The following is a 55,184-nucleotide window of genomic DNA, read 5'->3' on the forward strand; positions in this document are numbered from 1 at the left end:
TACATTATCAACCCAACTTAGCAGCACGTAATTTAGCGGGCACTAAAGCGTACAGTATTGCTTTTATATACGATAACCCCAACGCATATTATGTAATAGACATGCAAAATGGTATTTTGGCTGCTTGTAAACAACAAGGTTTTGAGTTGCTTATTCATCCATGCCAAGCAAAATCTGAACATGTACTTGATGAAATTGCCGACATGGTAAGAAAGACACGTGTTGCTGGTTTAGTGCTTACCCCACCTTTCTCTGAAATGCCTGAATTTGTACAAAAAATTATTGATTTAGATGTTGATGTTGTGCGAATAATGTCAGGCGATGTTGCCCCCGACGAATTAGCCCCCTGCATAATGGTTAATGACCATGCTGCTTCGGTGAGTATTACCCAACATTTAATTGATTTAGGCCATAAGAATATTGCTTTTATTGGTGGTGAGGCTGCCCATATGTCAACGGTTGAGCGTTTGCGAGGTTATAAACAAGCTTTAACTGATAATGATATCGCTATTGATGAACGGTTAATTATTGATGGTGAGTATTCGTTTGAATCGGGTGTGCATGGCGCAAAACAATTAATGTCTGAAGATGTTCGCCCAACGGCTATTTTTTCATGTAACGATGAAATTGCCGCAGGCTCTTTATTTGCCGCACGTTTAATGGGGATTTCCATTCCGGATCAACTCTCTATTGCCGGTTTTGAAAACTCACCTTTTTCTCGACAAACATGGCCACGTTTAACGACAGCAAATCAACCAAACCAAAAAATAGCTGAAGATGCAGCCAACTTATTAATTGCAAAGTCGCGTAAACAAACCGCTCAAAACAGTGTTCGTCATTACACGCCACAACTGATTGTTCGTGACTCTACGGGTAAAAGTCACTAACGGCTTATGAATAAAAAATTCAAGCTTTATCTTTGATTTCAATTCTCTAAAGATAAAGCTTTTGTCTCATAAAATTATTTTGGCCTTAACGAATAAACAGCCACTTTCCCCTCAGAGCCTGCGGCTAAAAACATCATATTACTACTCGCTAAGCTATAGAACCCTTTATCGTCTTTTTCTCCCTCAGAGTTTGCTAATACTTGCCAGGTTTTTCCTGAATTATATGAAATATCACTACTGGTTTTTCCGGTAGCAATGCAAACATCACCTTGGCAGCTCATTGCTGAACGTAATCCATGCTGCCCTGTAGTGACTGAACGCCATTGGTTATTCATAAAAGTTGCCATATTAGGGTAATTTGCAGGACGTTGTTCGTAGTCTCCACCCACGACAAATATTTGTTGCTGTGAATTTAATGCTAAACCATAGCCACCTGCTGTTTGTGTTTCAGAAAATAACGGCACCGCATGTCGTTGCCATGTTTCACCAAAGTCCTCGCTGCTATAAACCGACGCTGAAAATCCGCCGGTTGTTAACCAAGCCTTGCCTTGCTTGCCAACAATTAGCGTATTTCCACTTGCAGCAAAAGCAGCTTCTTTTTCAACTAATGGTGGTATTTTATCAATACTTATTCTTCGCCACGTTTTCCCGCCGTCACTGGTTTTTTTGATCATGTAAAAACCACCAACAGGATCCCCCATCAGCAAACCATTTTCACGATCCCAAAAAGCAATAGCGTCAAAAAAGCCGGTTTTATCTTTATTCTGATAAAGCAACTGCCAGCTATCCCCACCATTAGATGTTTTATACAGCACTGATTGTTCACCACTGCCAACCCCCATCACAATCGCAGTGTGCTTATCGAATAAGGCAATATCACGAAAACCTGTTTTTAATGGACTATTTACAGATTTATCAACCCACGTTTTACCCGCATCTTGGCTGACAAAAACAGCATTATTACTGCCACTTACCCACAAAGAATCATCAATAATCGCGCTTCCTCGTAAAGAAGGTGAATGAGGTAAAACACTATGTTGCCATGACGGCAAATCAACCATCGTGGTACTACTGACAATAGCGGAATAAAAGAAAGAGACTACACTGATCGTTTTAATTGCTTTAATTAACGTATAACTTATTTTAGGTGCGGGTAATATTGAGAGAATAGACGGCATTATAATTATCATTTTAAGTGAACATAACAATACTATTAAGTATTTCCAAATATTTAACAAGCGATAAACATCAAACACTCACAATAGTACATAGCAATATAATTCTTAGCTATAAAGTTGTAAATACAGTCAATTTCGGCGATAGTAGTTCAATAAAAACACTAGTTATAATATTAACTTAATCAATAAAATGATAAATGCTTATGCTAGAAATTGATGACAAAGTACTTGCTGATATACGCCGTGGATTTTCGATTCCTGCTCAGCCAAGTTTATTACGTAAATTACAAAAAATAATGGCGGAAGATGAGCCTGACTTAAATGTATTAGCTGACATTATTTCACAAGATGTCGCCGTGGCTTCAATTATCTTAAAAACGATAAACTCGCCACATTATGGGTTATCGCGTTCCATATCCGATATTCATAAATCAGTGCACTATATCGGTTTAAATGGCATAAATTCATTAGTAACTAACACGCTAATAAAAAGTAGTTTTGACCAAAAAGATTGCAGTATCGCTTTAGAAGATTTTTGGGATAGCGCAACACATATTGCCCATACTTGTGTTCATATTGGCAAAAAGCTCAAAGAAGGCACCTCAAAAGATAAGCTCTTTTCTCTTGGTTTATTTCATGATTGTGGTATTCCCATCATGGCGATGAAATATAGCGATTATACAGAGACTTATGAGCTTGCTTATAACAAAGCCAGTAAAACTTTACCCCTTATTGAAGACGAGTTTTATGGGGTAAGCCACGCAACTATTGGCTATTACGTAGCATCATCTTGGCGATTACCCAAAGATATTTGCACATTAATTTTAGTGCATCACGACCGTGATTTTCTCAAGATGAAAAATTCACGTCCACAAGAAATTTACTATGCGATATTAAAGCTGGCAGAAAACCTTGTACACAACCATAGACACAGTCAAAATTCTGCAGACTGGCCTTATGTACAAGAGATGATTTTCACCTTACTCGATATTGATGAAGACAACTATCAAGATTATCTTGAAGACACTGAATCATGCCATTTAGAAGACAATTAGTGTTTATAGCCGCTAGATAAGCCCCTGATTAAGCGCGATTAATACCGCCCGAGTTCTGTCGCGAGTATTAAGTTTTGATAAAATAGTAGAAACATGATTTTTAACTGTCCCCTCTGCAAGAAATATACTACGGGCAATTTCTTTATTAGAAAATCCCCCTGCCACCAACTTTAAAATTTGTTGCTCTTTTTCAGTCAAATTATCAATCATGGGTGCGTCATTGAGACCTTGGTTCAATTGCTTCATAACCACCGGTTCAGCAACAAAACCACCATCAGCGAGTGTTTTAACCGCATTAACCAGCTTTTCTAACGATACGTCTTTTAATAAAAAACCATTCGCTCCAGCTTGTAAACTTTGCATAAAAAGCTCACTGTCATCAAAAGTTGTTAGCATAAGAATAGGTAAAGTACTTCCTTGGCTTCTTAATATTTTTACTAATTCAATACCATTGACCTTAGGCATTCTGATATCAAGTAATAGCACATCAGGTATCATCTCACTCGCTAACATTTCTTGAGCATGTTCACCGTTTTCAGCTTGCCAAATAATGCTTATATCGTCACTTAACGAGAGTAATCCCGCAATTCCCTGACGTACCAACTGTTGGTCATCAACCAAAGCTACATTAATCATAACAATCCTCTACCTGTATTTTTAAGGTGCAACCACTTTCATTATCAATAAGCGCTACCTTGCCAGAAAAATCAATCAGTCGTTCGTTCATGCCAGCTAAACCACTGCCAAAGTTTTCGTTATTCTTGGTGGTAACCGTGCCATTGTCAGACAAATTAATGACTAAGCTATTGCTCATTTTTTCACAGGCTAAAGTAAATAGATTAGCTTTGCCATGTCGAAGTGCGTTACTGACGCCCTCTTGCAGACAAAACATTAACTGTTGCTTTAGCTGCAGTGAATTAATATCAGGAGATGAAATTACCTGCAACTGACAATTAGGTAACTGATTAATTAAATTTTGAAGCGACGAAACAAGATCTATTTGTTCTTCTTCACGCATTTCTTTTACCACTTGTCGAACGTTGCTTAGCAGTGTTTTAGCCAGTTGTAAGTTTTCTTGCAGTAAAGGTTTAAATTCTTCGGAAACTTTATGTTTAGCGACCTCTAAATTCAAAGACAACGCCGTTAACTGATGACCAATAGCATCATGTAAGTCTCTAGATATTCGTAATCTTTCTTGCTTTTGTGATGACGCTTTTAACATAAAACGTGTCGCTAATAGCTCTTGATTAATAGCCGCTAATTCTTCTTTCGCCCGCTCTTCACGTAAGATTGTTTCTATGGCAGAAAATCCAAAAATTTGAAGCATAAAGTAAATGATGACATGAAAGAAACTTGAAACAAAATATCCATCATAAGCGATAATAAAATGGCAAAATGTTATCAAGACCATGACTAAAATAGCTTGCCTTCTTGTAAACATTGAAGGTAGCTGTGTCGCAATTAATACTGACAATATTGGAGCAACATTATGTTTGTCGAATGTTATTAATAGCAATACCGTAATAATTTCGACCCCAAGTAATATCTTATTTAAAGTAGATGGCACCTTTTTGTCAGAAAAAATAATACAAGCGAATGAAAGATAGAAAACAATAAAACCTGACAGTTTTAAAAAAAACGCTATCCCTAGATTAAGATTAACCAATGATAAATAGCAAATTACTGACCAAGTAATAAAGCCTGAAAAATGTAACAACCAATTTTTGCGTAAATGTTCAGGAAGTGGCGAAATCAACATAAATGAATACTCAAATGAAATATATACACACTAAGGTGTTAGCGTGCATATTTATAAAAATCATAACTAATCAATTGATTTTAAAATAAATCAATATCAATTGCTGTATTTTCTTTCACCAAAAACTTAGCTTCTTCATATTTCGGCGCACCAAACATACCGACATTATTACTAAAGCCATAGCCTTCTTTTGGGATCCCCATCATATTGAAATCCATTTTGTTATTGTCGTTTTCATCTTGATAAATTTTTATCGCATATTCACCATCAGGTAAATTTTCAAATACCGTGACTTCTTTACCATTCATCGCTTTTACTTTTGAGTGAAAGCTGGCTTTACCACTTTCGTACTCTTTTTGTGAAGCATATAAGCCAACCAAAACATGACCTTTTCCTTGCTCAATATCACTGATATTGACCGTTAAATCAGCAGCAACGGCATGCTGGTTTAATAATAAAATCATCGACAATGCACTTATTGCAGAAAGCGCTAAACTGTTGACAGAAAAAGAGATTATTTTTTTAAAAATCATAATGATTCCTTTATTTATGTAAATTGAAAGAGGATAAGTAAACTTGTTTATTAATTCATGACCAGTGTAAAACTAAAGCTTTTGTTAAACAGGTGCCAAAAGTCATCATTTTTGCAGCAGTTAAACATGACTTATGGCACCTAAATGTTAAAGGGTACTATAAGAATATTGTTGGTTATGAAGATGAACAAGGTAACGTTGCAAGAGTGCGAGAATCACAATAGGTGCGATAACAGAGAGTGCGATATCACCTTTAAACAGCCAAGATACAGCGAGCGATATCAGTACGGCGATAAATAAGTAAGCTGATTTTTTATTAATGTTTATCCGATGTTTAGTTTCTTTAATCCGTGTTTTGTTGATCCCCACAAAACCATTATTTGAAAAGAGCATGGTAGTCATACCAACAACAATCATCACAATAAAAATAGCCGACTCTTGCAACATGCTATAAAACGCTAAATACCACCATTGTTGAAAAAATGCTGCTAAACCACCTAAAATTAGATAAATATTCGCTGAGAGTATTAAACGGCTCATCACTATTTTAAGTTTACTGATTAACACTAACTGACAAATCCCCACTAATGCGGCGACTTGAAACGCCAATAACCAGCTTTCATTTGATGTTTCAGCTTGCCAAAAACCAATCATTGAAAAAAGTGAAAGCGGGAGAAATTGTAATAAAGCACTGAGTTTATTTAACATACGGGCTGCCTTGTGTTTGAGTGATTAACTATTTACTTGCTTTAAATAATAACGTTTCACAAGCTAAAACAAAGGTGCCAAAAGTCATGGTTTGTTATAAAAAAAATGACTTTTGGCAGAAGAGAAAGTATCAGCGCCGATACAAAACACATTAATCAACAACACAGCTAATGTGTGCCTGAGGGGGAATTAGTCACGTAAAGCTTCGGTAACAGGTAAGCGCATCGCCTTTATTGCGGGTAATAGCCCGCCTAATAAACCAATAAATAACGCTAACGACATTGTTTTAATCATCAACAAAACCGTAATATCAAAATTGAACATCATTTGACTCAAATTACTGGCATTTTGCGTGGCGGCCGTCCAACCATCAAAGACACAATATAAAGGTAGTATGCCTAACAACCCACCAACAAAAGCAATGAGCAAGGCTTCACAAAGAATAGACATTGAAATTGCAAAGGGACTAAAACCTATCGCTTTATGCGTAGCTATTTCCTTAGAGCGACTTGCTATGGCGGCATACATGGTATTAAGTGCAGCCACTATTGCGCCTAACGCCATAACAATAGCAATAGGAAAACCTAACCAACGAATTAAGCGTGTTAAGTTACTGGCTTGATCAGCAAAAAATTGTTTTTCTGTTAATACTCTAATGTTTAACCTAGGGTCGTCCTGCCACTCTTTTTCTAATTGTGGTAAATCGCTAATATCTTTTAATGCTAAGCGGATAGACTGTAGCGTATTTCCTCGACGATAATCACTCTGTACCATACCAATATCAGCCCACAATTCTGATTCAAAAACACTATTTCCGTCAGAAAAAATCCCACTGACTGTCCACTCTGCTCCACCTAAGGTGATAACTTTGCCAATAATTAACCCTGGCATTCTACGCGTTATTGCCTGACCAACAATGAGCTGACGCACACCCGTAGCAAACATTTCACCTTTGACTAAGCGAAAATTAGGGCGAAATTGTTGAGTCGATTTACTGATACCTCGCAACGCTAAACTTTTCGTTTCTGTTTCTTGAGCGACGGTATCTACATTAGAAATATAAGTCACTTCAGCATTAACAAACATTTCAGCCGATACTTGCGCCAGCCCTTGTTCATCTTTAATGATTTTTTGATTATTTGCTAAAATATTAACCTCTATTGGAAACATCACGCTTTGCAATTCTGAAGAGGCTCCCGCGCGCATCACTAATACGGTATTGTCTAAACCGGTACGTTCCAGTGTTTTCATCATTCCCTCTGTCATTGCCAAAACACTTAAAATAACGCCTGCAACGCAAGCAATACTCAAGATACTAACTGTGGATGCAATAACACGCTGCGGAAAACTTTTAAAATTAATAACCGTTAACGCTTTTGCTTGTCTTACATTGATGAACAATGAATGCAACCCCTTTAATGAAATATTCATGCCTTGTCTCCTAACGTTTTGCTGATAACAAGTTGTTTAATCGCTACCGCCGGAAATACGGTGCAAAAAGCCGCAGCAATATTTACCCAGGCAAATACGGTTAAATAATGACTTGGCTTAATCGATATACCCGGTAAAAAATCATTAAAACTCTGGCCAACCAATGCGAGAGATAAAGAGGCAAGAATACTGCCCACTAAAGCGCCTAAGCCAATTAATAACAGCGCCTCTAGGTAAATTCCTTGAATTAAACGTGTCGCTGAAAACCCTAAAGCTTTCATCATCGCGCTTTCATTATTACGCTCACGAATGGTTTGGATCATGGTATTGCAAACAATCAGCAATAAAGTAGAAAATACGGCAACAACCACAAGATTAATGACCATAGCCATATCAACAAACTGTTGCGCTTGTTCTTTAATAAAAACCTGTTCAGTCGTGGTACGGGTTGGATTGATGGTATGCGAGAACAATAAGTCGATAGCAGTAATAACGTCATCTACGTTGGCATTTTCAGTTATTTCAGTCGATAACCACCCCAAAGAATCATTAGCATAAGCACGCCCTTTATCAAAATAAGCATGTTGGAAAAACACTTTATTATCAGCAGATGAATGCTGAGCCGTTTGGTAAATGGCAGAAACGGTAAACGACCAATTAAATGAACCACTTTTATTCATCCAAATAGAAGAGCTTAATGGCACGGTATCACCGATTTTCCAACCATATTTATCAGCAAGTCCCTGGCCAATAACAATGCCTGTGCGCGTTTTTTTCCATTGCGCTAGTTGCTCACCAGGGATGATATATTCATCAAATAAATTGAAGTAATGATGATGGTCAACCGCAGTTACGGGCAGCTGATTTTTTTCATTTTGAAAGTATCCGCCAAACCAAGATGCAAAACTGACTTGTTTTACGCCCGGTAATGCCGCAATTTTTTGTTGAGTGTTAATGGGGAGAGATTGTGTCATTGATATTTTATGACTGGTCATTAAGCGGTATTGATTGCTACTGCTTACATTAGCCGTAAGCGCCTGATCCACTCCAGACAAGGTCGTCAATAAGAAAAAAGCCACCATGACAGAAGTACAAGTTAACCAAAAACGTACTTTTTTACGAAAGCTGTTCCGCCAAACTAATACCAGTAGGTTCATCTGTTTTCACCCATATGACAGTTATGTGCTTCGCCAATATAAGACTCTAAATTAATCACTCTACTGGCGTAGTTAGCTGCTTTTTTATCATGTGTGACCATTACAATGGTTTTACCAAAGTCGCGATTAAGTTGGTCAAGTAAAGCAAGAATTTCATTGGCTGTTTGTCTGTCTAAATTTCCCGTTGGCTCATCACATAACAATATATGAGGGTCACTGACAATAGCGCGTGCAATAGCAACTCGCTGCTCTTGCCCGCCAGATAATTCTTTGGGAAAATGACTAGCACGATCACTCATGCCAACGAGCTCTAGCGCATAACTAGCATGCTCTTGTCGTTGCTTTTTATTTAACGAGGTTAACGCGAGTGGCAGTTCAACATTACCTTGGGCGCTTAACACCGGTAATAAATGATGTGACTGAAAAACAAAACCAATGTTTTCAGCGCGCCATTGGGTTAATGACGCTTGTTTTAAATCATCAATACGCTGTGTACCAATAATCACCTCACCTGATGTTGGTTGATCAAGCCCACCCATTAAATGCAGTAAGGTGCTTTTTCCTAAACCTGAGGGTCCCATTAATGCGACAAACTCACCTGATTCAATCGTTAAGTTAAAGTCGCGGTGAACGACTACCGTGTTTTTACCTTTCTGGTAACTTTTATTAATATTTTTTAATATAATGTTATCGCTATTTTTCATCATTTTTTCCTAAAATCTGGACAGAGGCTTTCATTAAAGTGCGGCTATATCTACGTGGTTATTTGAGCGGCTCAGGGGGCGTCTAACGAGCGTTCATCCTTTTTCATAAAGCTGACCTTTACCCCCATATAGGGTAAAATCCGAGGATCTGCTGTTAACAATTTCACCCTGACTTTAATGCTCGCTTTTTGACGATCTGCGGTAGGTATAACAGCAACGACTTCACTACTAATACTCCATTGCGGGTATGCATCTAATTTAGCGAATACTTTTTGTCCGGGATAAACGCGATTGATATAGCTCTCACCTACTTCAACTTCAATTTCTAACGAACTCATATCAACAATAGTGCCGACACCTGTACGAATAAAACCACCACCAGAAGATCCTGCTGAAATAAGCTCACCCACTTGGGCATTTTTACTGATCACGACACCATTAAATGGCGCGCGAATTTTATGCTGATTTAACTGATACTGCGCCAATTCAACTCGTTGCTTTGCTGAATCAACCATGGCTTGTTTATTACGTATTTGGATGGCGAGTTGTGCATTTCTAAAAGCACTGTCTTCAAGTAATTGTTCACTGATCAGATTTTTACTGGCCAACGTCTGATTACGCTTAAATCGCTGAGCTTGCTGTTTAAAAAGTAAAGTGAACTCGTCAAAACCCGCTTGCTTTGCCGATAATTCCGCTAAAGCAAGTTGGTATGAAATCGATGCTTGCTTATCATCAAGCTCGGCGAGTATTTCTAATTTACTTACCGTTTGTCCTTCCTCAATATTCAAACGGTTTAGCTTACCCGTTACACGAGAAGATACTGTGGCTATGCGCCTCGCAACCACATGGCCGCTTGCGTCAAGTACGCTGTTATTTATGGTTTCTGCTGTATTTACATCATGGGTTGTAGGGGAGTGTTGCTGAATATCTACGTTAACTGACTCATTTACTCCTTTTTTATCAGTTTCAAGGTGATTAATAATTTCAGCAGCACTTGTTGGATAAAACAGTGTCTGACCGACAAAATATAAACTTGTGCTGAGTAACGTAACAATCAACATACCGATATAGTTACCTGATAGCCCCGCAGTGTTAGTTTGCGGAGATCTATCAATAGTCAGCTTAGAAAGTTCGAAAGGGGTTTTACGTGTTATCGGCATTTTATTCTCCTACAAAGTTTGTAAAAGAATAAGAAAAAGTGGAGTCAGACAACAGTGCCAAAAGTCATTGTTATCAGAAAAGGTATAAATAATAAAAGTGTAAATAGGATCAAAACGTTATTCATCTATCAATAACGAATGACTGACTTAAGATTAACCGAGTGAGTTAATGTGTGGTGAATCTTGCCCAAGACAATAATAATTCGCGAAAGTCTTCTAGACCACAACTTGCTGACTCTTGATCGTCAAAGTCTATATCATCTGCACTGAGTGCTTCAGGTAAAGCTTCAACACCATTTAAGCTCGCGTTAGCGGCAATAGAAACATCTTTTTCAATAATCCTAACCGTATACTCACTACCAACTATTTCATGCTCTTGTGCGCTTGAGTGCTCAGCTTTATCAATAACATTTAATAATGCGGTTAATTTTTGAGGATCATTGCCAACTTCTACCTCTAACCATGGTCCAAAAACTTCATGCTCAAAAGAGAATTTTGCTTTCGCATAGCGTGTGGTGGGGTCATTTATAAATTCGTATTCCATAGAATAACTCGGAAAGTGTTCGATACCTCTATTATAGAATATTTATTGCATAAGGGGGAGTTAACATTTCTTGCTCACGCCCCCTTTATAAAACGCTGTTAGCGATAACCTATAGCGGAATTTTTTTATCTGCAAAGGCCTTGGCCATAGCAAATCGCTTGCTTGAGCGCTCACCTAGTTTTACAAGCATCAGATAACAAAACGGCACCAAAAACAAACTGGTAAATGTTGAAAATAACAAACCACCAATAATCGCTACTGCCATCGGGTAAGCTTGGCTGTCACTTGATGCTAAAGCTAAGGGCACCATACCAATAATGGTGGTCGCTACCGTCATAAAAATGGGTCTAATACGACTAACACATGCTTCGATAATAGGCGTCATGATGTTTTCTGTTTCTATCTTCAACTTGTTAATTTGATCGATGAGCACAATACCGTTATTCACCACGATCCCCATTAAAATTAACATACCTATCATGCCTGTTTCGCCTAAACCCATCCCTAAAATAGCAAAAGTCCAGTACACTCCAATAAACGCTAAACCAATAGAAGACAAGATGGCAATAGGCATAAGTAGCGATTCAAAAAGCGCTGCCATCACAATAAAGATAAGGGCTAACGCAAGAAACATATTCATCATCATGTCTTTCGCAGCTTTTTCATCTTGCGCAAATTGGCGTCCTAAGTTCCAATCATACCCTGAAGGAAAAACAATATTGTCCATTACTTCTTTAATTTTCGTCGATGCTTCCACGCGGCTTAAATCAGCTAAATTAATAGAAATACCCAAAGTAGTTCTTCGGTTTGAACGCGTAATTTGTTGCATTATCGGTTGCGTATCAAAAACAACTAATTGCTGCAAAGTAATGACCCTCCCTTTACTCTCGTAAATAGGTAGCTCTTTGATACGCTCAAGCGGGACGGCTTGTTCTTCGTGATAAACCAAGCGAATATCAATTTCACCTAATTTAGCATCACGAAATGAACGCAGGTTAGTACCGCGAAGTGCACTAGAAATACGGCTAGCAATATCTTGTGTGTTTAAACCTAAACGCGACACCTTCTCGCGATCGATACGAAGCACTAACTCTCTATTCTTATCTTCGTTGTCTATACCCACTTCAGCAAAACCTTCAACATTGCTTAACTGACTAATCACCGATTCACTCATTTCGATTAAACGTTTAGTCGAACTACCATTTAACGTAAGTTTAACTAAATTTTGTTTTTGATCTGACCAGTCAAATGACGGTTGAGCGATAGCTGTATCAGGAAAGCCTTTTTTTATTTCTGCTTTGAGGTCGTAAAGTGTTTTTGAATAGTCATCATTAAGTTTTATCCGAGACATGGCAAAATTCGACCAAATTCGGCTGTTCACTTGTTTAAATTCGAAGGCTTGTTGGTTGTCGTATAGGTACTCTTCCATCTCATCAACTAATTTACTGACATCAGCTAATTGTTGTTGCCCTTGAATATGATAAACAATATTAATTTCTTTGACCGTTGTGCCCTTCTCGCCATTAACATTGACCATTTGCTTGGTCAATACGCCACTAATACAGAGTAGTAAAATGCAAAAGCCAGTTATTTTAGGGTGAGTAAGTACTCTTTTCAAATTGGGCCGATACCAGCGATCTAACTTCCCTTGGGTTACCACTGACGATAAAGCCTTTTTGTCGACACGGCTAAGCATTAATGGGATAGCGGTTTTTGAAATAATTAACGACGCCAATAAAGGTAAACAAATCGCCACGGCTATTTGCTCGACTAAAATGGTAATAAAGTTTTTTTCACCCATCAAGAGTGGCATAAAAACAATAGTAGTGGTGAGTGTGCCACTGATAATGGCAATACTGACGTTATCCACACCTTTTAGAATTTTTTCTATCGATGTTAATGCTTTGTCTTGTTGCTGAAGAATGCTTTCACAAATAACGACAGAGTTATCAATTAATAAACCAACCGCAATAAAAAGCCCTGCCAGCGACAGCATGTTTAGGGTGTAGCCCATAAAATACATGCCTGCTAAAGCAAAACTTAACGAAATAGGCACGGAAGCAACAACGACAAAGGTAATATGGCTATTACGCAAGAATATAAATAAAACAATAAAAGACAAAACAATACCTAACGCGCCCGCCTTTAATAAATCACCTAATGACTCTTGAATTTCTTCACCACTATTATCTTTGATACCAATAGTAATCGCTTTAAAGTCATCATCTTGGCGAAGTTCTTCAATTAAAGCGACAATGCTATTAGTTACATCAACAACATTTGAATCAGACTCTTTAAACACTTCTAGACCAACTGATTTTTTTCTATCTGTTCTTATCTCACTGTTTTTTGGCGGAGAGGTTAAGCTCACCGTAGCCACTTCACTTAACCTGACACCGGCTTTTACTTGAAAGTTTTTGATGTCTGCTAAACTGTGATATTCACCGTCTGGTGACACTCTGAACTTTCGACCACCATTAAGGATTGAACCTGACTTAACTAAAAAATTACTGTCGCGTAAGTCTTGCAATAACTTAGCTTGATCAACACGGTTCATTGCCAGTTTAATGCTGTCGAGGTGAATTTCTATGTTGGGTTGCACAACGCCACGCATTTCAACCTTGCCAACACCTTGAAGACGCTCAAGTGGATTTTTCAGTTTCTTATCGATGAAGTCATAAGCGCTAGAAAGGTTTTTATCTCCTGATAACACTAAGCTTATTACTGGTAAGTCTTCGGTGGAAAACTTTTGCACCATAACTCTCTGAACATCATCAGGTAAGAGATGGCGTACCATGTCAACTTTTTCACGGACCTCTAATATTTTACTATCGAGGTCAATGCCAAGATCCATCATGACCCGAATTGAAGCACTGTCCGCTCGACTGGTAGAGCGCATTTCAGTGATCCCCCCCAAGGTAGAAACTGCTTCTTCTATTGGCCGGGTAATTAAGCGTTCAACTTCTTCAGGTGTTGCGCCGTTATACGGGACATTGATAAAAGCCATAGGAATATTCAGAGCAGGCCAGCTTTCTTGTGGCAATAATTTACTCGCAACAAGACCGGTAACAAAAAGCGATAACATCAACATTGCCGTAGTAACGGGTCGCCTTATCGCTAAAGCAGTTAACCAAACAGTTGCGGGTAAGTCGAAAATACTTTGCTTACCTGTTTTCTTTTTAGACGTTGAATTTGTCATTTTACGCCTCGACTGTGTTATTAGACGTTGCGCTATTAGATTGCTGGCTTTCAAAGCTATCGTTATCAAAATCATCGCTTTCGACAATATAGGTTTTTCGGTCAAACAAGCTATACAAAACAGGAATTAAAAGTAACGTTAGCATTGTTGCAACCAGTAAACCGCTCATTACCGTAATAGCAAGAGGCGCTCTTAATTCAGAGCCTTCTCCACTGCTAAATGCCAATGGCGCTAAACCTAAAATAGTGGTTAACGATGTCATGATAATTGGGCGAAAACGTGAACGACTAGCGTCCATAATCGCGGCAAGTTTATCCACGCCTTTATGGCGTAGTTGATTAATTCGGTCCACTAAGACAATCGCATTATTCACCACAATACCCGTTAGCATGATAATACCAATGAGTACGATAACGCTGATATTAGTCCCGGTAACATATAAGCCTAATACCGAACCTAGCACGGCTAATGGAATAGAGAATAAAATAATAAACGGATTTAATAACGATTCAAACTGTGAAGCCATCACTAAATAGACTAAAAACACCGCTAACGCTAACGCCATCATTAATGAAGAAAAAGAGCTTTCCATTTCTTCATTTTGCCCTGCCACTCTTGATTTGATGTTAAAGGGTAAATAGAGCTCTTTAACCAATTCTTCTGCTTTAGCTGCTGCTTCAGACAAATCACCGTAAGCGAGTGAAGCTGAAATAATAGCAACACGGCTTTGATCAATTCGGTTAATCTCATTCGGACCAATACTTTCTGTAATATCCGCTACGGCGGCCAACGGCAAAGATTTTTCTTGCTGCGAATTAACCGTTAATTGACGAATAGCTTGTGCTGAATTTCTTGAGTTTTCATCAGCGCGCACTAGAATATCGACCTGTCTGTCTTGTAAGTTATATTTACTCGCGACTGAGCCTGCAATTTTAGTCACTAACTGATCAGCTATATCCGACGCTTTTAGCTCTAAACTTGCTAAGCGTTCGTTGTCAAAGCTAATTTTTAATTCAGGTTGACCCGCACGCAAACTATTGTTTAAGTCAATAAACTGGTTATCCATCGACATATTTTGTATAAGTTGGTCGCTGTATTTTTTAAGAGCAACAAGGTCATAACCTGACAAAATTATTTGCAGTGGACGCTCCGTCGTAAACATTTCTGTTTGTGCTATTTCAGCATTTACATCTGCCATTTGAGCAACTTTAGCGCGGACCACAGCTTTGACTGATTCAAGATCGTCACTGCTGTAAAGTGCTACCAAAAGTTGTCCCCAGTTTTCGCCACCTTTACTGGCTGAACTCATCATTAAGCTTCCACTCCCCGCTAATGAGTAGCTGTGTTTTACCCGTTCATCTTTCGCAATAGTGGCCGCAAGGTCTTTTAACCGCATATCGGTGATATTAATGGGCGTGCCTTGTGGCAGAGTTAACTCAATGGTAAATTCTGACTTTGCCACTTCAGGCACTAATTCAACAGCAATTTTGGGTAATAAACTCATTACTGCAATCGCAAAGAACAAACTAAGACCGACTAAAACCGTTCTGTTTTTTAACGCCAACTTTAATAAACGACTGTAAGCTGAGGCGAGTTTTTCAAAATAAAAACTAAAGACTCTATGCGCGGGTTTAAAAATAAAACTAAGCACTTTAGTGATTAAATTAGTAATAAGTAACAATACCTTGGTGAAAAACAAAGGTAAGTAATTAAAAATAAATAAGAAGGGGAATCCCAAAATATGAAGCATAACTTTAACGGTTTTCTTCCTTTTAGTCAGTGGCGTTTTAGCTATTTCTTTGACTAATGAGTTATCGTTATTCTCATTTTCTGGTGTCAGTTTATGTTGGCTAAATTGGCGTGATGCCAGCATTGGAATTAACGTTAAGGCAACAACCAAAGAAGCAAGCAAAGCAAAAGTAACGGTCATCGCTTGGTCACTGAATAACTGCCCGGCAAAACCGGTTACAAAAGCTAAAGGAAAAAACACCGCTAACGTGGTTAATGTCGAGGCAATAACGGCACCCGACACCTCATCGGTACCCTTAATTGCCGCATCAATAATACTCGCGCCTTTTTCGCGGTATCGAGCAATGTTTTCAAGCACAACAATCGCATTATCAACCAATAAGCCAACCGCTAAGGCAATACCTCCTAATGACATAATATTAAGACTAATATCATTAGCAAACATTAAATTAAAGGTAGCAATAATTGAAATAGGGATCGCTAACGAGATAATAATCGTGTTGAAAAAATTACCCAAGAATAAATATAAAATCAGCATGGCAAGTAATCCACCAATAAGCGCCGCACTTTTAACTTCGTCTACCGCATTGACAATAAATTCAGATTGGTCATAAATAACGGTAAAAGTGAGTTCTTCAGGTAAGGTCTCTTCAAGCTTGGCTAATTTGGCATTCACCGCTTTTGCCACGGTGACCGTATTAGCATCGCCCTCTTTATAGATTGCCAGTTCAATCGCTTCATTGTTATTGATACGGGTAATATCGGTACGTTCTTTTTCACCATCAATCACTTGAGCAATATCTTTAAGGTAAATGGTTTTGCCATCAGCTTGTTTAACAATCATATTGCCGAGTTGTTCTAGTGAAACAAATTGATTAACGGTACGTACTAAATACTCTTGCTGACCGTCGTAAACACGACCCGCCGACATGTTAATATTTTCACTTTGAATACGTGAAACAATACTTTGTGCCGTTATACCTCGGCGTGCTGCTTTTTCTTGATCAAAAACAACTTGTATTTCTTGCTGTAAACCGCCGCCTAGTTGAACAGCGGCAACGCCTGAAATAGTTTCAAGCTGCCGTTTTATTTCTTGTTCTGCAAAGGTACGTATCTTTTTTAATGCGCGAGGATGGGTATTTTCAGTTGACAGTCCTAAACGGATAATAGGGTCAAGTGCGGGATTAAAACGCAGAATAATGGGTTTATTAACATCTTTAGGCAGGGCAATAATATCAAGTTTTTCACGAACATTTTGCGTGGCAAAATTCATTGCTACGCCCCATTCAAACTCAATAACCACATCAGACTGTCCAGCTTTTGAGATGGAATGTACTTTACGTATGCCTTTAACAACACCGACAGATTCTTCAATAGGTTTGCTGATCAGTTGCTCTATTTCAGCAGGAGCGGCACCAGCATTATCCGTTCTTACGGTTAACGTCGGATAAGATAGGTCGGGTAACAATGAAACAGAGAGACGTGAAAAACCCACCATCCCAAATAACATTACAGCGAGTGTAAACATCGCTACCGTTACCGGGCGTTTAACCACCGTACTAACAATACTCATAAATAATAATTCCTTTAAATTTAACGATTAGGTAAAAACAAGTTCAAATCTTATTTGTCTTGCGCTGCTTGATTATCAGCATTTACCTTAACGGTCTTATTATCAGTACTTAGTTCAGCGTTCTGCTCCATCGTCTCTGCTTGACCTATTATTTTTACAGCACTATCAACTTTCAATCCTTGTTGACCAACAATAACGATAGGCTCGTCAGTGTTTAATGGCGTTAGTATTTCAACAAAACCATCTTGTTCAAAACCAGTAACAACCGTGATTTTCTTAGCTTTATTGTCTTGAATCACGAATAAACTCGTTTCTGTGTCAGTAACCAGTAAGGCTCTTTGTGGCACTATTTGCGCATTGTCATGCACATCAAGTGTTAATGACACTTTTGCAAACATACCCGGCTTTAAAACGTGATCATCATTGTTAACTTTTAAGGTTACTTTAAAAGTACCTGACTCCGTATCAATAATAGGAGAAATCAGACCAACGGTTGCAGGCACTGCTTTTGCATTAGCCGGAAAGTTTAAATAAGCCTGCTGTCCCACATGAACATTATTCATTTCTGATTCAGGTAAATAAACAACACCTTGTAAGGTATCGAGTGCCACAATAGTAAACATTTCACTGCCAGCATTAGCGGTCATGTTTCCTTCTTTCACCATTCTTGATGCGATAACACCGGTTATTGGCGCTCTAACTTTCGAGTCACGTACTTGTATTGCGGCAACTTTTTGTTGGTTTTTTCTCGTTTTCACTAAAAACTCGAGTTTTTCTAAGTCTTTAGCTGATATTAACTGTTTGCCGTCGATGGGTTTACTACGATTAAATTCAGCAGAAGCTGAATCAACATCGATAGAGGTACGTTCAAGCTCTAACAAATAATTTTCTGAATCAATTTCAGCTAACACTTGTCCTTTAGTAACAGACATTCCCTCTTCAACTAATATTTTATTAATCATTCCTGTGACTTTATTGGTCACTTTACTTTCAGCTTTTGCTTCAAGTACCGCTGTAGTTCGATAAGTATTAGTAATGGTTCTATTCTCAACGAATGTTGTTTCGACTGGCACCTTATAAACTTTTTTTTCTTTCTCTTCGACGATTTCTTCATTACAAGCGCTTAAAGCCGTCACAAAAAATAATGACAATAATAATGAAGTAGTTAGTGTATTAAGGCGCATATCTGTCCGTTGATTTTATAATTATAATTAAGGTTATTTTATCCGGATAGACAAGTAAGATACAAATAGCTTTTGAAGGTTATTAAACATTCAATTGTAACGAGTTATGATTATTAGTGATTAGAGAAAGTATCTTGGCAATATATATTGAATATTTAGCGCAGTAAGTAAGGTTTATGACTCTCTGTTACTCTAACCTAGAAGACACTGACACGATAAACCGATGTAAAGAAAAAGTAACACAAGGTGAATACAGCGATTAAAAATCAAAATGTATATCGACCTTTCAAGTAAATAAAGTCGTGTTAATTTCCCCCCAGTTAATGCATTATGATGAAAGAGTAAAATCCCTCCATTTTTAGCAAGGTTGTTGAATGTACTTGATTAAATCTTTGTCTTTAGCCATTTTTACCTCAATGTTTTTTGTGTCAGTTGTTGCTGCTAACGACAAAGGTGAGTCGCCTGTTCGGGGCTTAACCGGTTTTGAAAATATAAATGAAAGCCAGCCACTGTGGGAATTTGGTGTCGGTGGTGGCGCTATAGACGTTGCTAATTATCCGGCATCGAGTGAGCGAAATTTCATTGCATTAGCAGCACCCTATGTCATTTATAGAGGTGATGTGTTTCGTGTTGGCGGAGAAAATGGCATGCGAGCGGTTGTCGTTGAAACAAGCGACTTTGAACTCGACCTATCTTTTGGTGGTGCATTTTCTGCTGACAGTGAAGACAATACTTCACGGGCTGGAATGCCTGAATTAGATTTTCTTTTTGAAATCGGGCCACAATTTATCTACAGAGTTAAAGACTTTACCTTCGAGCAAGGTGGTGATGCAAGGTTAAAAGCTCGCTTGCAAGCAAGGGCAGTATTTTCTACTGATTTTAATCGTATAGACGACCGTGGTTTTGTTATCGAACCGACACTTTCATATCAACAACGCGGGGTTATTTTTAAAGAGACAGGATTAAAAGTAGGACTCAGTTTTACTTTCGCTACCGAAGCGTTACAAGATTATTTTTATCAGGTAGATCCAGAATTCGCCAATAATAATCGCAGGCCGTATGACGCTAAAGGTGGCTATTTAGGCGCCGAATTTTCACTCGGCCTTTCATTTCCTATTCGCAAGAATATCCGAGGTTTTTTAGCAGGCTCAGCACAACTTCACCAAGGTGCAGCGAACCAAGAAAGTCCTCTTTATGAAAAAGATGTCACTTATAGTTTTGGTTTGGGCTTTGTTTGGCGCTTGTACGAAAGCGACGCAAAAGCAAGCTGGTAGGAAAACGTACTGAGTAACCATAACGAATTTTAGGAACGATTAACGGCAATTTAATTAAATTGCCTCTGAAATCAGAAGCCCCAATAGTAATTAAGTGTTAAGCCAGCGAATGTAGTTTCTTTATTCTCTAACATAAATCGAACATCCCAATAATGAGAAAACTCATAACTAATGGCTAATTTTACAGAGCTGGCATAACGACTCGACAAAGCAATATTTGATGTTTTTTGTAACTCTATTTTAGCTTTTAAGTTTTCTGTAATTGAGGTGATCAAACCTAATTTAGCATGGATAGTTATATCACCTTTATTGCCAAAAAAAGCTTTACCACCCGCCATAGCATACCCGAGGCTGTTATTTCCTATACGTACCGACTTCCCTAAATTACCTTCAGTAAAATATATTCCACAATCAATACAGGCATTACTCAACTGCTCATAACCTGCTTTTACAGACCAAGCCGCTGCCACGTTATTTTTCCATGGAATGGCAGGCAAATACAAAGAACTGATATCAATTAAATCTAGCTTTAAAATTTTAGCCTGGCTTCCATCAGTGATTAATTCAACATCAATCATTTCTAAATTAGAAAAATCACTGCGTCCCACGCTTGATGATAAATCGTCAAAATAGGTCATTCTAAAGCCAGCAGTACTGTAGAGTTTTGTTTGATCAATTGAGACCATTCCAACTGAAAATTTTGAGGGTTTTCTGACTAGGTGAGGTGCCGCATTAGTTTTGTTGTTGTGATAACCAATAGCCTTACCCGCAGAAAAACCTAACCGCTCTCTAATTAGCTTTTTTTTACCTGCTTTAGTGACATCACTATTTTTTTCTTGTTGTTCAACAACGTTTATATATTGAAATAAAGACTCAATAATCACTTTTTGCTCATTGTTGGCTAAGGCTTGATAATCATCTATGTCAAAAGAAAAGTCGTTAACAATAATCGACAACGCTATTTGTTGTTGCTTAATAGTCAGTTGGTCATAATAGTTATGCAATACGGTTTCTCTTGAGGGAATAAAGTTCACCTCTGCCAATAAAGGGTTATTTTTATATTTTGCCTGTGCAAGACCTGTTGCGACTGCGTTAGGCAGTACCCATAGACTGTCATCACTTATAATAGACTTATCTAATACTAGCTCAAGCAACTTGGCAAAATGATAGGCACAGTTTTCGTCAACGAAATAGTAGTCAAACTTAGCAGGTAATATTTCCCATAAATGATCAACAATTAAAGCGACATCTTTGGGCGTGAGTGCCAGTTTATATTCCCACATGTCACGTAACTCTATATCCCCATAATTATGCTTATGTTTGAAAAACTGCTGATCTGAAAAAGCAGCATCATAACCACCTAGAATACCGCGCAAGACATAAAGTAATGGGTTTTCTTTACTTGGTACAATGGCACCATAATTAACACTAGTATCTAAAAGCTCACTACTTTTATTGGCATCATGGGCACTAAATTTCAATAATATATGACCATACATAGAAGCGGGGTTGCTCATATAACCCGAGGCAAAAACTAAACTCACTGAGTCATCTTTTATTTGCTGACGCCATATTTTATATTGAGCACACTCGATAGTAGGTAGTTCACCATAAGTGCTTAAATTTAGCTGTTGTTGAATCAAGGTCGATCGAGCAGGAAACCTACACAACGCATGTTCATTAGGAGATTGATTTTTATTTATGGGTAAATATAACGCAGTAATTGTTGCTTTTAATTCTTCAAGTGAAGAAATGATTCTAGATGAACTTAGAAAAAAGTCTGGGCTGGTGATATAACTTTCAGAAGAACTACCTGGTTTGTAGTGCAATAATTTCAACCATTGTTTGTTTGTTGAGAACTCTATTAATGATTGTTCATTCGCGAGGCTTGAATGTGAAAAAATATAAAGAATAAAAATAAACGTTAATTTGATTGTCTTTGCCAAGTATTCTTTCACAAAAAATCCAATAATTTATTGTTCATTAAAATAAAAATGGACCATAAAGGCCCATTAATAGTAATTATAACTTTTATTTATTATGCGTTTGTACAAGAACCAACAAAGTTAGTCGCTACTTGATTTTCAACAACGTTATATAACGCTTCAGCGTTATCTGTAGGTTGCTGTGCAATATCTTTACGCACTGCATTGATTATAGCAGTATGACTTGTTGCTTCACATCCACGTAATTCTAGCATTGCTGTTACATATTCACCTTCGCCAATAGCCACTTCTTGCTCAAGCACAGGTAAAGTTGCTTGGATAAACATTGCCGTTTTAGCCTGTTCACTATCACAAGAATTTTGTGAAGAAATATTTGAACTTACCGCTGTTGTACCTAAATCCCAAATGATATTAGAAATTGCCGCAGCAACTCCATTAGAAGGAAATACCATTGCACCAATACCACAGTCTTGCCAAGGATTTAATTTTTTATTATTAGTAGTTTCAGCTGCTGCAGAGTTCATTGTTGCTAGTGTTAATGCACCAACGATAAGAGATGTAATTATTGCTGTTTTCATGTTATTTACTTCCTTGATTTTTATTATTAATAAGACTTGTGCCTTAACCCCATTATAAGTAATTGAAAATTATAATGCTATTTATTTTAATAACACTAAATTTACATAGGTAAACTACGCACTTTAGCTTTAATTAAGATAACGTCAGTCATTATCGCTAAGGAAATACGCGTTTATCGTTTATGGCACCCTTAACTCTAGATAAATTCCACTTAATTATAAAAACCATCAAGAAGATGAACTTACCTTTTTATCTATGGTCTATTTAGCCGAGTAATAAGGCGTTAACTTGAATGTTTAATAATAAGTGATTTTATTAAAATCAATAACGTAAACAGTTATATAAAAACAGTATTTACAAGGAGTTTTACAATACAAGGTTATAAATTTGCCATTTTTTTCTCTATTATTTTCCATATTCTTGTTGTTTTACTGTTAAGTAATACGAAAGATAAACCGATCGATAATTTTACCAAAGCACCAAAAAAAGTACCTATTAATAGTTTTATCTATTATAAACCGATTGAAAATAAGCAAGAAAAAGTAATTCCCGTTGATAGTGAACAGAAAAAAGTCCCACAAAAAAAGTTAGCCATTAAAGACGTTGCACAAAAAAAGGCAGAAATTAAACCATCAAGTCCTTTAAAAAAAGCGATAACTGCTCCGCTAAAAAAACAACAGCCTGATGAGGTAAAACACCGCACACCTTCCCAAAATTTATCTCGCCTTAAAGATAAAATTAATCAGCAAATCATCGACCAAGCCATGCAAAACTTCGTTAAACCTAATACAGGATCGTTAATGCATGGTACACCGAGTTATGTTCCGCACTCTTTTGTGGAGGATACACAAAAGAAGATAATTGGCTCAACAGCTAGTCAGGTCGGGAATGGCTTTAGTATCATTAAAGATGATAATGGAACTTGTACGTTAACTGAAGATTTATCGGTTATCGGCCTTCAAGGTAAAACGACATCACGGTTTAACTGTGGTTTATCAAAAGATGAGAAAAACTTTAAAAGTCATATGAAAAATGTCCTTAAAAAGTTAGGCCATTAATAACAGATTAACCAACCGTAGCAGCTAAAAAACATCGATAAATGACCATGCCCAATCTATGCTCAGGCTATAATATGAGCAATTGTGAGTATATCGCCAAGTAAACCTTTCGACTAAAGAGTGAAATTCACCTCACTTTTACAATATTATCAACACACAATAATACCAACATAACCACTACAACTAGACTTTCCATTAGTTATCACTGTGGTGAATAATACTTATTTAATCAAATGATTCGTCGTAGCCAAAAAATCAGGTAAACTATAAGCAAAATTTTTACTTGCTAATGATGACAATGTTATTAGCACATTAGAACTAGAGAGAATTTTAAATGAGTCTATATTTAGCGTACATTAAAGAAATTGAAAATCGTAAGAATGAGCTAGGATTAGCGCCTCTACCCATTGATTCTGCCGATCTATTATCAGAGATCATTGCTCAAATTAAAGATTCTGGAAATGAGTATCGCGATGATTCGCTTAACTTTTTCATTTATAACACCTTACCAGGCACAACGAGTGCTGCAGGTGTAAAAGCTGCATTTTTAAAAGAAATTATTCTAGCTCAGTCAGTTGTCGCAGAAATAACCCCAACATTTGCCTTTGAATTGTTATCTCATATGAAAGGTGGCCCTTCAATTGAGGTACTTCTTGATTTAGCATTATCTGATGACGCAGCAGTAGCAAAACCAGCGGCAGAAGTTTTAAAAACTCAAGTATTTTTATATGACGCTGATACAGTGCGTCTTGAAGCTGCATTTAAAGCAGGCAACGCACTTGCGAAAGATATTTTAGAAAGCTACGCCCAAGCTGAATTCTTCACTAAGTTACCTGAAGTTGAAGCAAAAGTTGAAGTAGTCACTTATATTGCCGGTGAAGGTGATATCTCAACTGATTTATTATCTCCTGGTCATCAAGCACATTCACGTGCTGACCGTGAATTACATGGCCAATGCATGAGCACGCCAGAAGCTCAAGCAGAAATTAAAGCATTACAAGTTAAGTACCCTAAAGCGAAAGTCATGCTTATCGCTGAAAAAGGCACTATGGGTGTTGGTTCATCTCGTATGTCGGGTGTTAACAACGTTGCACTATTGGCAGGTAAACAAGCAAGTCCATATGTACCGTTTATTAACATTGCACCTATAGTTGCGGGTACTAATGGTATTTCTCCAATATTCTTAACAACCGTTGATGTAACTGGCGGCATTGGTCTTGACCTTAAAAACTGGGTTAAGAAAGTAGATGCAAGTGGCAAAGCCGTTGTTGATGCAAATGGTGATGCAGTTTTAGAGGAAGCTTATTCTGTAGCGACGGGTACCGTATTAACTATCGATACCAAAGCGAAGAAATTGTACAACGGTGACAAAGAGCTTGCGGATATATCTTCAGCCTTCACACCACAGAAAGTAGAATTCATGAAAGCAGGTGGTTCTTACGCGGTAACCTTTGGTAAGAAATTACAAACGTTCGCGGCTAAAACACTTGGCATAGCCACACCACCGGTATATGCCACTTCAAAAGAAATTTCTCATGAAGGTCAAGGTTTAACCGCTGTTGAAAAAATCTTTAATAACAACGCTGTTGGTGTAACATCGAACACTCCATTACATGCAGGCTCAGATGTTCGCGTTAAAGTTAACATTGTTGGCTCTCAAGACACGACAGGCCCTATGACATGTCAAGAGCTTGAAGCGATGGCAGCATCTACTATTTCTCCACTAGTAGACGGTGCATACCAATCAGGTTGTCATACAGCGTCAGTTTGGGACAGTAAAGCTAAAGCTAACATTCCTAAATTAATGGCATTCATGAACAAGTTCGGTCTTATTACTGCACGTGACCCGAAAGGCGTTTACCATGCAATGACTGATGTTATTCATAAAGTATTAAATGATATTACCGTAGACGATCGCGCAATCATCATTGGTGGTGACTCGCATACTCGTATGTCTAAAGGTGTAGCCTTTGGTGCTGACTCGGGTACAGTAGCAATCGCGCTTGCCACAGGTGAATCGGCTATGCCAATCCCTGAGTCTGTAAAAGTTACTTTTAAAGGTAAGATGCAAGGCCACATGGATTTCCGTGATGTAGTTCATTCTACTCAAGCGCAAATGCTTAAGCAATTTGATGGCGAGAATGTCTTCCAAGGTCGTATCATTGAAGTGCATATCGGTACATTATTAGCTGACCAAGCATTTACCTTTACTGATTGGTCTGCAGAAATGAAGGCAAAAGCCTCTATCTGTATTTCTGAAGATGAAACATTAATTCAGTCACTTGAGCTTGCTAAGAGCCGTATCCAGATAATGATCAACAAGGGTATGGAAAACGAAGCGAAAACACTTAACGGTTTAATCGCCTTAGCAGACCAACGCATCGAAGGCATTAAATCAGGTGAAACACCTGCATTATCACCAGATGATAATGCTAAATACTACGCTGAAGTGGTAATTGATTTAGATATTATCGACCAGCCAATGATTGCTGATCCAGATGTAAACAACGACGATGCTTCTAAACGTTATACTCATGATGTTATTCGCCCTGTTTCATACTACGCTGATAAATCAGTTGACCTAGGTTTTGTTGGTTCATGTATGGTTCACAAAGGTGATATGCAAATTATCGCTCAAATGTTCCGTAATATGGAAGCACAAGGTAACAAGATAGAATTTAAAGCTCCATTAGTTGTTGCACCACCAACTTACAATATTGTTGATGAGCTTAAAGCTGAAGGCGATTGGGATATTTTACAAAAATATTCAGGTTTCGAATTTGACGATGCTGTACCTAAAAATGCTGCACGTACTAAGTACGAAAACATCATGTACCTTGAACGCCCAGGCTGTAACTTATGTATGGGTAACCAAGAAAAAGCTGAACCTGGTGACACGGTTATTGCAACATCAACACGTTTATTCCAAGGTCGTGTTGTAGCAGATACTGCTGAGAAAAAAGGCGAATCGTTACTTGGCTCTACACCGTTAGTTGTACTTTCAACGATGCTTGGTCGTTTCCCAACAATCGAAGAGTATAAGTCAGCAGTAGAGGGTATCGATTTAACTCGATTTGCTCCTCCTACGCATGAGATGACGACTAAGTATACTGCTCAAGCAGTACCTATTACCGTAATGTAATCAACTATATAGAGTCCTTAATGAGGGACTCTATTTTAAGCGATACATATAAATAGACTTAGAAATATGAGGGTTATTTATTTTGGTTGAGTGAGGTAAAACTTACTATCAACTAAAATAAGTAATCCTTTTTTATTTTAATCATCTAAATAGTAAAATAGCATAGCAATGCGAGGATTATACTCACTTAACTGGGTCGTAATTAAATGAGTATTTGGGAGGAGTTTACATTGCCAAGAAATGCCTCTACTGACTAGCGCATTCAATATTAGCTGATAACGAAGGCATAATTAAATTTGGAAACGATTTTCTGTCATCAAACTTTTCAATACCTTTTAACACTTCAATGGTAAAACCATAAGTGCCACAAATCTCGTAAGATTGTCTCATCATAAAAGTAGCAAGTTTATCAAAATGGGTGTCAGACTTTGGGTTCACCTCTAAGTGATATTTATTTTCAGCCAGTTTTGTTTGCTTAAACTGAATATTGTGATCAAAATCCCATTGTGAAGCACCGTTTTTAGTGGCTATATTGCTACAAGCTGATAAAGCAAAACAAGTAATAGCTACTGTAAATAAACGCATAATAAATCCTTTTTTTAGTTAGTTATTTGATTAATACATACTAGCATTTATAAATTTTTGAGCGAAATAATTAACGTGGGTATTTGGCTGGGTTAAGTAGATGATTATACTTATTTAGAAGAAACTGAGAGATATTACAAAAATGAACAACAGTCATAGGCTGAAGTTCACTTCAACCTAAGACTATAAGCTTATATGAACTATTTTACAGTCAACGCATTTTTAATGGTTAAACAACGCTCATCTGCTTGTAAAGTCACCAATAATGAACGACGAGTACCTGCCGCTAAATCAGTAAACTCATCCACAGCTTTACGTAAACGTTGCACACTATTGTCATTACACGTTGAAGGAATTAACCTTCCCGCATAACTTCGCATAAAAGTGTGGTTATTGGCTTTGTCAATTTCAGGTAAAGAAGCGATACGTTCATCTGCTGTAGCTTCGTTTAACTCAACTTGTTCTGATGTATATAAAGCTCCCATAGCCGTTCTAATTTTAGAAAAATTCAACGTTGAGTCTTTACTTTGTATTTTAGCTAACCACTGCTCTTTAACAGCAGAAATTGGTGCGATGACTTCTGCAAAAATAGCCGCTTTCAACCCAGTATCAGAGTTGTCAGTTTTAAGTTCAGCAGCAATTAACTTTTCAGCATCTTTATGAGAAAAGCGGCTTAACTGACCAATAATACTCCAACGTAAATCTTGACTGATTTTTAGATTTTCAACGATTAAATCACCATTCAGTAATTGAACTAAGTTATTTAATGCATTTTCAGAGCTTGCTGCACTTCGATAAGACCCAAACCAACGACGTAAATGGTTTTTCTTATCTTTATTCGCTAAGGTATTTTGCCAAGCTAACGTTTCAAACTTATCGTTAACGCTTCGCGTATACGCATGATCTTTACCGAGAGTTAAATTCAAATAACTTCTCGCTGAAGACATTTGGCCTAATACTTGTCCTAGAATGGTATAATCGGTTTCTGCAGAAATGTTAATAAGCGCAACATCCAAATATTCATTTAAAGGTAATTGTCCCTCACGTACACTATCCCAAAGACTTTGCCATAACATTGAACGTAATAATGGGTCAGTGACTTTGCTTAAATGTTGCTTGGCTGTGGCAAATGAAACTTCATCTAGATTAACTTGTACAAATCCCCAATCTTCATAGTTTGAATAAACTAAATCAGGACATTGGCTACCCACTAACTCACTAACATTGGTGATTTCACCTTGGTAAGTAACCGCCGTTTTTTGCGTTAAGTTAAACTGATTGCCTTCAACGTTAAACAGCCCAAGTTGAACTTTTTGCTCACGTAACGTTGGAAAACTTTCTTTCGCTGTTTGTATTAATTCAAATTGAGAAATCTTACCCGCTTCACATTGAAAATTAGCGGAGATAGTATTTACACCAGCCTTATATAACCATTCTTGTTTCCAATTATCTAGATTACGTCCACTTGCTTTTGCTAGGCTGTCAATGAAGTCATCTAAAACCGCATTCTTATATGCATTACTGGTAAGGTAGTTATGAATACCTCGTCTAAAAGTTTCTTCTCCTAATAAATAACGTAATTGATTTAACGTTGAAGCACCTTTTGAATAAGTAATAGCGTCAATATTATCAAAAGCATTGGCTGTTGAAGGAATTGGCACTTCAATGGGATGCGTTGTAATACTTTGATCCGCTCGGTATGCCGACTGTTTGCCGCCAGCATAAAACGAACGCCATGCATCCGTAAACTCTGTTGCTTCTGCTGTTGCTAATGTTGCCATGAATGCGGCAAAACTTTCATTTAACCATAAACCATTCCACCATTTCATGGTCACTAAGTTACCAAACCATTGATGTGCCATTTCATGCATAATAACAGTTGCTAGGCGATTACGTTGACTACGGCTCATTTCTCCATTGGTTAAAAAACCAGCTTCACCAAAGGTAATTGCTGCTGCATTCTCCATTGCGCCGTATAAAAAATCAGGGACTAAAACTTGATCATACTTTCTAAAAGGGTAATCGACTCCGTAGTAATCTTCAAAAAAACCAATCCCTGCTTTGGTATATTTAAACCAATCACTCGGTGAAACTTGGCTTGCTACTGACTGGCGAGTAAATAATCGCATTGGATATTTACCTGAGTTATCTTCAAACTTTTTATAAGGCCCTGCATGCAATGAAAAGTTATAAGGACTCAACTTTAAAGTGCGATCAAAATGCCAAACATTTTTATCACCTTTCATGTCGATACTTGTTTCTTTCATGGCACTGAATACTTGCCATTCAGCGGGTGCTGAAACGGTCATTTGATAATTGGCTTTTAAATCAGGTTGATCAAATGAAGCAAACATTTGATGAGCAGCTGCCGGCTCAAAATGAGAATATAAATACACTCTCCCATCAACAGGGTCAGCAAAGCGATGCAAGCCTTCACCATCTGTACTGTGTTTGCGATCAAAACTCACCGCGACCGTATTAAACCCCTCTTTCAAATCGCTACTGGCTAAAGTAATAAACCAATTATTGTAGTTTGCTGTTACCTTTTTGCCATTAACAACTAATTGGGTAATTGTCGCTTCATCTAAATCAAGGGTCAAAGGTGATTTGGCACCGGTTAAATCAAAGTTAATAACCGATATAGCGGAAAAGCTTTCCCCGCCGGTTAAATCAAAGGTTAAGTCATAGTCAACATTCGATACACGCTCAGAACGCATAAAGGCTTGTTCTTGAAAAAGGTCACGATTTTCAGCTCTTGGAGAAAAGCTACTTGTTTGTAATGGGTTGTTGTCTGTAGCAACACAAGCACTTAAGGTTAAGCTTGAGATAATACTTGTCGCCAATATCAGGGGTAAGTGTAATTTCAAAATTACGGCCTCGAATAGTAAGGTTTAAAAAAGTGAAATGACTATAGGACAGAATACTCTTTTGCGGAAGGCAAACTCGGTAGAATGTCGATATTGAAGGTTAGTAGGATGTAATAACGATAATAATGTAAACCTTTATTCTTAATGACCGCCCTTAAATCCACACTTATATAAGTGTAAACTGAACACTTAAAATAAAAAAAAGCCAGCATAAATGCTGGCTTTGAAATTTACTTAAAAAGAATAATTATTTCTTTTTCTTTACTGCTTTTGCATTAGGCAAATCAGTAATTGAACCTTCAAAAATTTCAGCCGCTAAGCCAATTGATTCGTTCAAGGTTGGGTGAGCATGAATCGTTAAACCAATATCTTCAGCATCTGCGCCCATTTCAACGGCTAAACAAATTTCACCAAGCATTTCGCCAGCATTGATACCAACAATAGCACCACCAAGAATACGACCGGTTTCTTTTTCAAAGATTAACTTAGTTTTACCTTCAGTACGGCCAGAGGCGATAGCACGACCAGAAGCCGCCCAAGGGAAGTTAGCCACTTCAATGTTTAAACCTTGCTCTTTAGCTTCAGTCTCTGTTACGCCAGTCCAAGCCATTTCAGGGTCAGTGTAAGCAACAGAAGGGATACAACGTGGTTCAAAGGTATGTTTCTTACCTGAGATAACTTCTGCTGCACAATGCGCTTCATGAACCGCTTTATGTGCAAGCATAGGTTGACCAACGACATCACCAATCGCAAAAATATGTGGAACGTTAGTACGTAGTTCATTCGTTACGTTGATAAAACCACGTTCATCAACGTTAACACCTGCTTTGTCAGCAGCAACTAAATGGCCATTTGGCTTACGGCCAACAGCCACTAAAATTTTGTCGTAACGTACAGGTTCTGCAGGTGCTTTTTTACCTTCAAAAGTCACATACAAGCCGTCAACTTTAGCTTCAACTGCAACCACTTTAGTAGATAACATAATGTTGAAGTTTTTCTTGTTGAAATTAGTATAAATTTTAACAATGTCTTTATCTGCAGCTGGTACTAATTGATCAGCAAATTCAACTACTGAAACATTAGCGCCTAAAGCTCTGTATACCGTACCCATTTCTAGACCGATGATACCACCACCCAATACTAACATTTCATCAGGAATGTCATGAAGCTCTAAAGCGCCTGTTGAATCAATAACGCGTGGGTCATCATTTGGAATAAAAGGTAAATCGATAACAGAAGAACCTGCAGCGATAATAGCATTATCAAAAGTAACCGTCGTTTTCTCGCCGTCATTGCCTTCAACTTCAATCGTTTTATCTGAAGTGAACTTGCCGTAACCATAAACTGTAGTCACTTTACGCGCTTTAGACATTCCACCTAAGCCGCCAGTAAGTTGAGAGACTACGCTATCTTTCCAGTCACGAATTTTATCTAAATTAATTTCTGGCTTACCAAATGTAACTCCGTGAGAAGCCATAGCAGCTGCATCATCAATAACTTTAGCAACATGAAGTAATGCTTTTGATGGGATACAACCCACATTTAAACAAACGCCACCTAATGTTTTTCGGCTTTCAATTAAGACTACATCTAAACCTAAATCTGCAGCACGGAATGCCGCTGAATAACCACCAGGGCCTGAACCTAATACTACTACTTGAGTTTTAATTTCGTTACTCATGTTTACCTCAATTAACTTGTTGTTTTGTCATTTATCGCTTTGCCAATATGGAAAGCCACAAATATAATATTATTTATACTTTACTGGGCGGAATTTTACTTAAACTCCTACCAAAGTACCATCTTTAATCGCGCCTTCTTTGACCAAAGTAGTAAAAAGTGAGAAGCACTTCTGCCTGCTCACTTTTATCTTAGCGTCAAAGACTCTATCAATTATAAGATCAATTGACGAATATCAGACATTACACTTGCTAAGTGTACCGTAAAGCGCGCTGCTAATGCACCGTCGATAACACGATGGTCGTAAGACATTGATAATGGCAACATAAGTTTAGGCTCAAAGTCTTTACCATTCCACTTAGGTTTCATTTCAGATTTAGAAACACCTAAAATAGCGACCTCTGGTGCATTAACAATTGGTGTAAATGCTGTACCACCAATACCACCAAGGCTCGAAATAGTAAAACAACCACCTTGCATATCAGTTGCTTTCAACTTCCCATCTCGTGCTTTCATGCTAATTTCTAAAAGCTCACGAGATAATTGATGGATCCCTTTTTGGTCAACATCACGTACAACTGGAACAACCAAGCCGTTTGGCGTATCAACAGCAACGCCAATATGGATGTATTTCTTCAAAATCAAGCTTTCACCGTCTTCACTCAAGCTTGAGTTAAACGTTGGGAATTCACGTAAAGCATCGGCTACCGCTTTTAAAATAAAGACCAAAGGAGTAATTTTAAAGCCTAATTTTTTCTTTTCACAAATAACATTCTGTTCTTTACGGAACGCTTCAACATTAGTGATATCAGCTTCATCAAATTGAGTAACATGTGGAATAGTTACCCAGTTGCGATGTAAAAATGGACCTGATATTTTCTGAATACGCGTAAGTGCTTTTGTTTCAATTTCACCAAATTTAGAGAAATCGATTGCCTTAGCACTAACAACTTGTAAACCACCTTCGCCAGCAGCAACTGAGCTACCTGCATTAGCTTTGGGACGAGAAAGTTCATATTTCACGTAAGACTGTACGTCTTCTTTTAAAATACGGCCTTTCCTGCCAGTTCCTTTAACTAAGGTTAAATCAACACCAAATTCACGGCCAATGCGACGAATTGATGGCGAAGTATAAATACTACCCGAAGAAGCCATTTTACCCGCTTGCGGGTGATGTGGCACTGGCGCAGCTTTTACTGGTGCTGGTGCAGGTTTAGCTTTTGGCGCTTCAACCTCTTTTTCAGGTGCTGGCGCTGGTGCTTCAATAGGCGATCCGCTTGATGTTTCAAGCTTAATGACAATAGAGCCCTGCTTTACTTTTCCGCCCACACTCACAAATACTTCTTTAACCGTACCCGCATGTGATGATGGAACATCCATAGTCGCTTTATCTGTCTCTAAGGTGATCAAGCCATCTTCAACTTCAATCACATCACCAACATTAACTAAGACGTCAATCACTTCTACTTCACCGTCTTCACCGATGTCTGGCACAGTAATTTCAATGATTTCGCTTTCTGTAGAAACGACTGCAGCAGGCGCTTCAGCAGCTTTTTCTGGTGCTGGTGTTTCTTTCGCTTCTTCGGCAACTGGAGCGGCTTCTTTAGCTTCTTCCACGACCGGCGATTCTTCAGAAGTTGCTGATGATGTCATTTCAGCAATAACGTCACCTTCTTTGATTTTGTCACCAACGCTGACCAATAATGCGGATAACTTACCTGAAAATGGCGCAGGAATATCCATTGAGGCTTTATCGGTTTCAACGGTAATAATCCCTTCATCTGCTTCTACGTCGTCACCAACAGCAAAACAAATTTCAATAATTTCAACTTCATCGCCACCAACATCAGGGACTAGAATTTTTTGACTATCTGACATAATAACTCTCCGTTCCTGTTTATGCGTAAAGTGGGTTAAGTTTTTCAGTGTCGATATCAAAACGTTTAATCGCTTCGCTAACCACTGAACGTTCAACATCACCACGATTAGCTAATTCAAATAACGCCGCAACAACAATATAAGCTGCATTTACTTCAAAGTGCGTACGTAAATTTGCACGACTGTCACTACGACCAAAGCCATCGGTACCTAAACAACGGTATTCGGTGTCTATGTAGGCACGTACTTGTTCTGAATAGTTTTTAATATAGTCAGTTGCGGCAACAGCCGGACCGTTTTCTTTAGTAATGACATTGGAAATGTACGCTTGTTTTTGCTTACTCTCTGGGTGAAGCATATTCCAACGCGCGACATCTTGTCCGTCTCGTGCTAATTCATTGAATGAAGTAACCGAGTAAACATCACTTGAAACGCCATAGTCAGCACTTAAAATTTGCGCCGCTTCACGTACTTTTTCCAAGATAGTGCCTGAGCCCATTAACTGAACGTTAGCTTTTGATTTTTTAGCTCCTTTCTTCGCAGGAACAGTTTCAAGCTTGTAAATACCTTTAATGATTTGCTCTTCTACATCTTTACTATCAGGCATTGCCGGATGTTTGTAGTTTTCATTCATTAACGTTAGGTAGAAGAAGATATTTTCATTTTCTTCGTACATGCGACGTAAACCTTCACGCACAATAACCGATATTTCATAACCGTATGTCGGATCGTAAGTTACACAGTTCGGAATTAAACCCGCTTGCACATGTGAATGACCATCTTGATGTTGTAAGCCTTCGCCGTTCAAGGTTGTACGACCCGCAGTAGCACCTAATAAGAACCCTTTGGCTTGGCTATCGCCGGCAGCCCAAGCTAAATCGCCTACGCGTTGAAAACCGAACATTGAATAGTAAATGTAAAATGGAATAGTCGTCGCATTACAAGTTGAGTAAGACGTACCTGCAGCAACCCAAGACGCCATAGCACCTAATTCATTAATACCTTCTTGTAAAACCTGACCTTTTTTATCTTCACGATAATAAGCAACTTGATCAGCATCTTGTGGAATGTATTTTTGTCCTTCATTAGCATAAATACCGACTTGGCGGAATAAACCTTCCATACCAAAAGTACGCGCTTCATCAGGGATAATAGGTACGATACGTTTGCCTATTTTTTTATCTTTTAATAACGCATTTAATACACGAACAAATGTCATCGTTGAAGAAACTTCGCGATCACCTGAGCCTTTCAATATTGCGTCAAAGACTTTAAGAGATGGAATTTCTAATGTTTCATCTGCTTGCACACGACGAGCAGGTAAAGACCCACCTAACGCTTCACGACGCGCTTTCATGTACTTGAACTCTTCGCTGTCTTCAGGGAATCGATAGAAAGGTAAATCAGCAATTTCATCATCACTAATGGGCATATTGAAACGGTCACGGTAAAGCTTAATAGATTCAACATCCATTTTCTTCACGTTATGAGCAACATTTAATGCTTCGCCTGAAGCACCTAAACCAAAACCTTTTACTGTTTTCGCTAGAATTACGGTTGGACGACCTTTAGTTTCTATCGCTTTTTTATAAGCTGCGTAAACTTTAACCGGATCATGACCACCTCGGTTCAAACGATAAATATCTTCATCAGACATATTGGCAACCAATGCCGCTGTTTCAGGGTATTTATTGAAGAAGTTTTCCCGCGTATATTTACCCCCCTTGGCTTTACAGTTTTGGTATTCACCATCCACTGTTTCTTCCATAAGTTGTAAAAGCTTACCTGAAGTATCACGAGCAATAAGTGCATCCCAGTATGACCCCCAAATAACTTTAACAACTTCCCAACCAGCGCCACGGAAAGTACCTTCAAGTTCTTGAATGATTTTGCCATTACCACGAACTGGGCCATCTAAGCGTTGCAAGTTACAGTTAACAACAAATGTTAAGTTATCTAAACCTTCACGCGAAGCTAAACCAATAGCCCCTAATGATTCAGGCTCATCTGTTTCACCGTCACCTAAATAACAATAAACACGTTGTGCTGAACAATCTTTAATACCACGATCCGTTAAATATTTAAGAAAACGTGCAGTATAAATAGCCTGCAGTGGACCTAAACCCATAGAAACGGTAGGAAACTGCCAGAAATCTTTCATCAAATGAGGGTGAGGATAAGAAGATAACCCTTTACCATCACACTCTTGACGGAAGTTATCCATTTGAGATTCAGTTAATCGACCTTCCATAAACGCACGAGCATAAATACCTGGAGAGATATGTCCTTGTGCGAAAATAAAGTCACCACCATCTTTTTCAGAAGCAGCTCTGAAAAAATGGTTAAAACCAACATCATAGAGCATCGCAGAAGAAGCAAAACTACCAATGTGTCCACCAAGATCTAAATCTTTTCTAGATGCACGTAAAACTAATACTAAAGCGTTCCAACGAATAGCAGCACGAATACGCGCTTCAATGGTTTGATCGCCGGGCATATTTGGCTCTTGTCCCGGAGGAATAGTGTTTACATAAGCCGTTTTTGCTTCGAAGGGTAAATGTGTACCACTACGACGAGCGCGGTCAATAAGTTTTTCTAAAATGAAATGTGCGCGATCTGGACCTTCATTTTCCAGAATAGAATCCATAGATTCCAACCACTCTTGGGTTTCCAATGAATCTAAATCAATCTTCGGGAGCTCAGACATAATTACTTAGTCTCCAATAGTTAGTGTAAAGTTAAATTTCTGTGTTTAAAGATAGTCAACTTTTGCATATTTACATGCTTTGATTACCGTTAAACGATTATTGTCTAAATTTTATTTTGCAACGTTATTCCAACGTAATAGCCGTTAATATTCACTACGTTGCATTCTGCGCATTGATCTTTCCATGCGGCTATTCTCTTGTGACATTTTTAGCAGTACTTCTTCTATAAAAGCGAGGTGACGATGACTTGCCCCCCAGGCTTTTTGTGGCTGCCCGCTAATAATGGCGTCTAACAAACGTTTTCTAAATTCAGCCATTTGCGCAAATATATCAGGGCGTTTGGCTAAAACTGTTAAATTTTGTTCTATGTTGTCAATCAACAAACTCGACATACTACGTGCTAAATGCAACGTTACTGCATTGTGTGACGCTGCACAGATAGCGAGATAAAAATCAAAAACCGCTTCAGCTTCTAAACGTACATTGTTTTCTAATTGAGCATTTCCAATACCATCATGTTTTTTTTGTATCGCAGCAAAATCACTCTCAGTACCACGCATCGCTGCATAATATGAAGACATACCCTCAATACCATGACGAAACTCTAATAGATCAAATTGTGACTCTTTACTTTGCGACATAAGTTCAAATAACGGATCAGATAATCCTGACAAAATCTGGTCGCTGACAAATGTTCCACCACCTTGGCGGCGATTCACTAAACCTTTCGCTTCTAGCTTTTGAATCGCTTCACGCAATGAAGGTCGAGAAACATCAAATTGCTTAGCCAACTCTCGCTCAGGTGGTAATTTTTCACCTGCTTGCAAACTACCTTCAAGGATCAAAGCCTCTAATTGTCGTAATATTACATCTGACAACTTTGCTTGTTTAACCGGTTTTTGAATACCTGACAATGTCATAACTAGCAGCTCAGCCTATAGTTTTATTGGCTCAAAGAAGGTTAATTTAAAAAAAGTACGTAAACTCATTCTAAAAATCGTTCAAAAACCAATAGGTAAATTGGTCTTACCAATCATAAAAGTGATGTAAAAATAGCAAAAAAAACAGATTTTGTAAAGAGAAGATAGTTCAGCTGAGCCTAGATTCCAAGTACTATTTTAGAGCTCAAGCTTCAAACATTCGTTTGAATTAAGAGTAATATAGCTTATCAACCATTGAAATTGGCATCTCGTTGGTAATGAGAATATTATTGATATCCATCTTTGATGGCGAGTTATCTTGTACCACCAAACTGCTGATAAAGCCGCTGATAGTTACTCACTAGCACGCCTAACTCTGACCAACAACGTTGTTGCTCAATGGCCTGCTCACGAAGTAGACCAAGCGCATCTTATGTTAACCAGTGACCATTTTTAATTACGGCATCTGGGGGGTTAAGAATACTAAGGTCTTTTGTCGGATCGTTCTTTGTTAGGATCAAATGTTCCTTAAAACCACCTATAAGATAATTTGACAGCTTTAATATGAGAATAACAGTAAGCTTTTTCTTGCACTTGTCACTATCCGCTCTTAATCACTATGAAATACTGATAACTATCAACTACACTCAAAGGAAGCATCCGAAAACCTTAAATGATGAGGCTAGCTAATGTTACTCTGCTTTTTGACAAAAAAAAATCAAAGTACCTCTACTGCAAAAGCTAAAATATTTAACTATGCGTTAGTTTCTTGTTTGAGTGCTAGCAAAAGTATCGTTTCACTCCTTATCTTACTGATTTATTGCAGCATTAACTCCATTGCACAAGCACAAGACGAAAGGTTAGTCGTTAGTTATTACGCTAATGGTCAAGAACTTTCTATTTTTGGTAAAAAAACATCGCAAGGCTATCGCTTTAATGGGCACGCTACAAAAATCATTAATTTAGCGACTTTAAATTGGCCTCCTTACATTGGTGAGGAACTTTGTAATAAGGGTTGGGTATTTCAATTTACTGTCGCACTACTCGCCAGTAAAGGCTACCAAGTCAATATTAATTTTTATCCATGGGCAAGAGCAGTAAAACTAGTAGAGCAAGGAAGAATTGATGTACTTTTTCCTGAATACTTTATTGAAAAAACCGCGCCTTCTGATCATTACCCCAAAAAAACTCGCCGAGAATTACTCAGCTTATCCAATAAATTTCCCGGTGGCGGTTTAGCGTTATTACAGCGTAAAGGCAGTGATTTTAATTTAGATAAAGGCTTGTCGGTACTTAAAGGTAGAATAATCGGTGTCGTGCGTGGCTATCAAAATACCCCTGAGTTTGATGCTATGATGGATGCCAAAGTGTTTTCGGTGGTTGAGGCTGTTGATGAATGGCAACTTATTGAGTTATTAACCTCAAAGCGTGTCGAGTTTATTGTTGGCGATCCTAAAGTGTTTACCTTTACGATTAATGATTCTCCGTTAACGCCAAAGCAGAAGCAGCAATTACTCAACAAAATTGAATCGGTGAAACCCAGCCTAGATTATAAGCCTTTATATTTTGCTGTGAGTAAAAAGTCACCACAAGCAGAGCAGGTAATGAAAGATATTAATATTGCTATTGCACAGTTTAAAAAAAGCGGGGAAACAGAACGGTTAATCCAGCTTGGCGCTCAATGCCCTGATGTCACGCTCCCCCTTTCTCTTTAATAATACTCTCCCGGCTCTTCAGCCATTTAATCAAAAGGTATAAGCTACTGATGAAATGGCTTTATAGAAAGCCACCAAAGCATAAACTAACCATTAATGGTTAAAATCTTGTTGAACCATCTTCAGATTACGGTCGTTTACTTAAATAAAATTACTCATATCGCAAACTCGATGAGGGTTTCACACTGGCAGTTCTTAATGCTATCGCAGCCACAGTAAACCAAGTAACTAGAGCTACAACTATCGCTGCTGCAATGTAAATAATAAAACTCTGATTTATCCGCTCATTAAAATTATTCAACCAGTTATTTATAAAGTAATAAGACACTGGAAAAGCAATCAATAAACTCAAACCAATCAGCACAATAGATTCTCCGGTTAATAATGTCATTAAAGAAAGTCTCGATGCTCCTAAGACTTTACGAATAGCAATTTCTTGACCGCGCTGTTGGGCACTAAATGATGCTAAACCAAACATACCAACACAGGTTAGAAACACAGCCAAGGCAGAAAATATTGCCACCATATCGACCAACTGATTATCAGTTTGATAAAGCTGTTGATAATTATGCTCCACTAACTCAATTTCTACCGCATTTAACTTTAAACGTTGCTCAACGAGATTAATAATATCTTTTTGAATTTTATACGAATGCTGGTCGTTCACTTCAATAACGACTGAACCGGTACTCGGGATAGTTAAACCACAAACAAATAATACCGGATAAGCGATATTTCGAGCTGAGCCAATCTTGACATCTTTGACAACACCCACGATTTTTCCTTGAAGATTTTGGTGTCCACCTGCACCAAAGTGCCAAATTTGACCAATAGCTTGTTCAGCAGTTTTATACCCTGCCGCCATTAACACTGATTCTGGAATAATAATGGCAACGGTTTTTTGTTGTTCATTAAACCAGTCTGATTGATATTGAGCTGAGAAGTCACGACCCGCAATCAGTTGTAGACCTAAAGCCTGTACGGCATTAAAACCCACTCCACCCAAGCCCATACCTTGGCTAAAGTCATTTACACCTGGTATTGATGATACAAATGCACCGGCATTGGTCGACTTTGTTAAATCAAAATCAATAGGTGTCGAAGAAATAACACCGTCAATAGTAGATAACGCTCGATAAAATAACTGATTGTTTTTTGGAAAAAGCAAATCAGCAGGCACATCAAGAACTCGGAGACGTTGGTTTTTCTCATAATTAACTTCTAAATTTTGTAAGTGATGTAATTGAAAATATAAACTAGCCGCGGCAATGATCAAACTCACCGATAACGCTGATTGTAAAATCATTAATGACTTTCTCACTAATATAGCGGTTTTTCCTCGTCCAAAATCACCACTGAGCACTCTATGAAGACTAAAAGAAGAAATAAATACCGCGGGATATAAGCCTGAAGCGATCCCAATAGCCACCGTAGTAACAATAATTTCAAACAGATATTGTGACCAATTTCCAATCACAAGTTCGCGGCCGACCAACTGGTTGAAAGCGGGCAATAACAATTCAACTAACCCACAAGCGAATAAAGCTGAAATAAGTGCAATAGCAACAGACTCAGTTAAAAACTGCACAATAAGTTGCAACTTACTGGCACCAAGGACTTTACGAATCCCGACTTCTTTTGCCCTAACACCAGCCTGAGCAATACTCATGTTGATATAGTTAAAGCTTGAGATCAGTAATAATAAAAGACTCAACGCGATACTGATCAACACCGTTTTTTCTGACCCCCCTATTTTCATATCAACCGTAAAGTTAGGAGCAAGATGAATATCTAGCAGCGGTTGTAAATCAAAGCGAAGCTCATTACTTTCATCTTGCCAAATGCGATTGAATATTTCAGTGGTCTGCGTGGCTATATTGTCAACATCAGCATCCGGTGACAACTTCAAGTATGTGTATGATATTTTACCTCTAATATGCATAAAGGCTTTTGCTGAAACAATTGAACTCATTGCATAATGACTATTATCACTAAAATCTGCAAATACCGCGCTCACTTCCATAGTCTGGTTGTTTTCAAGCAACAAAAATGTTTTACCGACGGCATTTTCACTACCAAATAAACGCAGCGCTTCAGAAGACGATAAGGCAATCTTATTGGGCTGACTTAAAACCGTTGCCAAATCGCCTTGCAATACATCGATAGCAATGAAATCTGTTAAGTTTTCCGGGGCAGCAATAATTTTTTCTAACTTGAAATTGTCAGCACCTATGCTCACTTTTCCTGTCCATAAAAACTTACCGTTAATCAAGTTTAAAACGTCTTCAACACCAGACACTTTGGTTAAAAATTGATAGCCATGAGGTGATGTCATCGGATATTCGTTGCCACTGAGTTTTTGATGCATAACCACACGATAAGTCCGACTAGCGTCAGGTTGAAAATTGTCGTAAGAATTTTCATTTAGGGTAAAAAGCGTGATCATCAATGCCGCAGCTAAGCCAATAGATAAACCAATAACCGTTAAAACAAGGTTCATCTTATGACGTACTAACGATCGAAAGGCACTAACAATATAATTGCTAAAAAGAGAACTACTTAATAAATGTTTAAGCATATTGCACCTCACGCGCGGTATCACTGGCTTGATCAACGATAATTTGACCATCAAAAAGGCGGATTACTCGACTGGCATATTTAGCATCATGCTCAGAGTGAGTAACCATAATAACGGTAGTGCCATCAGCGTTTAACTCTCTCAGCATCGCCATAACTTCCTCGCCATTTTTTGAGTCAAGATTACCGGTCGGTTCATCGGCTAGAATTATTTTTGGCTTGATAACTAAGGCTCTAGCAACCGCAACTCTTTGCTGTTGTCCGCCAGAGAGCTGTTGGGGCAAATGATCTGCACGATGTTCAATAGCCACTTTTTTCAAAATGTCGCTGACACGTTTTTTACGCTCAGCTTTAGATATTTTCAAATATTGCAAGGGTAATTCGACGTTTTCAAAAACGGTTAAACTGTCAATTAAATTAAAACTTTGGAAAACAAAACCAATTGATGAACTTCTTAACTTAGAGAGTTTACGTTCACCATATTTAGCAATATTTTGCTCAGCAAAGTAATAATCACCACTGTTTGGCGAGTCCAACATACCTAACATTGAGAGCAAAGTTGATTTCCCACAACCAGAAGGACCCATAATAGCTAAAAAGTCCCCTTGTTCTACGGTTAAATTAATTTTATTAAGAGCTGTTGTTTCAATGTCTTGTGTACGAAAAACTTGTGATGCGTTAATCAATTTTATCATGATTTCTGTCCTGTAATTTTAATAGTATCGGCTTGATTAAAAGCGTTATAATTTGACGTGATCACTCTTTCGCCAGCAACTAACCCTTCAAGAATTTGAAAATAATGTAGATTTTTTTTACCTAATTTAATTAAACGCCGCTGTGCTGTGCTGCCATCGTCACTTAGCACAAAGGCCCAGTTGCCACCGGTACTGTTAACAAAAGCACCACGTTTAACTAATAAAGAGTTTTTTATGTCCTTGCTCAGCATTAGATCAAGCTCAAGGCCTTGGCCGCGCTTAATATGCTCGATATTAGCGGGTAAGTTAAACTCAATTCTAAATTGTGCTTGTTTCACACGGCTATCTATTTTTGTCACTTTTATATTATGGCTTTCACCATTTATGAATAACTGCGCATTCATCGCTAAGGTAATTTGGTTCAAGTAATATTCATCAACATTTACCATCAGTTTAAATTGCTTTGGAATATCAATTTGTCCCAATCGAGCCCCTCGGCTTTTAGACTCGCCCAACTCAACATTCAATTCACTTAAATATCCTGATACCGGAGCTTTTATCAGTAAGTTATCTAAGTTTCTACGAGCAAATATCAGATTTTTTTGGAGCATTTTTGCACTTTCTTCAAGCTGTTCAACTTGCACTTGACGTATTTCTTCTTCTTGTTGCTGTCGTTGACTCGTTAACGTTTGGCGTTGTTGGTAATAAAGTAAATCTAACTCAAGACTTTCAAGTTTATCTTTAGCCAAAACGCCCTGCTCGACCAAGGGTTTGAACTGTTTAATTTTACGGTTAAGGTGTGATATTTTCAGCTCAATTTCAAGTAAGTCTCGACGTAAATTAAGTCGATTAGTTGTCATGGCCATTTGGGTATTACGTAAAAAATTTAACTGCTCAGTAACTTGTGCTTCTCGGCTCATTACATCTAACTGCAGTGAAACATTCGACAAGCGCACTAAGGCCTGGCCTTTAACAACATACTGTCCTTGCTCAACCAATTTTTCTTCAATGCGGCCACCCGCTATAGCATCAAGGTAAATGGTTGATTGGGGACTAATACTGCCTCTTAACCTGAGTTTGTCGGCGAAATCACCCGAAAAGACTTTTGCTGAAGTTAGTGTGTTTACCGAGACATGCTGAACCTTACCATCGACACTTTTTGCGCTTATTATCCAAGCGAAAACCACAAGTATCGAAGCAATAAGCAACATCACGCTAATTTTGGCAAACTTGTTATATTTGAGCTGTTGAATATGTTGGTCCATGTTGCCATCCTATTATCATAAATGTTTCACGGTGAATGTTTATACCTAAACTATTTGAAGATGCTGGTTTGGGTATATATCATTCACGAAAGTAACACTATTATTACAAGTCTCGTGCCACTATTAATAAATATAAATATCAACAACTTACCAAGTAAATCATATAAGATCGTTAATAAGCGTCCACGAGTAGAACAACTAGCTGTCCATTTATGGACAGTTTTACTTTTCATTATTAGGGGAGTCAGGTAGGGTAATTGCAGCCTAACCACGTTAGTTTTTAAACAAACGCCTATTTAACGGAAATGAAGCCTCATGAAACAGTCTGGACGTGTTTTAGTTGTAGATGATAATCTCGACATTTTAACCTCCTCTCGCTTATTACTTAAAAAGCACTATAGCCTAGTAAAAACAACTGATGATCCGCACCAAATTGAGGAATTCCTTGGCCAATTTGATTTTGATGTCATTGTCCTCGATATGAATTTTACCCAAGATGCGTTGAGTGGTCAGGAAGGCTTTCACTGGTTAAAAACCATATTATTGATCAATCCAAGTATTGTGGTGATCATGATGACCGCCTATGGCGATATCAAGCTTGCTGTTGATGCTATTAAAGCAGGCGCTTCCGATTTTATTACTAAACCTTGGCAAAATGATCAGCTACTTGCCGCTATGGCTTCGGCATTTCAACATTCACAAACAAAGAAAAAAGTTGATCAGCTAACCAGACAAACACAAGGGTTAAGTCAGGTAATGAACGGCGAAAGCCAGCCTTTTATTGGCCAAAGCGCAATAATGCAACAAGTCTTTAGTACCATCGACAAAGCCGCTAAAACTGATGCAAATATTCTCATCACTGGTGAGAGTGGTACCGGTAAAGAATTAGTCGCTAGAGCTGTTCATCAGGCGAGTTTGCGAGCCAATAAAACCTTTATTAATGTTGATATGGGCGCAATTACCGAGACATTATTTGAAAGTGAGCTTTTTGGTCATAAAAAAGGCGCGTTCACCGATGCAAAGTCTGATCGCATTGGTCGCTTTGAACTCGCCCGAGGCGGCAGTATATTTCTTGATGAACTCGCTAATTTACCGTTAAATCAACAAGCAAAATTATTAACCACGCTACAAAACAGAGAAATAACCCCGGTTGGTGGCGTTAAGTCGATTGCTATTGATATTAGGTTAATCAGTGCCACCAACGATAATCTTTTAGAGGCTGTCGATAACGGCCGCTTTAGACAAGACTTACTTTACCGAGTCAATACCATTGAGATACGTTTGCCGCCATTGCGCGAACGTAAAGAAGACATTCCCTTGTTAATTAGTTATTACCTCAAGCATTTTTGCCATAAATACAACCGAGCGTTAGTGATTAACGCCTCCGACATTCAAAGACTGAGTCGTTATTCTTGGCCAGGTAATGTCAGGGAATTATGTCATGCCATTGAACGGGCGGTCATTTTAACGGATGATAAAAGTCTTGATATCAGCTCTATTATTAACACCAAGCAAACTCCAAAAATAGCTAATGATAAGCCAGAAATATTCAATTTAGAGCAAGTAGAACAACTCACCATTGCCAATGCTTTAAGTCATTTTAAAGGCAATGTTAGCCAGGCGGCGAAAGCGTTAGGGCTAACGCGTGGTGCGCTATATCGTAGGTTAGACAAGTATGAGCTTTAATAACGAACTATTAAAACAAGTTAGCTGGTTGGTCATATTTTCGCTATTGCTGCTCAGTAGTCAATTTATGTATCAACAATATGGACTGTCTGCTGTGGTGGTCATTTTACTGATAACCACTTTATTTGCCGCGATAAAATTATTGGTTTTTCATCAACAGAGCAAAAATCAAATAATAAAAGTGATTAACGCGCTGGCAAATAATGATCCGAGCTTAGGGTTAACGCAATCAGACCCCTTATCCGAAAAACTCACTCAACTGCGGGATCAAATACAACATAGCCGCCTTGAAGCTGAAGTTCAGGCGCAATATTTACAAGCTCTGTTAATTCATCTCGACATCTCTATTTTAGTGGTTGATGACAATGACAATATCTTGCATAAGAATCCCGCCAGTGAACGATTACTTGGCCACTTAACTAAGAGTATTCGCCCATTGGCAAAGTTGGGAGAGTTAATTAGCCAAACGCATACCAGTGCGCGAGTTACACTTTCGTGGCAACATGGTGAGCACTCAGACACTCTTTCTGTTCATATTAGTTGCTGTGAAATTCAAGGGAAATCATTAAAAGTTGTCAGTATTCAATCTATCTATCAGGCGTTAATTGCCAAAGAACAACAAGCTTATAAACAGTTAACCAGAGTGTTAACGCATGAAGTCGCCAATTCAATTACGCCACTCGCGTCATTAGCCCAAACCGCTGTTGATTTATTGCCTGATGAACTTGTATTCATCGACAGCGAAGACAAAGAAGACCTCACCGAAGCATTGACCACGCTGGCCAACAGAACTTCGCACCTGAGTGCTTTTATCAAAAGTTTTCATAAAATTGCTTCTTTACCAAAACCAATCTTAGCTGAGCTTAATTTAGCCGAATTAGTGGCAAGCGTATTAAGTTTATTTAAGGGAGAAATGCAAAAACAAAATATCAAACTGAACTTGTCAATTCAGTCAAGTGCTTTGCTAATGGCAGATAGCGCTCAACTAGAGCAAGCACTCATAAATATTATCAAGAATGCTATTGATGCACTATCAAAGTCTGCGCACAAAGAGATTTCTTTAACGCTTTATCAAACCGATAATAGTACCCGCCAAGAATTATTATTAGATATAGAAGACTCCGGTCCGGGTATTGTAGACCACGTCAAGGAGCAAATTTTTGTGCCGTTTTTTACCACAAAAAATAAAGGGTCAGGCATAGGCTTGAGTTTATCTCGGCAAATAATGGTTCAGCATGGCGGCGATTTAAATTATATTGATAAGCAAAATTGTGGCGCCTGTTTTAGGTTGGCATTCGGACGGTTCTAAGCATAAATTCCTTCCATAAAAACATTGATAATGCCGATAAGGTTAGGAGTATTTAAAGTTGAATGTTGAATGTTGAAACAAGGGGTTATTAAAACTTATTAATTGGGCAAATAATGCGTTATCTGCCCATCTAAATCTTACTATGTCTAACTCGCTATTAATGCATTTGTTCACCATCGGTATTTAACACGATGGGGTCGCCATAACCAAAGTCTTTCATACGAGCTAATTGAGTTTTCGCATCGCCAACGACTAAATAAATCATTGACTGCTCGTCAAAGTATTGATCAATATTTTTATGGATGTTGTCTAATTTTAAGCCCGTCACATAATTTTGCTGCTGGTCAATATAGTTAGCAGCTAAATCAAATTGACTCATAGTAGTTAACATACCTAATAACTGATCCAAGGTTTCAAACTTACGAGAATTACCTTTAATAATCATGTTTTGTGTTACCGCGAGATCTTCTTCTGTAAAGGTATTTTTGTATTGACCGATAAGCTCTTTAAATATCTCCAACGATTCTAAAGTCACATTAGTTCGCACTTGCGATGACGCTATAAAAGGTGACTGATAACTCGCCCCTCGAATAGAAGAATATGCTCCGTAAGTGTAGCCTTTCTGAATACGTAACGTCTGCGCCAATCGACCACTCATACCACCACCTAAACGATTATTAGCCACTTGAATAGGATAGAAGTCTGCATTTTGACCAGAAACAACGGGCTTACCAACCATAATGACTGATTGTTTAGCATCAGCAACATCGATAAAGTAAAACTGGGGTTTGTCACGCTCTGTAATCGTCGGTTGCTTAGGCAATTTAACCTTATCACCTTGCCAGTTATTCAGTGAGGTTAACGCTTTATTGACTTGGCTTTCGTTAACCGCACCAACGACATGAAAGCTCGCCATTTTTGGTGATATGTTATGTTGGTAATATTGTTTTGTATCGTTAAGCGTTATATTCCCAACCGTATGCTCAGTACCTCCTATAGGGTTTCCAGCGACATGTTTTTCTGAGTAAAGCAGTTTATTAAAGACATTATTTGCAATAGTGTTCGCATTACCTTTAGCTTGTTTAATACGTGTTAAACGTGTGCTTTTCAAACGAGCAAACTCGCTTTCTTGCCACCTTGGTGTAAGCAACATTTCACTAAGCAAATCGACTGTCGCATCAAAATTCTTAGCTAATGAGCGACCTGAAATAGTAACAAATTCCCTATTACTCGATATACGTAAATTAGCCCCTAATAAACCAATCGCTTCTTCTAACTCTTGCGGTGTTTTAGTGAGTGTTCCTTCGTTCATTAATTGTGCCATTAACCCTGCGGTACCTAGCTTATTATCGAGGTCTAATTGCTGTCCTCCTTGAATCGTTAGGCTGAAGTTAACAATGGGTAGTTCATTTTGTTCGATACCATAGACTTTTAGTCCGTTACTTTGAACGTTTTGCCACACATCTGGCACATTTAGTGTAGGTAATGCGGTTAATGCCGGCTCACTTCTGTCATGAACTGTTGGGGTTACTTCAAACGTTATCGCATCATTTTCAGCGAACTTTTCTTCTTTTCCTTGTTCGATTTTTTCTTCAACCACATCGGCTTTTTTAGAGCCAGACACAATAAGATCAATTTGGTCTTTCGGTACAAAACTTGTGATAATACTGTTTTTATTTTTAATGTACGTTTGAAAAACACGTTTAACATCAGCGATACTTACCGCGGTAATGTTAGCAATATCTGCTTTTATAAATTCAGGTGAACCGGCATATTCATTATATTGACCCAGTTTTTGCGCTTTATCTAAGATGCTTTCAATTTCATAATAAAACGATGTTTCTTGCTCTGCTTTAATCTTAATGAGTTGCTGTAATGTAAAGCCATTTTTTTCAAAAACGGTCAAAGATTCTTCTATCGCTTGGTAAATAACATCTAACTGAGTACCAACATTACCACGTACCAAAAGGGTAAAAGTACCGGCAATTTCTTCTGAACTATTCCATGCGTAAACACCCGGTGCCAGTTTTTTATCTTCAACAATCGTTTTATATAGCGGTGCTTGTTTACCTGACGATAATATTTCAGCAAGCGCATCTAACGCGTAAGAGTCTTTATGATATTGCTCGACGGTTGGAAATGTTACACGTATCTCAGGAAGTTTTGCAAAGTTGTCTAAATGATAAAGTTTTTTAGTTTCTTTTAATGCCACCGGTTGTGGAGACATTGCAGCCATTGCTTTACCCGCTTTAATTTCACCAAACCAACGTTTTACTTTCTCTTTCGTTTCTTCAAGTTCAAAATCGCCGGCAATAACCATGGTTGCATTTGAAGGTACATAAAATGTTGAATAAAACTCACGAACATCGTCTAAGGTTGCCGCTTGTAAATCGGCTAAATCACCAATAACTGTCCAGTTATAAGGATGTCCTTCTGGGTATAATGCTTTTTTGATGACATGACCGGTATGCCCGTATGGTCGATTATCTACACGTTGACGTTTCTCATTTTTAACGACCTGTTTTTCACGCTCTAACGTACCTTGGTCAACCGTATTGATCATAAAACCTAAACGGTCAGAGTCAATCCATAACAATTTGTCAAACGCGTCTTTTGGCACCACTTCATAGTAAATAGTACCATCGCTCCATGTGCCACCATTTCGACTTCCTCCAAGCTCAGGAATGAGCTTACGATTTGAACCTTTTGGTACATTCTCCGAGTCATTGAACGACATATGTTCAAAAAAGTGAGCAAAACCAGTTCTTCCTGGCTTTTCACGGTTAGAGCCAACATGCACAATCGTTGATATTGCGACAATAGGATCTGACTTATCTTGATGTAAAATGACTTTCAAGCCATTTTTTAAGGTAAAAGACTCATAGGCTAGGTTTAAATCACTCCCAGTAGATTTTTCAATGCTAGCCATATTACTGGTATTATTTTTTGCTGAATCAGCCAAACCACAGGCACTCAATACAAGAGTAGCGGTAAGGGTGATAGCGACTGTTTTGTTGCTTTTAATAAAATCAGTTATTTTTCTTATTTTCATTACGCTTTCCTTGGTCTATGACCTTTCGACGAGATAAAGAGAATTATTCATAATAATCATCTTATTAATCTATCTGAAACTAACGTAAAGAGGTACGATTTTTATATAAAAAAACGCATTTCACTATTATTGACGGGGCAATAATAGTGAAACTTCAAGTGATACTCGATAACAGTGTGCTTAGTAACGTTAATCGACCGCCTTGTCAGACCAATCTAAGCGGATGTCCCACCCTTCGACTCTATGTGCTGGTTTTAAAGGGGCAACTGATTCATCTATCGTTTTATGAACATTAATAGCGGGCGTAATATTGACATCGCGTCCGTGAATAAAACTCTGTGTTCTAACAATTTGGGTATACGCTTTATTCATGGCATAAGCACGCAGTTTTGAAGGGGTAATTAACGTATAAACATCAGCTTGCATGACTTTTTCCTTATCAACCGAACCATCTTTTTTATACCACTTGCTTTGCATCTCCATGTTTTCACGGAACTCATTACCGCCACCATTGATTTGTAAGTATTGTAAAATCTCACCTTCTTTTTGCCCTATCGATGGCACATCTTCCATGCCTTTCAAATCAATATAACCCCAGCCTGCCCTACCCGTTACTTTGCGTGGAAAAGCAAACGTTTGATCAATCGTTGTACCAATAGCAGAATGACACCCCATGCAATAGAAAGTTTCTTCGTAAGACTGAGGCCTTAATTCACCTTTATAATCTTCAATGTAACCTTGAATCAGCCAGCCAAACTTATTATTAAAACCACGGTCTTTAACGCGAATATAACTGGGTAATTGTTCATCAAGTTTCTCTTTACGCTCTCGGCGATAGGCACTGTCTATTTCGGTGTCAGTTAATACCTGTGTTTTGGTCATATAGCGCAATTCTTTCATCCGCTGAGGAATATAAGTTTCGCCTTTTTCGTCTATACCAATATAACGCACCGAATGCATAATTTCGGTATTAACGGGATATTGCTGACGGGGCACTTTAATATGTTGAGCGTCACCAACAAAATACTCTTGAGCCAATAGTAATTCGACCGGTGCGGTAAACTGCCCATCTTTATTTAAATCTTTATTGATATTTGTTTCATCGGCTGGAAAAATATCTATTTCGGCTAATGATTTAATGCTCATTTCAACCAAAGACAGATTGATTAAATAGACATCTTCATTATATTCACCATTGAGTTCCCTAAACTCCTCTGACAAACGAATTAATACGTCATCAGTTGCGCCATTAGTTGGCCAGAACGTCCCTGGAAATGGTTTATAATTAAAGGCAACCCAACCAGTGCCATCTTTTGCTATGCCTTTATCGTTAAATGCTTCACTTGCTAGATGATAATCCTTCAAATCTGGGATAAAGCCTTGCCAGCCAGTTTCTTTCAATTTTTTAGGCAACTTACTGTAATTATCTTCATCTATGTATTGTGCTATTTGTTCATCTGATATTTTTTTTATCCAAGGTTCACGGTTAACAAATAGGTTTTTCCAGCTGTTAATTTCACCTTCATCTGAAAAGTTATAAAGCCCTTGGTTAACGCCGTCATTACGTAAATTTGTGCGATAAGGGGTATCTTCAGTGATGCGGTAAGTTTGATGGCAGGTATAACAAGGATTATTACTTCCTGCTGTTTTGGTATAGCACTGCGAAGGGATAGGCGCTTCTTCATTCAAGCTACCATTCGCTGTAGGTGTAATAATTTCATTTAACGCTACAGATGGCAATAAACCTGCATCCATATCATCGCTTTTTGAAAAACCTGAAAAACCAATAAAGATAAACAGTACAAGTAAACACAACAATAGAACGTAATTTTTCATAAGCCTTTATAACCCATTCATTTATATATTGGGTAAATCATACAAGGCCTTTATTACAGTTATTTGAAGCACGCCTTCATATTTTCTTAACAATAAAGTAAAAAAGAAGTCATTTAACTGTCACACCCCAATATTACTTTAATAGCGTTTTTACACATAACTCTAGGAAAATAAAAATGCTGAATCTAAGAAAAAGAAAAATAGCCACGTTAATAGCAGTGATTCTCGGTTCGTCAATGTTAACGGCATGTGGTGGTGGTGATGACGGTTCAAATGGTTTAAACGGCGCGAATGGTGCAAGTGGACTAGACGGTACAAATGGCGTCAATGGTAGTGATGGCGCCAATGGTACTGCTGGTACTAACGGTACGAATGGACAAAATCTCACCGCTACAGCTAAGCTAACCCGTTTAGCGACAGTGCCGGTTGGTGCAGAAATTACCGGTATGTTTTTAACCGATAACGATGAGCTTTTTTTTAATGTTCAGCATCCTTCCGATTTGTTAGGTAACGAAACACCAGCAAAAGTAGGCGTAGTAACTGGTTTTGACTGGAGTACGCTTGATCCAATGACTGAGAGTTTATCAGTCCCTTTAACAGACGATGAAAAAATGGCAGTGCGTGTTGTTGCCGGTAGTTACCAAGTTTTGGGGCAAGCAGGTGATACTTTCAATAACCAACTCCCTCATGGTTTAGGGGCTATTACAACTTCTGATAAAACAACTGAAATTAAGCAATCTCAAGATCCTGATTTCAATGCTTTTGTGCCAACTTCTGCTAGTGGCGATACGGGTTTTTTATTCACCGCATGGGAAGACCGTCCGGGTGCAATGAGCCGTATAGAACTCTCTAAAGAAGACAGTGGAACTTGGACAATAGGTGATGCGATTAACGTTGATTTTTCAGCGGTATTAGGCACAATCATTAATTGTTTTGGTACGCTATCACCATGGAATACCCCTTTGACATCAGAAGAAAACTACGAAGCTGAAAATACTGAGCAATGGAATAACACCGCTTACTTAGATGGTTACCCTAGCTACCCTGATGTTAAAAATTTACAAACCTATTTGGCAAGCTCGACATTACCTAACCCATACGATTACGGTTATATTGTTGAAATAACTAACCCAACCTCTACTAGCCCGACACCGGTGAAACATTTTACTTTAGGTCGTGTTGCTCATGAGAACTCTGTGGTAATGCCCGATTGGAAAACAGTTTACACCACTGATGACGGTTCAAATAAAGCCTTTTATAAATTTGTTGCCACTAACGCAGGCGATTTAAGCGCCGGCACTTTATATGCGGCTAAATTAACGCAAGATGCGACAAAGTCACCTGCAAAGGCTGGTTTTGATATTCAATGGATAGAATTAGGCAGCAGCAACAATACCGAAATAAAAACCTGGATAAATTCATACAATGGTATTACGGAAGCTGATTACATTGAAGGTGAAACCAGCTATATACCTCAAACCGAAATCGATGATTGGGCAACTAATGGAACTGGCGATGACCGCTACGCATTTTTAGAAACATTACGTGCAGCTAAAGCCAAAGGCGCAACAACTGAATTTCGTAAAATGGAAGGTGTCGTCATTAATTACGATGGCGTTGCTAGTGGTGCCGTACCTTTCATGTATGTTGCGATGTCTGAAGTAGGTAAAGGTATGGTTGATGAAATTGGTGATATTCAGCTTGATTCATCGGCCTATTGTGGCGCGGTATATCGTTTTGGCGTACAAACAGACTTCAACGTTAATCGCATGGAACCGGTAGTTGTTGGTGGAGCTTATAATTCAGACGGCGACGCTAATGGCAACAAGTGTGATGTTAATGGTATATCAAACCCTGATAATTTAGCCGTGATGGACGATGGTCGTGTTTTAATTGGTGAAGACACCAGTAAGCATGTTAATAACGCTCTTTGGATTTATAATCCAAAAGGTGAATAACCTTTAAAAATTCAGCGTTAATATTGATAAAGCCCAGCATGTCTGGGCTTTTCCTTAAACATTAATACGTAGTCAATCAATAGCGTATTTTAACCGGTTAGTTTTAATTTAATAACCTGAATTCCAAGTTGTTCTGGTACGTTATTTAATTGCTCACTAGACACTGATATTGTTTCAGTAAGAATAGCGCTATCTCGGGTCACTTCGGCTATCGACATTAAATTTGAATTAATTTCTTCTACAAGCTCGTTCTTGCTCAACTGCTCTTGCTGCTTTTATTGCCGTATTAAATAGAAGTGGGTTTGTTTGATCAGTAAGACTACGAATGTCGTTAAGCAGACTTTCTATATCATTACCTTCTATATTATTACTTTCTTTGCTCAATTCCTGAAGGGTTCCCCCAGAACGTTCAATATCAATAACCCACTTTTTACAGAGGTTTACCACAAGATTAATGAAGTTTAGCCCCTAGTTGAAGTGTTTTTGCTCAGCCCTATATTTTATACCTTATATTTTATATTTTATTTAACCATGAAATACATTCTATGGTGGTATTGTACTTTAGCGACATTTATAATTGGGCAAATCAGAATTGAACGCATAAATTCTATTTGTTTTTATTTAGAATGCTCGAATACATTCTATTGTAACTATCGCTGCATAACACCAAGCTGGTATGTAGTCATTTTGAGGAAGAGTATATGCTTTTTAATGGTTCGTTTAGCACAGACTGCCCAATTCGTCAGAAAATTCGTGAATTTTATCGTATTGATGAAAATATAGCAGTAGATCATATTCTACCTGTGGCAGAAGTTAATGTTAGTGCTAGAAGTCGAGCTTGGGAAAGAGCTCGTAAAATGGTTTTACAAATTCGTAAAGACCAATCTGGGAATGGCGCGATAGATGCCTTATTAAAAGAGTACTCACTCTCAAGTGAAGAAGGTGTGGTCTTGATGTGTTTGGCTGAAGCTTTGCTTCGTGTGCCAGATAAGCACACTCAAGATGCCTTAATACGTGACAAAATTTCTCAAGGACAGTGGAGCAGCCATTTAGGCAGCAGTGATTCATTGTTCGTTAATGCCTCATCATGGGGGTTATTAATCACCGGTACGATGGTGAATTATGCCGATAAACGTAAAAAAGATCGTTTTGGTTTATTGAAAAAAGTGATTGGTCGTTTAGGCGAACCTGTTATTCGTAAGTCAATGAACTACGCCATGAAAATTATGGGCAAGCAGTTTGTAATGGGTGAAACTATCCAAGCGGCGACTGAACGAGCGGCGACTAAAGAACAGCAAGGTTATGTCTATTCATACGACATGCTCGGTGAAGGCGCCCGCACCATGGGTGATGCTGACCGTTATTTTAAAGCCTATCAGGTAGCAATAGATGCCATTGGCGGCGTTGCTCGCGCTTCGGGTAAAAGTGACCCTCGCAGAGTTCCTGGTATTTCAGTAAAACTTTCAGCGATTCATCCGCGTTATGAATTTACCCATAAAGCACGCGTAATGGCTGAAATTGTGCCAAAACTTAAGGCACTTTGTTTACAAGCAAAAAGCTACAATATTGGCTTAACCGTTGATGCAGAAGAATCTGAACGTTTAGATATATCACTTGATATTATTGAAGCTGT

At 38.2% G+C, this 55,184-nt stretch carries 39 protein-coding genes (1 of these 39 cut by a window edge); 11 read left to right on the top strand and 28 right to left on the bottom strand.

Annotated features, from left to right (window positions below; translation table 11 throughout):
* Window positions 1-887, top strand: partial view of a LacI family DNA-binding transcriptional regulator gene (locus tag H4J39_RS04170; RefSeq protein ID WP_182226127.1) — the 3' portion only. 130 nt of this gene lie to the left of the window's left edge; 887 of the gene's 1,017 nt are visible here — the last part of the coding sequence; the start codon falls outside the window, past its left edge; it ends in the stop codon at window positions 885-887.
* Window positions 888-961: 74 nt separating this feature from the next.
* Here H4J39_RS04170 and H4J39_RS04175 read toward each other — a convergent pair whose 3' ends face one another.
* Entirely contained in the window at window positions 962-2,065 is a 1,104-nt protein-coding gene (locus tag H4J39_RS04175; protein ID WP_182226128.1) for an oxidoreductase, read from the bottom strand.
* Between the two features lie 203 nt (window positions 2,066-2,268).
* Here H4J39_RS04175 and H4J39_RS04180 point away from each other — a divergent pair, with 203 nt between their 5' ends.
* Window positions 2,269-3,120 (top strand): HDOD domain-containing protein, encoded by an 852-nt coding sequence (locus H4J39_RS04180; RefSeq protein ID WP_182226129.1) that lies wholly within the window; start codon window positions 2,269-2,271, stop codon window positions 3,118-3,120.
* 12 nt (window positions 3,121-3,132) lie between these two features.
* Here the strand turns inward: H4J39_RS04180 and H4J39_RS04185 are convergent, their stop codons facing one another.
* From H4J39_RS04185 to H4J39_RS04240, 12 genes are all read right to left on the bottom strand, one after another.
* Window positions 3,133-3,756 (bottom strand): response regulator transcription factor, encoded by a 624-nt coding sequence (locus H4J39_RS04185; RefSeq protein WP_182224596.1) that lies wholly within the window; start codon window positions 3,754-3,756, stop codon window positions 3,133-3,135.
* Window positions 3,749-4,879, bottom strand: coding sequence for a sensor histidine kinase (locus H4J39_RS04190; RefSeq protein ID WP_182179578.1), 1,131 nt, complete (start codon window positions 4,877-4,879; stop codon window positions 3,749-3,751). The genes H4J39_RS04185 and H4J39_RS04190 overlap by 8 nt, the downstream gene beginning before the upstream one ends.
* A gap of 80 nt (window positions 4,880-4,959) precedes the next feature.
* Complete coding sequence (locus tag H4J39_RS04195) at window positions 4,960-5,412, bottom strand: DUF2141 domain-containing protein (protein ID WP_182179576.1); 453 nt, start codon at window positions 5,410-5,412, stop codon at window positions 4,960-4,962.
* Between the two features lie 147 nt (window positions 5,413-5,559).
* Window positions 5,560-6,120 carry a hypothetical protein gene (locus H4J39_RS04200; protein WP_182226130.1) on the bottom strand — a complete coding sequence of 187 codons (561 nt, stop codon included), beginning with the start codon at window positions 6,118-6,120 and terminating at the stop codon, window positions 5,560-5,562.
* A 189-nt stretch (window positions 6,121-6,309) separates the two neighbouring features.
* Complete coding sequence (locus H4J39_RS04205) at window positions 6,310-7,551, bottom strand: ABC transporter permease (protein WP_182226131.1); 1,242 nt, start codon at window positions 7,549-7,551, stop codon at window positions 6,310-6,312.
* Complete coding sequence (locus H4J39_RS04210) at window positions 7,548-8,708, bottom strand: ABC transporter permease (RefSeq protein WP_182226132.1); 1,161 nt, start codon at window positions 8,706-8,708, stop codon at window positions 7,548-7,550. Before H4J39_RS04210 ends, H4J39_RS04205 begins: the two co-directional genes overlap by 4 nt.
* Window positions 8,705-9,415 (bottom strand): ABC transporter ATP-binding protein, encoded by a 711-nt coding sequence (locus H4J39_RS04215; protein WP_259366709.1) that lies wholly within the window; start codon window positions 9,413-9,415, stop codon window positions 8,705-8,707. Before H4J39_RS04215 ends, H4J39_RS04210 begins: the two co-directional genes overlap by 4 nt.
* 68 nt (window positions 9,416-9,483) lie before the next feature.
* Complete coding sequence (locus tag H4J39_RS04220; protein WP_182226133.1) at window positions 9,484-10,572, bottom strand: efflux RND transporter periplasmic adaptor subunit; 1,089 nt, start codon at window positions 10,570-10,572, stop codon at window positions 9,484-9,486.
* A gap of 166 nt (window positions 10,573-10,738) precedes the next feature.
* Window positions 10,739-11,116 (bottom strand): YacL family protein, encoded by a 378-nt coding sequence (locus tag H4J39_RS04225; RefSeq protein WP_182172661.1) that lies wholly within the window; start codon window positions 11,114-11,116, stop codon window positions 10,739-10,741.
* 109 nt (window positions 11,117-11,225) lie between these two features.
* Window positions 11,226-14,315: an efflux RND transporter permease subunit gene (locus H4J39_RS04230; protein ID WP_182226134.1), complete on the bottom strand. Its 3,090-nt coding sequence runs from the start codon at window positions 14,313-14,315 to the stop codon at window positions 11,226-11,228.
* A gap of 1 nt (window position 14,316) precedes the next feature.
* The gene (locus tag H4J39_RS04235; protein ID WP_182226135.1) at window positions 14,317-17,637 is read right to left on the bottom strand and encodes an efflux RND transporter permease subunit; all 3,321 of its coding nucleotides are present in this window, start codon (window positions 17,635-17,637) and stop codon (window positions 14,317-14,319) included.
* Between the two features lie 50 nt (window positions 17,638-17,687).
* A complete protein-coding gene (locus H4J39_RS04240) occupies window positions 17,688-18,821 on the bottom strand; it encodes an efflux RND transporter periplasmic adaptor subunit (RefSeq protein ID WP_182226136.1) in 1,134 nt (377 codons plus the stop codon).
* A 374-nt stretch (window positions 18,822-19,195) separates the two neighbouring features.
* Between H4J39_RS04240 and H4J39_RS04245 the strand changes: the two genes are divergently transcribed.
* A complete protein-coding gene (locus tag H4J39_RS04245) occupies window positions 19,196-20,095 on the top strand; it encodes a MipA/OmpV family protein (RefSeq protein WP_182226137.1) in 900 nt (299 codons plus the stop codon).
* 71 nt (window positions 20,096-20,166) lie between these two features.
* Here the strand turns inward: H4J39_RS04245 and H4J39_RS04250 are convergent, their stop codons facing one another.
* Both H4J39_RS04250 and H4J39_RS04255 read right to left on the bottom strand, forming a co-directional pair.
* On the bottom strand, window positions 20,167-22,053 hold the full coding sequence (locus tag H4J39_RS04250; protein ID WP_182226138.1) for a DUF4105 domain-containing protein: 1,887 nt from the start codon (window positions 22,051-22,053) through the stop codon (window positions 20,167-20,169).
* A gap of 80 nt (window positions 22,054-22,133) precedes the next feature.
* Complete coding sequence (locus H4J39_RS04255; RefSeq protein WP_182226139.1) at window positions 22,134-22,619, bottom strand: DUF3015 family protein; 486 nt, start codon at window positions 22,617-22,619, stop codon at window positions 22,134-22,136.
* Between the two features lie 765 nt (window positions 22,620-23,384).
* Between H4J39_RS04255 and H4J39_RS04260 the strand changes: the two genes are divergently transcribed.
* On the top strand, window positions 23,385-23,678 hold the full coding sequence (locus H4J39_RS04260; RefSeq protein WP_182226140.1) for a hypothetical protein: 294 nt from the start codon (window positions 23,385-23,387) through the stop codon (window positions 23,676-23,678).
* Window positions 23,679-24,012: 334 nt separating this feature from the next.
* A complete protein-coding gene (locus tag H4J39_RS04265) occupies window positions 24,013-26,820 on the top strand; it encodes a bifunctional aconitate hydratase 2/2-methylisocitrate dehydratase (RefSeq protein WP_182226141.1) in 2,808 nt (935 codons plus the stop codon).
* 246 nt (window positions 26,821-27,066) lie between these two features.
* On the opposite strand, the gene H4J39_RS04270 is transcribed toward H4J39_RS04265, so the two are convergent.
* The 6 genes from H4J39_RS04270 to pdhR form a co-directional block, all read right to left on the bottom strand.
* Window positions 27,067-27,405, bottom strand: coding sequence for a hypothetical protein (locus H4J39_RS04270; protein ID WP_182226142.1), 339 nt, complete (start codon window positions 27,403-27,405; stop codon window positions 27,067-27,069).
* A gap of 200 nt (window positions 27,406-27,605) precedes the next feature.
* Window positions 27,606-30,272: an aminopeptidase N gene (gene pepN / locus H4J39_RS04275; RefSeq protein ID WP_259368751.1), complete on the bottom strand. Its 2,667-nt coding sequence runs from the start codon at window positions 30,270-30,272 to the stop codon at window positions 27,606-27,608.
* A gap of 247 nt (window positions 30,273-30,519) precedes the next feature.
* Window positions 30,520-31,953: a dihydrolipoyl dehydrogenase gene (gene lpdA, locus H4J39_RS04280; RefSeq protein WP_070375807.1), complete on the bottom strand. Its 1,434-nt coding sequence runs from the start codon at window positions 31,951-31,953 to the stop codon at window positions 30,520-30,522.
* A 212-nt stretch (window positions 31,954-32,165) separates the two neighbouring features.
* Window positions 32,166-33,830 (bottom strand): dihydrolipoyllysine-residue acetyltransferase, encoded by a 1,665-nt coding sequence (gene aceF / locus H4J39_RS04285; RefSeq protein WP_182226143.1) that lies wholly within the window; start codon window positions 33,828-33,830, stop codon window positions 32,166-32,168.
* Window positions 33,831-33,849: 19 nt separating this feature from the next.
* Complete coding sequence (gene aceE / locus H4J39_RS04290) at window positions 33,850-36,537, bottom strand: pyruvate dehydrogenase (acetyl-transferring), homodimeric type (protein ID WP_182226144.1); 2,688 nt, start codon at window positions 36,535-36,537, stop codon at window positions 33,850-33,852.
* Window positions 36,538-36,681: 144 nt separating this feature from the next.
* The gene (gene pdhR, locus H4J39_RS04295; protein WP_182226164.1) at window positions 36,682-37,443 is read right to left on the bottom strand and encodes a pyruvate dehydrogenase complex transcriptional repressor PdhR; all 762 of its coding nucleotides are present in this window, start codon (window positions 37,441-37,443) and stop codon (window positions 36,682-36,684) included.
* Between the two features lie 334 nt (window positions 37,444-37,777).
* On the opposite strand from pdhR, the gene H4J39_RS04300 reads away from it, so the two are divergent.
* Entirely contained in the window at window positions 37,778-37,915 is a 138-nt protein-coding gene (locus tag H4J39_RS04300) for a hypothetical protein (RefSeq protein ID WP_182226145.1), read from the top strand.
* 247 nt (window positions 37,916-38,162) lie between these two features.
* Entirely contained in the window at window positions 38,163-39,173 is a 1,011-nt protein-coding gene (locus tag H4J39_RS04305) for an ABC transporter substrate-binding protein (RefSeq protein ID WP_259368752.1), read from the top strand.
* Between the two features lie 151 nt (window positions 39,174-39,324).
* On the opposite strand, the gene H4J39_RS04310 is transcribed toward H4J39_RS04305, so the two are convergent.
* Genes H4J39_RS04310 through H4J39_RS04320 form a run of 3 tightly spaced genes read right to left on the bottom strand, consistent with a single transcriptional unit; the run spans window position 39,325 to window position 43,710 of the window.
* Window positions 39,325-41,751: an ABC transporter permease gene (locus H4J39_RS04310; protein WP_182226147.1), complete on the bottom strand. Its 2,427-nt coding sequence runs from the start codon at window positions 41,749-41,751 to the stop codon at window positions 39,325-39,327.
* Window positions 41,744-42,445 (bottom strand): ABC transporter ATP-binding protein, encoded by a 702-nt coding sequence (locus H4J39_RS04315; RefSeq protein WP_182179275.1) that lies wholly within the window; start codon window positions 42,443-42,445, stop codon window positions 41,744-41,746. The genes H4J39_RS04310 and H4J39_RS04315 overlap by 8 nt, the downstream gene beginning before the upstream one ends.
* Window positions 42,442-43,710, bottom strand: coding sequence for an efflux RND transporter periplasmic adaptor subunit (locus H4J39_RS04320; RefSeq protein ID WP_182226148.1), 1,269 nt, complete (start codon window positions 43,708-43,710; stop codon window positions 42,442-42,444). Before H4J39_RS04320 ends, H4J39_RS04315 begins: the two co-directional genes overlap by 4 nt.
* A 315-nt stretch (window positions 43,711-44,025) precedes the next feature.
* Here H4J39_RS04320 and H4J39_RS04325 point away from each other — a divergent pair, with 315 nt between their 5' ends.
* Both H4J39_RS04325 and H4J39_RS04330 read left to right on the top strand, forming a co-directional pair.
* The gene (locus H4J39_RS04325) at window positions 44,026-45,396 is read left to right on the top strand and encodes a sigma-54 dependent transcriptional regulator (protein ID WP_182226149.1); all 1,371 of its coding nucleotides are present in this window, start codon (window positions 44,026-44,028) and stop codon (window positions 45,394-45,396) included.
* Window positions 45,386-46,705, top strand: a complete 1,320-nt coding sequence (locus tag H4J39_RS04330) for a PAS domain-containing sensor histidine kinase (protein ID WP_182226150.1) — start codon at window positions 45,386-45,388, stop codon at window positions 46,703-46,705. Before H4J39_RS04325 ends, H4J39_RS04330 begins: the two co-directional genes overlap by 11 nt.
* A 157-nt stretch (window positions 46,706-46,862) precedes the next feature.
* On the opposite strand, the gene H4J39_RS04335 is transcribed toward H4J39_RS04330, so the two are convergent.
* Together H4J39_RS04335 and H4J39_RS04340 are read right to left on the bottom strand one after the other, a co-directional pair.
* Window positions 46,863-49,757 carry a pitrilysin family protein gene (locus H4J39_RS04335; RefSeq protein ID WP_259368753.1) on the bottom strand — a complete coding sequence of 965 codons (2,895 nt, stop codon included), beginning with the start codon at window positions 49,755-49,757 and terminating at the stop codon, window positions 46,863-46,865.
* 189 nt (window positions 49,758-49,946) lie between these two features.
* A complete protein-coding gene (locus H4J39_RS04340) occupies window positions 49,947-51,593 on the bottom strand; it encodes a hypothetical protein (protein ID WP_182226151.1) in 1,647 nt (548 codons plus the stop codon).
* A 176-nt stretch (window positions 51,594-51,769) separates the two neighbouring features.
* Between H4J39_RS04340 and H4J39_RS04345 the strand changes: the two genes are divergently transcribed.
* Window positions 51,770-53,551, top strand: coding sequence for a PhoX family phosphatase (locus H4J39_RS04345; protein WP_182226152.1), 1,782 nt, complete (start codon window positions 51,770-51,772; stop codon window positions 53,549-53,551).
* An 89-nt stretch (window positions 53,552-53,640) separates the two neighbouring features.
* Here the strand turns inward: H4J39_RS04345 and H4J39_RS19085 are convergent, their stop codons facing one another.
* Both H4J39_RS19085 and H4J39_RS04350 read right to left on the bottom strand, forming a co-directional pair.
* Entirely contained in the window at window positions 53,641-53,769 is a 129-nt protein-coding gene (locus H4J39_RS19085) for a hypothetical protein (protein WP_259368754.1), read from the bottom strand.
* A 10-nt stretch (window positions 53,770-53,779) separates the two neighbouring features.
* Window positions 53,780-53,998, bottom strand: a complete 219-nt coding sequence (locus H4J39_RS04350) for a hypothetical protein (RefSeq protein ID WP_182226153.1) — start codon at window positions 53,996-53,998, stop codon at window positions 53,780-53,782.
* A 254-nt stretch (window positions 53,999-54,252) separates the two neighbouring features.
* Here H4J39_RS04350 and H4J39_RS04355 point away from each other — a divergent pair.
* On the top strand, window positions 54,253-55,184 hold a 932-nt coding region (locus tag H4J39_RS04355), incomplete at its 3' end, for a proline dehydrogenase family protein (RefSeq protein ID WP_182226154.1).

This window comes from Colwellia sp. Bg11-12 (genome assembly GCF_014076955.1).
Taxonomy (GTDB): domain Bacteria; phylum Pseudomonadota; class Gammaproteobacteria; order Enterobacterales; family Alteromonadaceae; genus Colwellia_A.

Bases quoted from the DNA above. Each gene is read 5' to 3' on its own strand.
- H4J39_RS04175 (WP_182226128.1), bottom strand. From the start codon at position 2,065: ATGCCGTCTATTCTCTCAATATTACCCGCACCTAAAATAAGTTATACG.
- H4J39_RS04180 (WP_182226129.1), top strand. From the start codon at position 2,269: ATGCTAGAAATTGATGACAAAGTACTTGCTGATATACGCCGTGGATTT.
- H4J39_RS04185 (WP_182224596.1), bottom strand. From the start codon at position 3,756: ATGATTAATGTAGCTTTGGTTGATGACCAACAGTTGGTACGTCAGGGA.
- H4J39_RS04190 (WP_182179578.1), bottom strand. From the start codon at position 4,879: ATGTTGATTTCGCCACTTCCTGAACATTTACGCAAAAATTGGTTGTTA.
- H4J39_RS04195 (WP_182179576.1), bottom strand. From the start codon at position 5,412: ATGATTTTTAAAAAAATAATCTCTTTTTCTGTCAACAGTTTAGCGCTT.
- H4J39_RS04200 (WP_182226130.1), bottom strand. From the start codon at position 6,120: ATGTTAAATAAACTCAGTGCTTTATTACAATTTCTCCCGCTTTCACTT.
- H4J39_RS04205 (WP_182226131.1), bottom strand. From the start codon at position 7,551: ATGAATATTTCATTAAAGGGGTTGCATTCATTGTTCATCAATGTAAGA.
- H4J39_RS04210 (WP_182226132.1), bottom strand. From the start codon at position 8,708: ATGAACCTACTGGTATTAGTTTGGCGGAACAGCTTTCGTAAAAAAGTA.
- H4J39_RS04215 (WP_259366709.1), bottom strand. From the start codon at position 9,415: ATGATGAAAAATAGCGATAACATTATATTAAAAAATATTAATAAAAGT.
- H4J39_RS04220 (WP_182226133.1), bottom strand. From the start codon at position 10,572: ATGCCGATAACACGTAAAACCCCTTTCGAACTTTCTAAGCTGACTATT.
- H4J39_RS04225 (WP_182172661.1), bottom strand. From the start codon at position 11,116: ATGGAATACGAATTTATAAATGACCCCACCACACGCTATGCGAAAGCA.
- H4J39_RS04230 (WP_182226134.1), bottom strand. From the start codon at position 14,315: ATGACAAATTCAACGTCTAAAAAGAAAACAGGTAAGCAAAGTATTTTC.
- H4J39_RS04235 (WP_182226135.1), bottom strand. From the start codon at position 17,637: ATGAGTATTGTTAGTACGGTGGTTAAACGCCCGGTAACGGTAGCGATG.
- H4J39_RS04240 (WP_182226136.1), bottom strand. From the start codon at position 18,821: ATGCGCCTTAATACACTAACTACTTCATTATTATTGTCATTATTTTTT.
- H4J39_RS04245 (WP_182226137.1), top strand. From the start codon at position 19,196: ATGTACTTGATTAAATCTTTGTCTTTAGCCATTTTTACCTCAATGTTT.
- H4J39_RS04255 (WP_182226139.1), bottom strand. From the start codon at position 22,619: ATGAAAACAGCAATAATTACATCTCTTATCGTTGGTGCATTAACACTA.
- H4J39_RS04260 (WP_182226140.1), top strand. From the start codon at position 23,385: ATGCAAAACTTCGTTAAACCTAATACAGGATCGTTAATGCATGGTACA.
- H4J39_RS04265 (WP_182226141.1), top strand. From the start codon at position 24,013: ATGAGTCTATATTTAGCGTACATTAAAGAAATTGAAAATCGTAAGAAT.
- H4J39_RS04270 (WP_182226142.1), bottom strand. From the start codon at position 27,405: ATGCGTTTATTTACAGTAGCTATTACTTGTTTTGCTTTATCAGCTTGT.
- lpdA (WP_070375807.1), bottom strand. From the start codon at position 31,953: ATGAGTAACGAAATTAAAACTCAAGTAGTAGTATTAGGTTCAGGCCCT.
- aceF (WP_182226143.1), bottom strand. From the start codon at position 33,830: ATGTCAGATAGTCAAAAAATTCTAGTCCCTGATGTTGGTGGCGATGAA.
- aceE (WP_182226144.1), bottom strand. From the start codon at position 36,537: ATGTCTGAGCTCCCGAAGATTGATTTAGATTCATTGGAAACCCAAGAG.
- H4J39_RS04310 (WP_182226147.1), bottom strand. From the start codon at position 41,751: ATGCTTAAACATTTATTAAGTAGTTCTCTTTTTAGCAATTATATTGTT.
- H4J39_RS04315 (WP_182179275.1), bottom strand. From the start codon at position 42,445: ATGATAAAATTGATTAACGCATCACAAGTTTTTCGTACACAAGACATT.
- H4J39_RS04320 (WP_182226148.1), bottom strand. From the start codon at position 43,710: ATGGACCAACATATTCAACAGCTCAAATATAACAAGTTTGCCAAAATT.
- H4J39_RS04325 (WP_182226149.1), top strand. From the start codon at position 44,026: ATGAAACAGTCTGGACGTGTTTTAGTTGTAGATGATAATCTCGACATT.
- H4J39_RS04330 (WP_182226150.1), top strand. From the start codon at position 45,386: ATGAGCTTTAATAACGAACTATTAAAACAAGTTAGCTGGTTGGTCATA.
- H4J39_RS04335 (WP_259368753.1), bottom strand. From the start codon at position 49,757: ATGAAAATAAGAAAAATAACTGATTTTATTAAAAGCAACAAAACAGTC.
- H4J39_RS04340 (WP_182226151.1), bottom strand. From the start codon at position 51,593: ATGAAAAATTACGTTCTATTGTTGTGTTTACTTGTACTGTTTATCTTT.
- H4J39_RS04345 (WP_182226152.1), top strand. From the start codon at position 51,770: ATGCTGAATCTAAGAAAAAGAAAAATAGCCACGTTAATAGCAGTGATT.
- H4J39_RS19085 (WP_259368754.1), bottom strand. From the start codon at position 53,769: ATGTCGATAGCCGAAGTGACCCGAGATAGCGCTATTCTTACTGAAACA.